Origin of the sequence: Roseiarcus fermentans, assembly GCF_003315135.1 — a bacterium.
Classification (GTDB): domain Bacteria; phylum Pseudomonadota; class Alphaproteobacteria; order Rhizobiales; family Beijerinckiaceae; genus Roseiarcus; species Roseiarcus fermentans.
This window is the reverse complement of record NZ_QNRK01000036.1, coordinates 1-55,769: the sequence shown is the minus strand read 5'-3', so window position 1 is coordinate 55,769 and position 55,769 is coordinate 1. Positions and strand designations below refer to the sequence as shown.

Annotated in this window: 51 protein-coding genes, 1 tRNA gene, 2 pseudogenes and 1 riboswitch (1 of these 55 running past the window's edge); of the genes and pseudogenes, 24 read left to right on the top strand and 30 right to left on the bottom strand. The window is 68.4% G+C overall.

What is annotated here, in order from left to right; translation table 11 throughout:
- From DFR50_RS24905 to DFR50_RS24875, 7 genes are all read right to left on the bottom strand, one after another.
- A protein-coding gene (locus tag DFR50_RS24905) for a Crp/Fnr family transcriptional regulator (RefSeq protein ID WP_113891976.1) crosses the window boundary here: on the bottom strand, positions 1-653 show its 5' portion. It extends 43 nt beyond the left edge of the window; the window shows 653 of its 696 coding nt (coding positions 1-653); the start codon lies at positions 651-653; its stop codon lies beyond the left edge, outside the window.
- Positions 654-849: 196 nt separating this feature from the next.
- Positions 850-1,758 (bottom strand): dioxygenase family protein, encoded by a 909-nt coding sequence (locus DFR50_RS24900; protein WP_113891975.1) that lies wholly within the window; start codon positions 1,756-1,758, stop codon positions 850-852.
- A gap of 34 nt (positions 1,759-1,792) precedes the next feature.
- The gene (gene pobA, locus DFR50_RS24895) at positions 1,793-2,965 is read right to left on the bottom strand and encodes a 4-hydroxybenzoate 3-monooxygenase (RefSeq protein ID WP_113891974.1); all 1,173 of its coding nucleotides are present in this window, start codon (positions 2,963-2,965) and stop codon (positions 1,793-1,795) included.
- Between the two features lie 351 nt (positions 2,966-3,316).
- Positions 3,317-4,231, bottom strand: coding sequence for a GTPase Era (gene era, locus DFR50_RS24890; RefSeq protein ID WP_113891973.1), 915 nt, complete (start codon positions 4,229-4,231; stop codon positions 3,317-3,319).
- On the bottom strand, positions 4,228-4,917 hold the full coding sequence (gene rnc / locus DFR50_RS24885) for a ribonuclease III (protein ID WP_113891972.1): 690 nt from the start codon (positions 4,915-4,917) through the stop codon (positions 4,228-4,230). Before rnc ends, era begins: the two co-directional genes overlap by 4 nt.
- Before the next feature lie 46 nt (positions 4,918-4,963).
- Entirely contained in the window at positions 4,964-5,758 is a 795-nt protein-coding gene (gene lepB / locus DFR50_RS24880) for a signal peptidase I (protein WP_113891971.1), read from the bottom strand.
- Positions 5,759-5,942: 184 nt separating this feature from the next.
- Entirely contained in the window at positions 5,943-6,911 is a 969-nt protein-coding gene (locus DFR50_RS24875) for a quinone oxidoreductase family protein (protein ID WP_113891970.1), read from the bottom strand.
- A 188-nt stretch (positions 6,912-7,099) separates the two neighbouring features.
- Between DFR50_RS24875 and DFR50_RS24870 the strand changes: the two genes are divergently transcribed.
- Positions 7,100-7,175 (top strand) — tRNA-Glu (locus DFR50_RS24870).
- A 92-nt stretch (positions 7,176-7,267) separates the two neighbouring features.
- Here the strand turns inward: DFR50_RS24870 and DFR50_RS24865 are convergent.
- From DFR50_RS24865 to DFR50_RS24835, 7 genes are all read right to left on the bottom strand, one after another.
- A complete protein-coding gene (locus DFR50_RS24865; protein ID WP_113891969.1) occupies positions 7,268-8,023 on the bottom strand; it encodes an Imm52 family immunity protein in 756 nt (251 codons plus the stop codon).
- A complete protein-coding gene (locus DFR50_RS24860) occupies positions 8,023-9,402 on the bottom strand; it encodes a Tox-REase-5 domain-containing protein (RefSeq protein ID WP_147262909.1) in 1,380 nt (459 codons plus the stop codon). Before DFR50_RS24860 ends, DFR50_RS24865 begins: the two co-directional genes overlap by 1 nt.
- A 389-nt stretch (positions 9,403-9,791) precedes the next feature.
- Positions 9,792-10,562: a siderophore-interacting protein gene (locus DFR50_RS24855; protein WP_113891967.1), complete on the bottom strand. Its 771-nt coding sequence runs from the start codon at positions 10,560-10,562 to the stop codon at positions 9,792-9,794.
- Positions 10,563-10,570: 8 nt separating this feature from the next.
- Complete coding sequence (locus DFR50_RS24850; RefSeq protein WP_245428120.1) at positions 10,571-11,215, bottom strand: PadR family transcriptional regulator; 645 nt, start codon at positions 11,213-11,215, stop codon at positions 10,571-10,573.
- A 289-nt stretch (positions 11,216-11,504) separates the two neighbouring features.
- Positions 11,505-11,990 (bottom strand): hypothetical protein, encoded by a 486-nt coding sequence (locus DFR50_RS24845; RefSeq protein ID WP_113891965.1) that lies wholly within the window; start codon positions 11,988-11,990, stop codon positions 11,505-11,507.
- Positions 11,991-12,170: 180 nt separating this feature from the next.
- Entirely contained in the window at positions 12,171-12,509 is a 339-nt protein-coding gene (locus DFR50_RS24840) for a co-chaperone GroES (RefSeq protein ID WP_113891964.1), read from the bottom strand.
- 177 nt (positions 12,510-12,686) lie between these two features.
- Positions 12,687-13,508, bottom strand: a complete 822-nt coding sequence (locus DFR50_RS24835) for a transglutaminase-like domain-containing protein (protein ID WP_113891963.1) — start codon at positions 13,506-13,508, stop codon at positions 12,687-12,689.
- 250 nt (positions 13,509-13,758) lie between these two features.
- Between DFR50_RS24835 and DFR50_RS31660 the strand changes: the two genes are divergently transcribed.
- From DFR50_RS31660 to DFR50_RS24820, 4 genes are all read left to right on the top strand, one after another.
- Entirely contained in the window at positions 13,759-13,938 is a 180-nt protein-coding gene (locus DFR50_RS31660; RefSeq protein ID WP_147262907.1) for a hypothetical protein, read from the top strand.
- 63 nt (positions 13,939-14,001) lie between these two features.
- A complete protein-coding gene (locus DFR50_RS24830; RefSeq protein ID WP_113891962.1) occupies positions 14,002-15,426 on the top strand; it encodes an FAD-binding oxidoreductase in 1,425 nt (474 codons plus the stop codon).
- A 99-nt stretch (positions 15,427-15,525) separates the two neighbouring features.
- Entirely contained in the window at positions 15,526-16,113 is a 588-nt protein-coding gene (locus DFR50_RS24825) for a hypothetical protein (protein ID WP_113891961.1), read from the top strand.
- A 102-nt stretch (positions 16,114-16,215) separates the two neighbouring features.
- Entirely contained in the window at positions 16,216-16,977 is a 762-nt protein-coding gene (locus DFR50_RS24820; RefSeq protein ID WP_113891960.1) for an SDR family NAD(P)-dependent oxidoreductase, read from the top strand.
- A 1,832-nt stretch (positions 16,978-18,809) separates the two neighbouring features.
- Here the strand turns inward: DFR50_RS24820 and DFR50_RS31655 are convergent.
- Positions 18,810-20,801, bottom strand: coding sequence for a HEAT repeat domain-containing protein (locus tag DFR50_RS31655; RefSeq protein ID WP_147262906.1), 1,992 nt, complete (start codon positions 20,799-20,801; stop codon positions 18,810-18,812).
- Positions 20,802-21,227: 426 nt separating this feature from the next.
- On the opposite strand from DFR50_RS31655, the gene DFR50_RS24815 reads away from it, so the two are divergent.
- Both DFR50_RS24815 and DFR50_RS24810 read left to right on the top strand, forming a co-directional pair.
- A complete protein-coding gene (locus DFR50_RS24815; protein WP_113891959.1) occupies positions 21,228-21,986 on the top strand; it encodes a glucose 1-dehydrogenase in 759 nt (252 codons plus the stop codon).
- 83 nt (positions 21,987-22,069) lie between these two features.
- Positions 22,070-23,233, top strand: a complete 1,164-nt coding sequence (locus tag DFR50_RS24810) for an anhydro-N-acetylmuramic acid kinase (protein ID WP_113891958.1) — start codon at positions 22,070-22,072, stop codon at positions 23,231-23,233.
- A 97-nt stretch (positions 23,234-23,330) separates the two neighbouring features.
- On the opposite strand, the gene DFR50_RS32290 is transcribed toward DFR50_RS24810, so the two are convergent.
- The 5 genes from DFR50_RS32290 to DFR50_RS24785 form a co-directional block, all read right to left on the bottom strand.
- Positions 23,331-23,747 (bottom strand): hypothetical protein, encoded by a 417-nt coding sequence (locus tag DFR50_RS32290; RefSeq protein ID WP_170153378.1) that lies wholly within the window; start codon positions 23,745-23,747, stop codon positions 23,331-23,333.
- A gap of 324 nt (positions 23,748-24,071) precedes the next feature.
- The gene (locus DFR50_RS32645; RefSeq protein ID WP_210209035.1) at positions 24,072-24,500 is read right to left on the bottom strand and encodes a hypothetical protein; all 429 of its coding nucleotides are present in this window, start codon (positions 24,498-24,500) and stop codon (positions 24,072-24,074) included.
- A 97-nt stretch (positions 24,501-24,597) separates the two neighbouring features.
- On the bottom strand, positions 24,598-25,488 hold the full coding sequence (gene mmsB, locus DFR50_RS24795) for a 3-hydroxyisobutyrate dehydrogenase (RefSeq protein ID WP_113891957.1): 891 nt from the start codon (positions 25,486-25,488) through the stop codon (positions 24,598-24,600).
- Positions 25,489-25,527: 39 nt separating this feature from the next.
- Positions 25,528-25,956, bottom strand: coding sequence for a type II toxin-antitoxin system VapC family toxin (locus DFR50_RS24790; RefSeq protein WP_113891956.1), 429 nt, complete (start codon positions 25,954-25,956; stop codon positions 25,528-25,530).
- Positions 25,953-26,183: a FitA-like ribbon-helix-helix domain-containing protein gene (locus tag DFR50_RS24785; protein WP_113891955.1), complete on the bottom strand. Its 231-nt coding sequence runs from the start codon at positions 26,181-26,183 to the stop codon at positions 25,953-25,955. The genes DFR50_RS24790 and DFR50_RS24785 overlap by 4 nt, the downstream gene beginning before the upstream one ends.
- A gap of 267 nt (positions 26,184-26,450) precedes the next feature.
- Between DFR50_RS24785 and DFR50_RS24780 the strand changes: the two genes are divergently transcribed.
- The 9 genes from DFR50_RS24780 (at position 26,451) to DFR50_RS24740 (ending at position 38,636) form a co-directional block, all read left to right on the top strand.
- Positions 26,451-27,527: an HlyD family secretion protein gene (locus DFR50_RS24780; RefSeq protein WP_113891954.1), complete on the top strand. Its 1,077-nt coding sequence runs from the start codon at positions 26,451-26,453 to the stop codon at positions 27,525-27,527.
- Complete coding sequence (locus DFR50_RS24775; protein WP_113891953.1) at positions 27,524-28,465, top strand: ABC transporter ATP-binding protein; 942 nt, start codon at positions 27,524-27,526, stop codon at positions 28,463-28,465. Before DFR50_RS24780 ends, DFR50_RS24775 begins: the two co-directional genes overlap by 4 nt.
- A 136-nt stretch (positions 28,466-28,601) precedes the next feature.
- Positions 28,602-29,546: an ABC transporter ATP-binding protein gene (locus DFR50_RS24770; RefSeq protein ID WP_113891952.1), complete on the top strand. Its 945-nt coding sequence runs from the start codon at positions 28,602-28,604 to the stop codon at positions 29,544-29,546.
- Positions 29,543-30,676 (top strand): ABC transporter permease, encoded by a 1,134-nt coding sequence (locus tag DFR50_RS24765; protein WP_113891951.1) that lies wholly within the window; start codon positions 29,543-29,545, stop codon positions 30,674-30,676. Before DFR50_RS24770 ends, DFR50_RS24765 begins: the two co-directional genes overlap by 4 nt.
- 135 nt (positions 30,677-30,811) lie before the next feature.
- On the top strand, positions 30,812-31,942 hold the full coding sequence (locus DFR50_RS24760) for an ABC transporter permease (protein ID WP_113891950.1): 1,131 nt from the start codon (positions 30,812-30,814) through the stop codon (positions 31,940-31,942).
- 92 nt (positions 31,943-32,034) lie between these two features.
- Positions 32,035-32,406, top strand: a complete 372-nt coding sequence (locus DFR50_RS24755) for a hypothetical protein (protein ID WP_113891949.1) — start codon at positions 32,035-32,037, stop codon at positions 32,404-32,406.
- Positions 32,407-32,802: 396 nt separating this feature from the next.
- Complete coding sequence (locus DFR50_RS32640; RefSeq protein WP_210209034.1) at positions 32,803-33,585, top strand: PEP-CTERM sorting domain-containing protein; 783 nt, start codon at positions 32,803-32,805, stop codon at positions 33,583-33,585.
- 152 nt (positions 33,586-33,737) lie between these two features.
- Entirely contained in the window at positions 33,738-34,388 is a 651-nt protein-coding gene (locus DFR50_RS24745; RefSeq protein WP_245428118.1) for a DsbA family protein, read from the top strand.
- A gap of 789 nt (positions 34,389-35,177) precedes the next feature.
- Positions 35,178-38,636: a chromosome segregation SMC family protein gene (locus tag DFR50_RS24740; RefSeq protein WP_113891947.1), complete on the top strand. Its 3,459-nt coding sequence runs from the start codon at positions 35,178-35,180 to the stop codon at positions 38,634-38,636.
- Positions 38,637-38,921: 285 nt separating this feature from the next.
- On the opposite strand, the gene DFR50_RS24735 is transcribed toward DFR50_RS24740, so the two are convergent.
- The 5 genes and pseudogenes from DFR50_RS24735 to DFR50_RS33395 all read right to left on the bottom strand — a co-directional run.
- Positions 38,922-39,104, bottom strand: a complete 183-nt coding sequence (locus tag DFR50_RS24735; protein WP_113891946.1) for a type II toxin-antitoxin system HicA family toxin — start codon at positions 39,102-39,104, stop codon at positions 38,922-38,924.
- Positions 39,101-39,439 carry a hypothetical protein gene (locus DFR50_RS31650; protein WP_147262904.1) on the bottom strand — a complete coding sequence of 113 codons (339 nt, stop codon included), beginning with the start codon at positions 39,437-39,439 and terminating at the stop codon, positions 39,101-39,103. Before DFR50_RS31650 ends, DFR50_RS24735 begins: the two co-directional genes overlap by 4 nt.
- A gap of 282 nt (positions 39,440-39,721) precedes the next feature.
- A complete protein-coding gene (locus DFR50_RS24730) occupies positions 39,722-40,066 on the bottom strand; it encodes an endonuclease domain-containing protein (protein ID WP_245428116.1) in 345 nt (114 codons plus the stop codon).
- Positions 40,067-40,205: 139 nt separating this feature from the next.
- Positions 40,206-40,427 carry a type II toxin-antitoxin system BrnA family antitoxin gene (gene brnA, locus DFR50_RS33170; protein WP_245428114.1) on the bottom strand — a complete coding sequence of 74 codons (222 nt, stop codon included), beginning with the start codon at positions 40,425-40,427 and terminating at the stop codon, positions 40,206-40,208.
- Between the two features lie 22 nt (positions 40,428-40,449).
- Positions 40,450-40,686, bottom strand: a pseudogene (locus DFR50_RS33395) (BrnT family toxin); the annotation flags it as partial.
- 664 nt (positions 40,687-41,350) lie between these two features.
- Between DFR50_RS33395 and DFR50_RS24720 the strand changes: the two are divergent.
- The gene (locus DFR50_RS24720; RefSeq protein ID WP_113891943.1) at positions 41,351-41,866 is read left to right on the top strand and encodes a GNAT family N-acetyltransferase; all 516 of its coding nucleotides are present in this window, start codon (positions 41,351-41,353) and stop codon (positions 41,864-41,866) included.
- A 137-nt stretch (positions 41,867-42,003) separates the two neighbouring features.
- Entirely contained in the window at positions 42,004-42,264 is a 261-nt protein-coding gene (locus tag DFR50_RS24715; RefSeq protein ID WP_113891942.1) for a hypothetical protein, read from the top strand.
- A gap of 34 nt (positions 42,265-42,298) precedes the next feature.
- Here DFR50_RS24715 and DFR50_RS24710 read toward each other — a convergent pair whose 3' ends face one another.
- On the bottom strand, positions 42,299-43,507 hold the full coding sequence (locus DFR50_RS24710) for an O-succinylhomoserine sulfhydrylase (protein ID WP_113891941.1): 1,209 nt from the start codon (positions 43,505-43,507) through the stop codon (positions 42,299-42,301).
- Positions 43,508-43,560: 53 nt separating this feature from the next.
- Positions 43,561-43,639: riboswitch (SAM riboswitch) on the bottom strand.
- 168 nt (positions 43,640-43,807) lie between these two features.
- Between DFR50_RS24710 and DFR50_RS24705 the strand changes: the two genes are divergently transcribed.
- Complete coding sequence (locus DFR50_RS24705) at positions 43,808-44,458, top strand: response regulator transcription factor (RefSeq protein ID WP_245428112.1); 651 nt, start codon at positions 43,808-43,810, stop codon at positions 44,456-44,458.
- A gap of 51 nt (positions 44,459-44,509) precedes the next feature.
- On the opposite strand, the gene DFR50_RS24700 is transcribed toward DFR50_RS24705, so the two are convergent.
- Positions 44,510-48,271 carry a PAS domain S-box protein gene (locus tag DFR50_RS24700; protein ID WP_113891940.1) on the bottom strand — a complete coding sequence of 1,254 codons (3,762 nt, stop codon included), beginning with the start codon at positions 48,269-48,271 and terminating at the stop codon, positions 44,510-44,512.
- 195 nt (positions 48,272-48,466) lie between these two features.
- Here DFR50_RS24700 and DFR50_RS24695 point away from each other — a divergent pair, with 195 nt between their 5' ends.
- Entirely contained in the window at positions 48,467-48,754 is a 288-nt protein-coding gene (locus tag DFR50_RS24695) for a hypothetical protein (protein WP_113891939.1), read from the top strand.
- 174 nt (positions 48,755-48,928) lie between these two features.
- Here the strand turns inward: DFR50_RS24695 and DFR50_RS32285 are convergent, their stop codons facing one another.
- Positions 48,929-51,760, bottom strand: a complete 2,832-nt coding sequence (locus tag DFR50_RS32285) for a S10 family serine carboxypeptidase-like protein (protein ID WP_113891938.1) — start codon at positions 51,758-51,760, stop codon at positions 48,929-48,931.
- A 252-nt stretch (positions 51,761-52,012) separates the two neighbouring features.
- Here DFR50_RS32285 and DFR50_RS24685 point away from each other — a divergent pair, with 252 nt between their 5' ends.
- On the top strand, positions 52,013-52,846 hold the full coding sequence (locus DFR50_RS24685) for an alpha/beta fold hydrolase (RefSeq protein WP_113891937.1): 834 nt from the start codon (positions 52,013-52,015) through the stop codon (positions 52,844-52,846).
- Positions 52,847-52,865: 19 nt separating this feature from the next.
- On the opposite strand, the gene DFR50_RS24680 is transcribed toward DFR50_RS24685, so the two are convergent.
- A complete protein-coding gene (locus DFR50_RS24680) occupies positions 52,866-53,261 on the bottom strand; it encodes a VOC family protein (RefSeq protein ID WP_113891936.1) in 396 nt (131 codons plus the stop codon).
- A gap of 89 nt (positions 53,262-53,350) precedes the next feature.
- Between DFR50_RS24680 and DFR50_RS24675 the strand changes: the two genes are divergently transcribed.
- Entirely contained in the window at positions 53,351-54,052 is a 702-nt protein-coding gene (locus DFR50_RS24675; protein ID WP_113891935.1) for a helix-turn-helix transcriptional regulator, read from the top strand.
- Between the two features lie 15 nt (positions 54,053-54,067).
- Here the strand turns inward: DFR50_RS24675 and DFR50_RS24670 are convergent, their stop codons facing one another.
- Positions 54,068-54,787, bottom strand: coding sequence for a GntR family transcriptional regulator (locus tag DFR50_RS24670; RefSeq protein ID WP_113891934.1), 720 nt, complete (start codon positions 54,785-54,787; stop codon positions 54,068-54,070).
- A gap of 436 nt (positions 54,788-55,223) precedes the next feature.
- Here DFR50_RS24670 and DFR50_RS24665 point away from each other — a divergent pair, with 436 nt between their 5' ends.
- On the top strand, positions 55,224-55,517 hold the full coding sequence (locus tag DFR50_RS24665) for a phenol hydroxylase subunit (protein WP_113891933.1): 294 nt from the start codon (positions 55,224-55,226) through the stop codon (positions 55,515-55,517).
- Positions 55,518-55,545: 28 nt separating this feature from the next.
- A pseudogene (locus DFR50_RS24660) lies at positions 55,546-55,769 on the top strand (phenol hydroxylase); the annotation flags it as partial.

Below are 55,769 nucleotides of genomic sequence, written 5' to 3'. Positions count from 1 at the left end.
CGAAGCCGACGGTAGGACACGTCGATATGTCCGTCGGCTTCGAACCGTCTGAGCACGGTCCCGGCGGTGGTTCGCGCGAGGTTGCACATCGCCGCGTAATCTTCCTGGCTGAGGTCGATCACAACCGGGACCGCTCCGACGGGCGTATGGTAGCGGCACCCGCCGAGCCGCAGCAGCACCGCCGCGCTGCGCTTGACGTGGTCGCGGATCAGGAGGTCGTCGGCGGCGCCGATCGCAACGTCGTAATGGGCGATCGCGGCGAGCCCGAAGAACCGCCAGGCGCCCGGGTCCACCGCGACGATTTCGCGGATGGCGGGCAAGGGCAGATGCAGCGCCTCCGACTTGCGCGTCACCGCGAGGCCGATTCGGCGCGGCTGCTCGGTGAAGGCCGCCGCTTCGCCGAACCACGTGCCCGGTCTCGCAAAATGCGCGACATAGGGGCCGCGCTCGCCGGGCGCGATCGACAGCGCCAGATCGCCATCGACGAGCCCGTACATTCCCCCGGGCGGATCGCCGACGGAATAGATCGTCGCCGCGGCCTTGAATTCCAGCAGATTGCAGCGGGCGAGCACCGTCTGGCGGAACGACGACGGCACGAAGCTGAGCCAGCCCTGCCGCGAAACGACGTCGTGCGCCTGCGCGAGATCGAGCATGGTCGTTCCAGAGGATCGCCCGCGAAACCGGCGGCGGCGTGGGCGAGCCGCGGGCCGGCAATTTCGCCTCGCTTTAGCGAAGGCGCGCGGGCGGTCAATAGCCGGCCGGGAATCGGGCGCCGCGTTCCGGCGCCCATCGCTCGCCCGGCGCCCCGCGCCCCTGCCGGCGCAGAAGTCTCCCGCAGAACCGTCGGCGTCACGCGTCCGCTTTCGGCGCCATGACGAAATCCCAGCTCACCGACCAGAACGGCGCCGTGAACCCGAGCCTTTCCGCCTCGACGGGGTCGTCGACCTGCTCGAAGTCGGCAATCAGCGTTTCCTTAACGCCGAACACCGGGTCTTTCGTCAGATAGGGGCAGTCCGGCGTGAAGATGTGGGTGATCACGGTGTCGAAACCCGGCGCCGACACCATGAAATGGAGATGAGCCGGGCGGTGGATCGAACGGCCGAGCGCCGCCAGCATCTCGCCGACCGGGCCGTCGCCGGGAATGGGATAGTAGAGCGGCTTGGCCGACCGGAACCAGAACGCGCCGTTCGCGTCCGAGGTGAAGGCGGCGCGCAGGTTGTTGTCCGGCTGCACGCCCTTCTGCTGCACGTCGTAGAAGCCGTCGGCGTTGGCCTGCCAGACTTCGAGCAGCGCGCCCGCGATCGGCTCGCCGTCCTGATCCAGCACCCGCCCGCGCACGACCACCGGCTCGCCCTTGCCGTCGAGGTTGATATTCGCCCCGTTCTCGTAGCGTGGCGAGTTGGGGACGTAAAAGGGCCCGAGCACGGTGTTCTCGGTCGAACCTTCTGGCCGGTCGTGGTGGATGGCGTCGACCAGCATCGAAACGCCGAGCGTGTCCGAGAGAAGGATGTATTCCTGCCGCCAAGCGTTGCACATCTGGCCGGTGCGGGTGAGGAAGTCGATCGCCTTGAACCACTCCTCCGGGGTCAGGCGCAATTCCTTCACCGCTTCGTGCAGATGCTTGACCACGACGGCGACGATCTCGCGCACGCGCGGGTCCGCGTCCGAAGCCGTGCGCGCATCGACCACGGCCACCGAATCGGCCTCGGTGAAGAAGGCGAGCTTGCGGCCGTGTTGGCCGTCTCCATGTTCGTTCATTGTTTTCCTCCCGCAAAGTCCGGTGACGCCGCTCTCAGAACGGCAGGCCGACGTAATTCTCCGCCAGAGACGCCAGCGCCTTGTCCGACGAGAACAGATACTGGAGCTCCGTGTCCTGCAGCTTGTTCTCGTAGGACGAGTTCTGCGGGAACCTGTGCAACAGCGTGGTCATCCACCAGGAGAACCGCTGCGCCTTCCAGACCCGCGCCAGCGCCTTGCCCGAATAGGCGTCGAGCCCCGCGTCGTCGCCCTTCTCGTAATGCGCCATCAACGCGTGATAGAGGTAGTGGATGTCGGAGGCCGCGCTGTTGAGCCCGCGGGCGCCCGTCGGCGGAACGATGTGCGCGGCGTCGCCGGCGAGAAACAGGCGCCCCCAGCGCATCGGCTCGGCGACGAAGCTGCGCAGCGGCGCGATGCTCTTCTCGATCGAGGGTCCCGTGATCAGTCGGCCTGCGACGTCATCGGGCAAGCGGCGGCGCAACTCGTCCCAGAACGCCTCGTCGGGCCAATCTTCGACGCTGTCCTCGAGCGGGACCTGGATGTAGTAGCGGCTCAGGACCTGGGAGCGCAGGGAGCACAGCGCGAAGCCGCGCTCGTGCCGGGAGTAGATCAGTTCCGGCGACACCGGCTTCGTCCGCGACAGGACGCCCAGCCATCCGAACGGATAGACCCGCTCGTATTCGCGCAGCACGTCTTTCGGAATGGATTTTCGGCTGACGCCGTGAAAGCCGTCTGCGCCGATCACATATTGGCAGTCGACCCTGACGATCTCGTCGCCGTCGCGATAGGTGACGTAAGGCGTCTGCGACGTGAGGTCATGAAGGGCGACGTCCTCGACGTTGTGGAGGACCTTTCCCTTCATTCGGTCGCGGGCTTCGTAAAGATCGCGCGTCAGTTCCGTCTGCCCGTAGACCACGACGGAATTGCCGCCGGAATGCTTGTGCAGATCGACCCGATCCATCACGCCGTCGTGGGCGATGAAGAAGCCGTGGTGAATCTCGCCTTCGCGGTCCATGCGCTCGCCGCATTGGGCTTCCCGCATCAGGTCGGCGAAGCCGTGTTCGAGCACGCCGGCGCGAATGCGGCTGAGGACGTAGGTCCGGCTGTGCCGCTCGAGCACCACGGTGTCGACGCCCTTGAGATGCAGCAATTGAGACAGCAGCAGGCCCGACGGGCCGCCGCCGATGATGCAAACCTGAACCTTCATCGAACTCCTCCGTGCCGTTCCGTCGTGAAACGCACCGTATCATTGCCGAAAGACCTCCAGGGCGCCGTCGTCGGCGACGGCAATGACGCGGTCCTCTTCGATGACCCGGGATCGGCGTCGGGATCGCGCCCTTGGCGGGCCCGTCGACGCAATGTCCGCCGCGCCGGCGAAACTGGGCCGAGTGGAATCCGCGCCAGATGTGGCCGGCAGAGACGGTCAAGTCCCGACCGGCCATGGCGAGCGGAGTTTGGCGCGGCTGCGGATATCGAGTCTCTTGCGACAAGACCGGCGAGGCGTCGAGGGGACAGGCGCGGGTCAACTCGTGCGCGCCGTGTCGGGGCTCGGAGGTGGCTATCCCTTCGGGAAGTCGAGCCCCATCGCCCGGTAGCGCTCAGGGTCGTCCTGCCAGTGCTCGCGCACCTTGACGTGCAGGAACAGGTGCACCGTCGCCCCGTGGGCCTCGGAAATGTCCTTGCGCGCCGCCGTGCCGATCGCCTTGATCGTCCGGCCGCCCTCGCCGATGACGATCTTGCGGTGACCCTCGCGGGTCACGAACACGGTCTGTTCGACCCGCGCCGAGCCGTCGGGCTGGTCCTTCCACGAGTCGGTCTCGACGGTCGCCTGGTAGGGCAGTTCGTCGTGCAGCCGCTCGAACAGCTTTTCCCGGGTGATTTCGGCGGCGAGCGAGCGGATCGGCGCCTCGGCGATCTGGTCCTCCGGGTAGAGCCACGGACCTTCCGGCAGCATGAGGGCGAGATGGTCGGCGAGGCGGTCGAGCCCGTCGCCGGTCGCGGCTGCGATCATGAAGGTCTCGAGGAAGGGCAGGGCCGCGTTCAGCCGCGCGGAGAGTTCGAGCAGCCTCGCCCGCTCCATCAGGTCGATCTTGTTGAGGACCAGCACTTTCGGCGTGCGGCTGTCCTTCAGCGTCGCCAGGATCGCCTCCGTCTCCTCGGTGAGCGTCTGCGAGGCCGCCTCCTTCCGGGCGTCGATGAGGAGGGCGAGCGCGTCGGCGTCGGCCGCCGCGCCCCAGGCGGAGGCGACCATCGCCCGGTCGAGCCTGCGCTTGGGCGCGAACAATCCCGGGGTGTCGACGAACACGATCTGCGCCTCGCCCCGAATCGCGACGCCGCGCACGGTCGAGCGGGTGGTCTGCGCCTTGCGGGTGACGATCGACACCTTTTCGCCGACGAGGGCGTTGATCAGCGTCGACTTGCCGGCGTTGGGGGCGCCGATCAGGGCGACGAAGCCGCAGCGTGTCTGGCTCATGGGGTGCTCCAGCGGTCGAGGAAGGCCTGCGCCGCAGCCTGTTCGGCGGCGCGCTTCGAACTGGCTTCGCCCGTCTCCGGCTCGTAGCCCGACACCGCCACCCGCATCACGAACAACGGCGCGTGCGCGGGGCCGCTGCGCGCCGCCTCCTCGTAGCGCGGGGCCGCGAGCGCCCGGCCTTGCGCCCATTCCTGCAGCGCGGTCTTGGCGTCGCGCGCGGGTTCGGCGTCGGCGGTGAGCCGTTCGCCCCACGCCCGCTCGATCAGGTCGCGCGCCGCCTCGAAGCCGCCGTCGACGAACACGGCGCCGATCAGCGATTCGCACAGGTCGGACAGGATCGCCGCCTTCTTGCGCCCGCCGCCGCGCGCTTCGCCCACGCCCAGCAGCGCATGCGGGCCGACGTCCCACTCGGCCGCGATCGCGGCGCAGGTTTCGCGCCGCACGAGCTTGGCCAGCCGCATCGACAATTCGCCCTCGCTCGCCGACGGAAACGACCGGTAGAGCCGGTCGGCGACGACGACGCCGAGCACCCGGTCGCCGAGGAATTCCAGCCGCTGGTACGAGCGGCCGCCGGCCGCCTGGGCGGAGAGATGGGTCAGCGCGAGCGTCGCCAGATCCGGGTCGAGGAAGCGGTAGCCGAGGCGCGCTTCGAGGTCGGCGCGTTCAACCTTGGCGCGCTTGGTCATGCGACGAACCGGCCGGGGGGCAGGGCCCCGGGCGGCGCCGGCGCCGTCAATGCACCCGCTGGAAAATGCGGTCCCAACGTACGGTCCACGGCCACTTCCACACTTGCCATGCCGGCGTGTCGTCGCCGATCGAGAAGAAGATGAGCTCGCCGCGGCCGATCAGGTTCTCGAACGGCACGTAGCCGACGCCGCCCTGATCACCGGCGAGCCGGGAATCGCTCGAGTTGTCGCGGTTGTCGCCCATCATGAAATAGTGGCCGGGGGGCACCTCGTAGACGCGGGTGTTGTCGAACGTGCCCTCGTCGCCGTCGATCTGGATGATCTCATGCTTGACCCCGTTCGGCAGGGTCTCGAGGTAGCGCGGCGCCTCCTCGGGCCTGCCGAAGTGGTTGACCGTCGCATAGGGCGCGATCGGCTCGCGCGGGACCATCTCGCCGTTGATGATCAGCCGCCCGTGCTGCACCTGGATCTTGTCGCCCGGCAGGCCGATCAGCCGCTTGATGTAGTCGGTCTGGCCGTCGCTCGGCAGCTTGAAAACGATGATGTCGCCGCGCTTGGGCTGCGAGGCGAAGACGCGTCCCGGGATCGCCTGGGGGAAGAGGTCGAGGAAGCCAGGCAGCGAGAAATGCGAGTAGCCGTAGGCGTATTTCGACACAAACAGGTAGTCGCCGACCAGAAGGGTCGGCACGAGCGAGCCGGACGGAATGTTGAACGGCTGAAACAGCAGGGTGCGGACGACCAGCGCGATCAGCAGGGCCTCGACGATGACCTTGACGGTCTCCCACCAGCCCTCTTCCTTCTTGACCGCGGTCGCGCCGGCCTTCACGCTCTTGTCGCTCATCTGGGTCACTGATGCCCTTCCTCTCGACCGCCGGCGGCCGAACGTCTTCCTATATAGGCGTGGCCATCCCGCGCCAAGTCGCGCATTGCGCCATGAGCGGGGAAGGCGGCGCAATCATGACCGAGCCCGCCGACGCGAAGGCGCGCGCGGCGTCGTCGGCGTTCGAGGGGCGCGTCGCCGCGCGTCAGGGCTCGAGCACGATCGACCCCGTGGTCTCGCGCGCCTCCAGCGCCCGATGCGCCTCGGCGGCTTGCGCGAGCGGCAGCTTGCGGCCGATCCCGATCGTCACGTCGCCGGCGGAGACGGCGCGAAACAGGTCGCGCGCCATCTTCTCGAGGCGCGTCCGGTCGGCCATGAAGGTGAACAGGGTCGGGCGGGTGGCGAACAGCGAGCCCTTGCGCCCGAGCAGGCCGAGGTCGAAGGCCTCGATCCCGCCCGAGGCCGACCCGAAGCTCGCGAACACGCCGAACGGCCTGAGGCAGTCGAGCGACGCCGGGAAGGTCGCCCGGCCGACGCCGTCGTAGACGACCGCGCATTTCTGCCCCTTGGTGATCTCGCCGACCCGGGCGGCGAAGTCCTCCTCGCGGTAGAGAATCGTGTGGTGCGCGCCGGCCTTCCTGGCGATCTGGGCCTTGTCCGCCGAGCCGACCGTGCCGATCACCTGCGCGCCGAGGGCGCGGCCCCACTGACACAGGATCTGGCCGACGCCGCCGGCGGCGGCGTGGACGAGAATGACGTCGCCGTCCCTGACCTTGTAGGTCTGGCGCAGCAGGTACTGCGCGGTGAGGCCCTTGAGCATCATCGCGGCGCCGGTGTCGTAGTCGATTTCGCGCGGCAGCTTGAGCAGGAAGCTCGCGGGAATGTTGCGCTCCTCGGCGTAGCCGCCGGGCGGCCCGGCGTAGACGACGCGGTCGCCGGGCTTGAAGCCCTCGACGCCCGCCCCGACCTCGACCACCTCGCCCGCGCCTTCCGCGCCCGGCGTCAGGGGAAGGGGCATCGGGTAGAAGCCGGTGCGATGGTAGGTGTCGAGAAAATTGACCCCGATCGCGTGGTGGCGGATCCGGACCTCGCCCTTGCCCGGCGGGGGAAGCTCGACCTCCTCCAGCACGAGAACCTCGGGCCCGCCCGTCTGGTGGATACGAATCGCGCGCATGCGTCTCCCCGCTGTCTGGCAAAGCCGCACAATGACCTTCGAGCCGCCCGCCGCGCAAGACTTGTCCGGGAGGAACCGGAAAAGCTCCGCGCGCTCTTCGCCGCCCTCTTGCGCCCATCCGCCTCCGCCCCTATAGCAACGCGACGCTCCGAACGCCGCACGGAGCGACGGCTTTTTCGCGAGCCCAAGCGCCCATCGTCTAGCGGTCCAGGACGTCGCCCTTTCACGGCGAAAACACGGGTTCGAGTCCCGTTGGGCGCGCCATATCTGTTCACCGGATCTGAACCGCTGCCTCCGGAGCGCCGCCTCCGAGGAAGCCGTTTTGGGAATTCGAACGGCTCTCTCGTCGTCGATTTTCAGCTCTGGATCGGTCGCAGCGCCGCTTCGAGCGCATGCAGGCGCGCCATGCCTTCCGCGTCGGTCTTGTCGAATGGCTCCTCGCACAGCGTGACCAAGGCCGCGCCGTCGTCGAGGGTCTCGACGTCCACGTCCCCCGGATGATTGGCGCGGGCGGCGAGGTGAGGCGGCAGATAGGTAATCCAGCCGATCCAGGGTTTGAGCGTCCGCTTCCCAGCGGCCCAACTCGGGTCTGGGATCTCGGGGAGGAAGCGGGAGCTGAACGAGAAAAGTGCGCACATCTCACCGGGTCTCCAGATCTCGCGGGCGAATTTCATCAGCGGCCTCAGTTCGGAGGCTCGCCACGGCCGCCCTGTCGGCGAACGCAAAGCCGCGAGGCGCATGAAGAGGAAATTCGGAAGGACGGCCCCGGACCTAGCAGAGTTGCCGATGCCGCATCGCGTACCGGCGATATGCGATTCCCGGAAGTCGTAGGGTGGAGATCCGGCGTGGCCTGCTGCGACGTGGCTGCCGAGCCTCGGCATAAGGCGGCCGAGGTCGTCCCGTGTCCTCGAGTCGGTCAGGATCTGCGTCGCCGCGGCTTCGCTCAGCGGCACAGGCAGCACGTCGTTTTGGGTCTCCGGCGATTCGAGCCAGCTCTCGTAGACTGGATCGAAAGCCGGCAGTCCGTTGACGAACTGCGACAAGCCGCGGGCGTTGTCAACTTCAGAGCGGTCATCCGGCTCCCACCACAGACTTAGGTGCGGACTTCCCATCAAGGTCCTCCGTTGGGATCGTAAACGACGAACACCTTTCCGCGCTCGAGGCGCCTTGCGCTCACGCTCAGGCCTTGGAAGCCCTTTGGCGTTTGCGCGTGCCAGACCACTCGTCGGGGCGGAATTGTCGCAAACGCCACGTCGATCTGGCTTTGCATTTGAATGATAGGGTCCTTTTTCGAGTTAACGAACACTTTCAACTCGCCATCGTCATCGAACAGGTGATCGATATCCGCCTTGGCCTCCAGCAAGTCTCCGGTCGTCGGGTCGCAGCCGTCGAACCTGACGCCTCCAACGTCAATCGCCAATCCGTAGGGCAGCCCGCTGACGTATTCCTGATAGCGGATCGAGTTCTCCGATTTGGTCGTTTTCGGCTCGGGCGTCGGATCGGGGCAGAGCCTCGGCTCGTGATTCTCCCGCGACTGCGCCGCGTCCGGACTGCCCGCTCCCGACTTCAGCTCCGCGACGGCGCGGTCGAGAACCTCGACCGAGGTCACCAGCGTCTGGCGGCCGTCCGGTCCGGGCGCGGAGACGGCGACGGCCTTGCCTTTCTCGTCGAGAAAGGCGTTGCCGTGCAGCGTCCCGCTGGTCAGGGGACGCCATTCGCCGTCGACGAGGGCGCTGAACGTTACCGAGTCCACGTCGTGATCCCAGCGATAGGAGATGTCGGAGCGACCGGGGACCGATCCTGTTTCGAGAAGCCGGTTCGCGCTCGGCACGAAGATCGCGCCGAACGCCGCGAACGCCGCCAACGCCGACCCCGCCATGGCGGCGCCCAGCGTTCCGAGCGCTTCCAGAACCGCCGGCGCGATGTCGGGCGCGATCAGCGCGGTCGCTTCCGCCGCCGCCGTCAAGGGTCGCAGAACGACCGCGGCGCCTGCGGCCGCCGATGGCGAGACCGGCTTCACGTCGGCCTTCGGAGGGTCGACCGCACCCGGCTTGGTTGCGAACCAACCGGGGTTCGGCGGGGTTCCCGTTCGCGGATGCTCTGCGTCCCAGTCGTCGTCCGTCTTCAGCAGCCCAGAGGCGGTGAGCTCGTGCGCGAGCCGCCGCTTCTGCAGTGCGTCAGGGACCGCGCCGTCCGTCGCCGGCGGATCGGGCAGCTTCAAGAGCAGGGTCGCGACCTGAGCTCGGGCGAGGTCGCCGCTATTGAGCGCCCGCGCGATCACGGCGAGGCCACCACGCTTGCAGCCGACGTCGAGAGGGAATCCGTAGAGTTTTTGCAGTTCTCGGCCGACGTCGCCTTCCTCGCGCACCGCCCAGGTTCCGTGCGCGCCGCGCTTGAGCAGCGGTGTCCCCGCCACCCGCAGTCCGTTGTCGTCGCACTCGACCCGTCTGGGCGCGAGGCGGAACATCGGGATGGACCAGACAGGGTTCATGAGACCGCCGGAAGCAAATGCGCCAACAGTCTGTATAAGAACATATCATGAACATTGTCGTCAAGCTCTTGTCGCCTGGAGATCGTCGCGTTGGCCGGACCGGTCGCCCTCTGCAGCGGACGACAAAGTCCGCGTCCGGCTGCGCGATCGTGGTTCATGGCGTGATTTCAATAAACGTATGAGTTCGCACTCTTGTCCTGAATGGCGCGCCAACACTGTTTACCGGATCTGAACGCCGCGGAGAGGTTGACCGCAACAGAGGGAACGAGCGCTTCGACGAGCGTCCCCCTTTTTTCGACGTCAGCGCTGGATGGGACGCAGGGCGGCTTCCAGGGCGTGCAGGCGAGCGTACGAGGGCCGCCGCTTCGCCCCGCGCGGGTGGGCGAGGCTCAGGAGTCGAGCTTCTCGCTCTCGCCCGCCTTGCCGCGGACCCAGTAGCCGGCGGCCTTGAGCCAGGCTTTGGGATGGCCGCGGTCCTCGAGCATGGCCGTTTTCAGCGCGCGGGCGGCGCGCGCCTCGGCGGCGATCCACACGTAGCCGTCGCCGGGCGGCGTCGGCCATCGGGCCAGGGCTTCGCTCAGGAGCGCGGCGTCGTCGCGATCGGACCCTGAGCGAAAGAGCCAGACCGGCCGCCAGTCGGCGCGGGTTTCGAAGGTCTGGATCTCCTCGGGGCCGTCGACCAGCACGATCGTCGTCACCGGAACCCCCGCGCGCAGGCCCTCGACCCGTCTGCCGATCGCCGGCAGCGCCGTCTCGTCGCCGACCAGTAGGTAGGCGTCGAAGTCGTCCGCGACCACCATCGAGCCGCGCGGACCGCCGATCTCCAGCGAATCGCCGGGCATGGCGCCGCGCGCCCAGTCCGACGCCGGGCCGGCCTCGTGCAGCGCGAAGTCGATCGTCAGCGCGCAGCGCACGGGGTCGAAGGCGCGCGGGGTGTAGTCGCGCATCGCGGCCCCCTGCGGCGCCGACGGGTCGGGCGCGAACACCTTGATGTGGTCGTCCGCGCCGAGGCTGGCGAAATCGGCGAGCTCGGGCGCGGTGAAGACGATGCGGCGCATCTTCGGCGTCAGCGCCGCGACGCTCTCGACCGTCAGGCGCCGTCGCCTGGGCTCCCGACGCAGGCGTTCGATCGCGTGGCGAGCAGTTGCGAGGTCGGTCATCCTTCGCCTCACAGCCGTTCGATCTTGCGCGCCGCCTCGTCGATCTCGTCGGCGACGGCGAACAGGAGCGTCTTGTCGGGCGCGCCGTCGAGGCGCATCCGCAAGGCCGCCTTGAGATTGGCCATGGCGCGGAAGACTGGCCCCGTGTCGATCGCCTCGTCCTTACGGGCGAGCGCGTCGAGCCGCGCCAGCGCGGCCTCGGCCTCGGCGCGATTCTCATCGAGATGCGCGACGCCGGCCGGGGTGATGGCGAAGAGCTTCTTCGCCCCCTCGGAGGCGCGCGCCTCGGCCTGGCCGACGTCTTCCAGCAGCGCCAGCGTCGGATAGACCACGCCCGGGCTCGGCGCATAGGCCCCGCCGGTGCGGGTCTCGATCTCGCGGATGATGTCGTAGCCGTGGCGCGGTTCGGCCTCGATCAGGAGCAGGATGACGAGGCGCAGTTCGCCGCCCTCGAACATCCGGCGTCGTCCCCGACCCTCGCCCCGACCCTCCCCCGGACCGCCCTCGCCGCGCCCGCCGAAGCCGGGACGGCCGAAGCCGCGCCCGCCGCGGCCGTGCAGGCTGTGCTCGGGGTGAGCGGTCTCATGGCGGCGCGCGCCGCCCCAGTCCTTGCGGGACAGAATTGCCGATAGCATTTCGTTATAATGTTTCACGCATTTCACTTTCGCTTGTCGTCCTCTGATTGAAGACATAACAAAGATATATCTTAGAATGTCTTTGTCAAGCCCGTTCGTGCGATCTGCGCAAAACACGGCTCCGTCTGAGGGCGAGGCCGTGCAGGCGCGGCGACGCGATGCGCCGACGGGGACCGCAATGCTTGCGATGAAGAGGGTGCGACCGCCGTCCGCGTGGAGGTCCGGGCGGAACGGCCGGGTCGCAGCGTGCGCGAGCCGGCGTCAGCGCGGAAGCGCCGGCGCTTCGACGCGCGTCCTGCGACGCGGCTTAACGCCGCGGGGCGGGCTCGCTCGTCGCCCCGGGCGCGTCGGGGCGGCCGCCGGGCGCATTCGAGCCGCGCGCGAAGACGAAATAGCCGACCAGAATCAAGGCCAGAACGCCGAGCCCGACGAAGATCAGCAACTGGGAACGAGGGGCGACGGGACGCAACGTCGCAGCCGTGGCCGTATTGACGCTTCCCGCCCGCGGCAGCAGCGCGATCAGACGAGCGGCGACGATCTCGGGGGAGAACCCCGTCACTGAGCCGTTCGGCAGCGACCCGATGAGCGTGCCGAGGCGCCGCTTCGCCTGGTCGGCGGGCATGCGCGCGAGACTCGCCGCTTCTTTCCAGGGGTCGAGGTCGAGCCGCGCGAACGCGGACACGACGCTCACCAGCGGCCCGTCCCGCTCGTCGCCGATCGTGGCGAACAAGAAGGGGTCGAACTCACGGCCGAGCAGGGGGGTCAACGCAGCGTGGGTCATGTCATCCGCCATGTGTCTGTCGGCGCAACCGCCGGTTTCTCAGTCCTGTCGCCGCATCGGATCGAAAGTCGCGCGCCGCCTTCCCCGTGTGTCAGAAAAGGCGGAGGCTCTGGACCCTCGGATCGGTGTCGGCTGGTCGGCGCCGGTCTGAGGCCCTTCGCCGTGACCGCGCTGGCGAGGACGTCGGCCCGGCTATGCGAGTCGGGCGCGTGGCCAGACCGCCTGTGTTTTCGTGGCGGCCGCGCTGTCGAACACGCCCATCACCTCGGACTGTTTCATGATCACGATGTCCTGACCGTCGATCTTCCCACTGGCCCCCGACCGCCCGCTGAACACGATCCTGTCCCCCGCCTTCAACTCGGGCGGCTGAACCCGCCCGCTTTCACTTCGTGCTCCCGGTCCGACGGCGACGACCTCTCCCTCCTGGAGCGCCTCCACGTCGCTGCCGGGAACGACGACGGCGCCGTTCGAACGATCCGCGGCCCCCACGCGGCGAACCACGACATGGTCGAACAACGGGCGGAATGTCATGGGATCGCTCTCCGTCGACCAGCCGAGCCGGCTCGCGGGCCAGGCTCTCGGAGGCGATCGCGTTCCAGATGCAAGTGGCGATCGTAGGCGCCCGTTACAAGGGAGCGCCGGCAAATCTCTCTTGCGTGCGCCTCGTAAAGGCCAAGCAGCGCCCGCCGGCCCCGGACCCGTCGCCGATCAGGCGAGCGCCGCGGCGCCGGTCTCGTTGGTCCAGACGCGGAACGTCTTGAGAGCGTGGGGCCCGAACGAGTTGACGAGCGGAATATCGGCCGCGTCGCGCCCGCGCGCGATCAGGACGCGGCCGATGCGCGGCGTGTTGTGGCGCGCATCGAAGGTCAGCCACCGGCCGCCGAGAAAGACGTCGAACCAGGCGCTGAAGTCCATCGGCGCCGGGTCCGGCGGCACGCCGATGTCGCCGAGATAGCCGTTGCAATAACGGGCGGGAATGTTCATGCACCGGCAGAACGCGACCGCCAGATGGGCGAAATCGCGGCACACCCCGACCCGTTCCTCGTAGGCCTCGTAGGCGGTGCGCGTGGCGCGCGCCTTCTGGTAGTCGAAGTCGATGTGACCGTTGACGAAATCGCAGATCGCCTGGACTCTCGCCCAGCCGGACGGCGTCGAACCGAACCGGTTCCATGCGATCTGGCTGAGCTTGTCGGTTTCGACATAGCGGCTGCCGACGAGGTAGAGAAGCGTGTCGTCGGGCAACTCCGCCACCGGGATTTCGCCCGCGCCCGCGACGACGGGATCGGGCAGGCCGCTCACCTCGATCACGCCATCGGTCGAAATCGTCAGGTCGCCGGCCGGCGCGTTGAACCGCCGGCAGCGATTGCCGAACACGTCGGCATAGAGCCAGGATTCGACGTGCGGCGTCGCGGCGAATTGCGCTTCCGCCCGCACCGCGGGAACGCAGGAGGGGTGGACGTCGAGCTGACAGATCATCGGCGTCGGAGCGGCGCAGGTGAACGTCATCTCGTAACCGTAGCGGATCAGCATGGGGGCCTCGGTGTCTGTTCCCGGCGCTGACGGCGCGCATCGCCCGAGGCTATTCGAAACCGGACCGGCGCGACAGCCTGTTCTTGTGAGCGTCGTCGTCCCTGCGAGAGCAATCACAGGGTCCCGGCCGCCGGGCTCGCCCCACGACATTGCGGGAGGCCGTCGGCGCTGGAGAACAATGGGCTGGTGAAGAAAAGGAGGCCGCCTTTCGGCGGCCTTCAAGTCTAGGGAGGAAACGCCCAAGGAGGGCATGTGCGGGGCAACCGCCGCCGCACCAGAAGACAATAATGCTGCGCTGCAGCAAATGCAAGAACTTTTGTTTCAAAAAATGAGCAAAAAGTTTGCACCCGATCGGCGGAGCCGGGACGCCTGCCCACCCGGTGAACAGCGCGCCTTCGGCGGTGGGAAACGCGCCGATGCGGACGGCTAGCCAGCGCCGCCGCGCGCGCCTAATCTTCGTCCTCGCCAACGACGAAACTCCGAAGGACCCCCTGTGGCCTCATCCCCGCTCACCGTCCGCAAGCGCGAGGGCCGCCTCGCGCCGGAAACCGTCGCCGCCCTCAACGCCGATCTCTCGGCGCGGTTCGGCAACCGCTTTTCCGCTTCGGACGCCATCCGCCGCCAGCACGCCCACACCCTGACCTGGCTCGAGAACCAGCCGCCCGACGCGGTCGTGTTCGCCGAGACGCGCGAGGACGTCGTCGACCTCGTCGCCATCTGCGCCAGGCGCGACGCGCCGATCGTCCCGTTCGGCATCGGGTCTTCGCTCGAGGGTCACGTCAACGCGCCGCACGGCGGCGTGTCGCTCGACCTGTCGCGGATGAACGCGATTCTCGCCGTCAACGCCCAGGACCTCGATTGCGTGATCGAGCCCGGCGTCACCCGCACCCGGCTCAACGCCTATCTCCACGATTCCGGGCTTTTCTTCCCGATCGACCCGGGCGCCGACGCTTCGCTCGGCGGCATGGCCTCGACCCGCGCCTCCGGCACCAACGCGGTGCGCTACGGCACGATGAAGGACCTCGTGCTGTCGCTCGGCGTCGTCACGGCCGACGGAACCTTCGTGCGCACCGGCACCCGGGCGCGCAAATCCTCGGCCGGCTACGACCTCACCCACCTGTTCGTCGGCGCCGAGGGCACGCTCGGAATCATCGTCGAGATCGCCCTCAAGCTCGCCGGGCTGCCCGAGGCGGTGTCGGCGGCGACCTGCTCCTTCCCCGACGTGCGCTCGGCCTGCAACGCCACCATCGAGACGATCCAGACCGGCCTGCCGATCGCCCGCATCGAGCTGCTCGACACCCTGTCGGTGCGCGCCTTCAACGCTTACTCCCGCCTGAGCCTGCCCGAGGCGCCGATGCTGCTGGTCGAGTTCCACGGCACGGAGGCGAGCGTCGCCGAGCAGGCGGCGCGGTTCGGCGCGATCGTCGCCGAAAACGGCGGCGGCAATTTCATCTGGGCGACGAAGCCGGAAGAGCGGACGAAACTGTGGAAGGCGCGCCACGACGGCTTCTACGCGCAAATGGCGCTCAGGCCGGGCGCGCGGCCGTTCGCCACCGACACCTGCGTGCCGATCTCGCGCCTCGCCGACTGCGTCGAGGAGACGTTGGAAGACATCGCCAGGAGCGGCCTCCTCGCGCCGATCGTCGGCCACGTCGGCGACGGCAATTTCCACGTGAGCCCGCTCGTCGACATGGCCGACGCCAAGGAGATCGAGGCGGCGGAAGCGTTCGCCTCCCGCCTCGCCCACCGCGCCATCGCCATGGGCGGCACCTGCACCGGCGAGCACGGCGTCGGACAGAAGAAGATCGCCTACATGGAGGACGAGCACGGGGCGGGGGCGCTGGACCTCATGCGCCGGGTGAAAGCCGCCTTCGACCCGCGGAACCTGTTCAACCCGGGGAAGATTTTTACGGTGTAGGGCGATCGTCGTCGCGACGCGCGAAGCGGCCCGGCGATCCGGAGCGGCTGGGCGATCGTCCCCCGGATTATTTGTCGAGACATCGAGGAGGCTCAGCCCGTGAAAGTCGCCGTCATCGCCTGGGGTTCGCTGATATGGGAGCCGGACGCCCTCAAGGTCGCCGACGCATTCACGGCGCAAGGGCCGCTGCTGCCGATTGAATTCTGCCGGGTGTCGACGGCGGGGGTCCGCAAGGACATCCTCACCCTGGTGATCGACCCGGACGACGGAACCTTGTGCAAGACCTACGCCGCCCCGAGCGCCTTCGTCTCCCTCGAGGAGGCGATCGACAACCTGCGCGACCGGGAGGGGACGCCGGCGAGAACCATCGGCTTCGTCGACCTCGCCTCCGGCAAACGGGGGGAGGCTGCGGTCGAGAGCCATCCCGAGGCGATCGAGACGATCGCCGCCTGGGCCGAGGCGAGCGGCTACGACGCCGCGATCTGGACGGCGCTGGCGAGCAACTTCGACGACCGCGTCGGCGAGCCGTTCTCGATCACCGCCGCGATCGCCTATCTGGAAAAGCTCGAACGGCAGGACGCCGAGACCTTCGCCGCCGCCCTCGCCTACATCCGCAACGCGCCGCCGGAAGTCGACACCGCCGTGCGCGGCGAAGTGGCCCGGCGCTGGGGGGCGGCGCCGGCCTGACCGGCAAAGGCCCGCGCTTCGAGAGGCGCCCCTCTGGCGGGACGGGCCGCGCGTTGCTAAGGCGTCGGGGGAAAACGCGAGTAGGAAACGGAGGAGGGCGCAATGAAGATTTCCGGAGCGGCGGCGATTGTGACCGGCGGCGGATCGGGGCTGGGGCGGGCGACGGCCGAGGCTTTGGCCGAAAGGGGCGCGCGCGTCGCGGTCGCCGACCTCAACCAGGCTGCGGCCGAGGCGGTGGCGAAGGCGATCGGCGGCGTCGCGGTCGCCTGCGACGTCGGCGGCGAAGCCTCGGCCGCGGAGGCGTTCGCCAAAGCCGAGGCCGCGCACGGGCCCGCGCGCATCCTCGTCAACTGCGCCGGCGTCGGCAGCCCGGTGCGCATCGTCGGCAAGGACGGCGCCCCGACGCCGCTCGGCGACTTCGAGAAGGTGATCCGGGTCAACCTGATCGGCACCTTCAACATGATCCGCCTTGCCGCCGCCGGCATGGCGACGCTCGAGCCGATCGAGGGCGAGCGCGGCGTGATCGTCTCGACCGCCTCGGTCGCGGCCTTCGAGGGCCAGGTCGGCCAGTCGGCCTATTCCGCCTCGAAGGGCGGCGTCGCCGCGATGACCCTGCCGATCGCGCGCGAACTCGCCCGCAACGCCATCCGGGTGAACACGATCGCGCCGGGCATCTTCATGACGCCGATGCTCGCGGGCTTGCGCGAGGATTTCCAGGCCTCGCTCGGCGCCTCGGTGCCGTTCCCCTCCCGGCTCGGCGCGCCATCCGAATACGCCGCGCTGGCCGTGCACATCGTCGAGAACGGCTACATCAACGGCGAGACGATCCGCATCGACGGGGCGCTGCGCATGGCGCCGCGGTGAACTCGGGCGAGGCGGCGTAGCCGCTCGGGACGTCGGCCCCGCATCCGGGCCGGTTTCGAGCCTTTCCAAGGGTTTGCGCCGGAATTTCCGGGCGACTGCAACTCTCGGGGTGGGTGTTCGCGTGGCGCCTCCAAGGGCGCGCCCCCGGGAGGGGCGGCGTCCCGCCGCCCAGGCGCCGGGACGGCGCCTCCCCGTCGAGCGCCGCGCCCGCCGCTCTTTACGCCGGTTACGCCGGCTTGGCAGTCGCTGGCCTTCTCGTCGCCGGCCCGTCGGCTTGTCCGGCTGGCGGCGGCCAGCCTGCAAGTCTGGCAGGCGACGCATCCTTTCAGCGACTTGGGCGCCGAAACCTGTCACTCTTGTAACTCCCAAGCCGGTGGCCAACAGCGCCGTCATCGCGAGCGAAACGAAGCGATCCAGGGCCGCTGGGCCGCTGTCGCGCCCTCTGGTCGTCCCGCCGCCCTTCCTTGCGAGCAATTTCTTCCGCAGGAGGCAAACAGCGGCATGGGTTGCTTCGTCGCTTTGCTCCTCGCAATGACGGGGTTGGGAGATACGTCACTCTGTAACTCCCAAGCCGGTGGCCAACAGCGCCGTCATCGCGAGCGAAGCGAAGCGATCCAGGGCCGCTGGGCCGCTGTCGCGCCCTCTGGTCGTCCCGCCGCCCTTCCTTGCGAGCAATTTCTTCCGCAGGAGGCAAGCGGCGGCATGGGTTGCTTCGTCGCTTTGCTCCTCGCAATGACGGGGTTGGGAGTTACAAGAGTGACGTAACTCCCAACCCCGTCATTGCGAGGAGCAACCCCCGGCTCGAAGAGCCCGGGGGGACGAAGCAATCCACGACGCTGTTTGCGTGCATTTTGCAAGGATTGCTCCGTCTTCTGCTCGCAACGAAGCCCGAAGGACGGCCTGGCGGTCCACGAGCTGCGACAGTAGCCCAGCGGCCCCTGGATCGCCGCGCTTCGCTCGCGATGACGGCGTTCTTCGGCGTCCACCTTGGGCGTTACGTCACTCTGTAACGCCCGAGATGGGTGCGCGCGAGGAACCGGACGGGGCGGCGTCCCGCCGCCCGGGCGCCCGAGACGCGCACCCTCCCGTTGAGCGGCGCGACCGCTCTCGCGGCCGGCTGGGGTGAACGACCGGCCGCGCAACCTCCATCGGTTTTCGCGTGGCCCTCGCGCGTCTCGGCCCGGCGCGCCCGGATCGCCCGGGCGATGTCCCGCCGCACCACGGCGACGCTCACCTTGCGCGCCGCCGCGATCTCCTGATGGGAAAAACCGTCGGCGAGCCAGCCGAAGCTGGCGTCCCGCAGCGCCGCCGCGGACTTGCGCCGGGCGCGGCGGCGCGCGCAGGCCGCCTCCAGGGCGCGATCGGTCGGCGGCGCGGCCGCGGTTGGATCGGGGGGCGGGACGGAGCGGCCGTGCTCCGCTCGTCGAAGGGGTCGCCGATCGGCGGGACGGGCGGGCTCGGGGTCGGCGTTCGGTCAAGGAGCGCTCCCCTGATGAAGAATTCTGCTCAACGGAATGATGGTACGCGAAAACATGCTTTGCCGGAAGGAATTGTTTCGCAAGTTTGCGGGCGGTCCGTCGCCGTCGGGGACGCCCGATTCGCGCACAGAGCGGGAATTCGGCGACGGCTTGGCCTACGGGCAATATCCGGCTCCTTGCTGCCCTTCCCCATCCGCTTCGGTACGGGGAGAGAGCGCCAATTGCGGCCGCTATTGGCACAGCGGCCTCACATCCGGCCTTCACGACGTTCTTCGAACATGAACTTCGAATCCTTGGGCTGTCCACAATAATCTCACCTGAACGATTCCGTCGACATAATCACAATTGCCATTTTCACGGATGATTTGGCCGCCGCCAACGATTCAGGACCGTCTCAGCGCGATCACGAACCACAGCATTTGGGTGCTCAAGCGCTTCAGTTAATGGGGCTATGGCAGCAGACCCAAGCCTACGTAAAGCATCTTGCACGCCATCTATGGCGTCCGGCGACTCATCAATTAAGCCTTCTACGATCCGAGAAATTACATCACGAGACAGCGGTACTATTCGACTTAGCGCCCGAAAAGCGTTCCTCCGTGTATAAGGATCTAAGTTCTTGGTCGCCCGCGAGAGAGGCTCAATTGCATTCGGCGGAACGTTACCAATCAACCACAACGATCTTGCCGCCGTTTGCACAACAGCATCATCACTCAGGGCTCTTATCAGCGCGGGAACCGCTCCTTCTGCCAAGTGTCCAAATGTCTCGCCAAGTAAAAACATTAAAAAACTACGTATTTCGATGTCTTCAATATCAAGATATCTTATAAGAACTGGAATTGCATCTACACATTCCATAGATAACTTAAATAAGGCATACAAAGCCACATTTGGAACTTCTCGCCTATCAGGCTTAAATTCAGATGCGGCATCTATGACCGCTTCGATTCCCTTTTCGGTACCAATCTTTGCCAAACACTCAGCAGCGTTGGAATAAAATCTGTTGTCTGGCGATTTGTCTTGCAAATATCTAGCAACAATTGGTACGGAATTCGCCGCAGAAGGTCCAATATAGCCAAGAAATTCAAATGAACTGCGGACTACATTAATATATTGATAGCTTATATTTGACGTATCTTGGTCGATTATTTTCGTCAAGAGAGGAACAATGCTGTCCACTCTAGGTTCAATGATATTTTGTGCTTCTATTAATTCAAGTGCTTCCGATCTGGAGAGCATACGCCAACCGCACAATATAAATTCATCGGTAGCATCCAAACGCTCGCAGATCCGACGGGCTTCTAACGTCAGACAGTGCCTCGCTTCTTCAGCTTTAGCGGCAAGTTCTTTAAGCATTGCGAGTGCGTGGGATATGTCATCAGATTCGGAGGATGCTAATTCAGAAATGAGGCGATCAATGCGGTCGCGCTGTGGCGAAAGCGAGAGGCTCAGAAGCGCTATTTGTTCTCTGTGCCGGCGCGCGCTACCTTCCTCCGCCTCGCGCTGTCCTGCTGAGAGAGATTCCAGTTTTGCGGTATCGCTTCTCTGCTGACGGCGAATTATGTCAGTGGTCACGTGGATGTCATCTAACTGGCCGCGGGCTCCGAGCAAATTCGCGGCCGCTTCGCCGATGCGATCGAGCTTGGTATCCATCACGCCGAGCTTCGCGATCATCTCCACAAGCATTCTACGCGCGGCGGCGAGGCGCGGGGTGACGAAGGCGATCTCGGCGCGCGGATTCACCTTCAGCGCCTCTCGCATGAACGCCTGAAAGACGAGCGGCCAACCGGGCTCGTCGTCGGAGCCCCGGAAGAACGGCTCAAAATCCGGCGGCGGCTCACCGGCGCCTTTGACCAGTTTGTCGCCTTTGACCAGTTTGTCCCACACCCGGCGGCGCGCGGCGTCGACGGCTTCGCGAACGACTTCCCCCCGGCTCTCGGGCAGGATCGTGTCCAGCGCCCCTTCGAGTTCCGCAACGAGCGCGTCGTCCTCGATCGTCTTGAGGGTAGCGCAATAGCCAAGCTGCTCCTCGACACATTTCGTCGCCTTGGCGATGAAAGGAGGCGGCGCGGCGGACCGGGTGTCGAAATTCTCCCCCTCCCAGCGGCGGCGATATTGCGTCACCATGAACAAGGTTGCCGTCAACTCGCTAAGCCGGATCATCTGCTCGAAGTCATGGTTCGGCGGAATGGCTTTTCCGCCCGCCGCCCACCGCGCTTGGACGATGTCGAGCGCCTCTTTGCCCGCAGGGCCGAGTAACAGGGACGCAGCCCTGGCAAGCGGCTCCCCTCCGGATTCGGGCGCGCCGACCGATCCAAGAAGTACCCCTACGATGGACGACCCCAGCATTTTCCTCACCCCCAGGAGATTGCGATCGCGAGCTGGAGAATGGCGTTATGGATCGGTCGTTGCAAGCGCGAGATACGGACGCCCTTCCTGCCTCTGTTCGCAAAAGTCGACGACCGCCTGCCCTCCCACTTGCGACATCGCGGTGGCGATCTGCACTTCCGCTCTACGTCGAACCCGGGCGTTCGATTGCTCGAATTGAAACAGCACTCCGGTTGGTTACCGCGGGCACGGTTCGGGGCTGAACGCCAGAAGCGCCCGCGTTCCGCCGTTTCCCTGCCGCCGCTCGCCTCCCATTTGCGAAGACCTCTGGAATCGCTGAAAAGGGCGCCGACAGAAGGCGGCGCCGACGGCTTTCCTCCCCGGCTGGAAAGAGCGAGGATGCCGCCGCATGAGCGCCGGCATTCGAGGCGTGAGGAGGAACCACAGATGGACGGCAGACCGGGGCGGCTCGCGGGCAAGGTCGCGCTCATCACGGGCGCTGCGTCCGGCATCGGCCGGGCGACCGCGTTGCTGTTTCACGCCGAGGGCGCGCAAGTCGCGGCGACCGACCGCAACGAGGCGGGGCTCGCGGAACTGGAGGGCGTCGCCGACCTGCGTCTCGCCCAGGACGTCACCGACGAAGCGCGCTGGCGCGAAGTGGTCGACCAGGTGGTCGCGGCCTTCGGCAAGCTCGACATTCTGGTCAACAGCGCCGGCATCGCGCTCAAGGGCAACATCGAGACCGCGACCCTCGACGAGTTTCGACGCACCGAGGCGGTCAACGTCGAAGGCACCTTTTTGGGTTGCCGCGAGGCGATCCGGGTCATGAAGGGGCGTGGCGGCGGGTCGATCGTCAATCTGTCGTCGGTGGCCGGAATCATCGGCGACGCGCAGTCGGCCGCCTATTGCGCCAGCAAGGGCGCGGTGCGCCTGCTGACCAAGTCGGCGGCGCTGCATTGCGCCGGCTACGCCATCCGCCTGAATTCCGTTCATCCCTCGTTCGCCGACACGCCGATGGTGCAGGAGCTGATCGCGAGTTCGAAGAACCCGGAGCGCGTCCGCGAGGGCCTGTCGAAGGCCGCGCCGCTCGGCCGGATGGGCCGGCCGGAAGAGGTCGCCAACGCCATCCTCTATCTCGCCAGCGACGAGTCCTCGTTCACCACGGGGATCGAACTGATGGTCGACGGCGGCTTGACCGCGCAATAACCGCGTAGGACGCGCGCCATGAGCCGACATTCCTTCACCCGACGGCCTTCGCCCGCCGCGCGGCGCCGGCCGGCGAGGGCGGCATGACCGGCCCGGGGCTCACGCGCGCGATCGGCGTGATCAGCGGCACGTCGATGGACGGCATCGACGTGGCGCTGATCGCCAGCGACGGGGAAGCGCAAGTCGAGACCGGCCCGGCCGCCACCTTTCCCTATCCGCCGGACGTGGCGGCGCGCCTGCGCGCCGTCGTCGCCGACGCCAGCGAAGCGGAACGGCCGCAGGCCGCGCTCGAACGCGCCGTGACCGACGCCCATGTCGCCGCGGTCGACGCCTTTTTCGCGCGCTTCGCCATCGCCCGCGACAGCGTCGCGCTGGTCGGGTTGCACGGGCAGACCATTCTGCATCGACCCGGGCGCGTCGGATGGGAGGGGCGGCGTCCCGCCGCCCCGGGTGCGCGGGACGCGCACCCTCCCAAAGCGGGCCTGACCCGGCAGCTTTGCGACGGCGCGCGCGCCGCGGGCGCGCTCGGTATCGACGTCGTCTGCGACTTCCGCTCGGCCGACGTCGCCGCCGCCGGCGAGGGCGCGCCGTTGGCGCCAGTCTATCACGCGGCGATGGCGGCGGGGCGCGAACGCCCGCTGATGATCCTGAACTGGGGCGGCGTCGGCAACGTCACCTGGCTCGGGCGAGCGGGCGAAATCGTCGCCTTCGACACCGGCCCGGCCAACGCGCTGATCGACGATATCCTGCTCTCCCGCCGCGGCGTCGCCTTCGACGCCGGCGGGGCGCTGGCGGCGAGCGGGCGCGCCGACGCCGCGATCCTGGCGGCGCTGATGCGCGATCGCTATTTCGACCGGCCGCCGCCGAAATCGCTCGACCGCAACCATTTCGCCGCCGCCGCGGCGGCGGTGGAGGCGTTGGGCGACGCGGACGCCGCCGCCACCCTCGCCGCCTTCACCGTCGAAGCGACCGTCGCCGCGCTGGCGCGGGTTCCCGAGGCGCCGAAGCGCTGGCTGGTCGGGGGAGGGGGGCGGCTGAACGCCTTCCTCATGAGCCGTCTCGCCGACCGGCTCGGCGTCCCGGTCGAGCCGGTCGAGGCGATCGGCTTCGACGGCGACGCGATCGAGGCGCAATGTTTCGCCTATCTCGCCCTGCGCGCCCGGCGCGGCCTGCCGCTGTCGTTCCCGACCACGACCGGCGTTCCGGCGCCGACGACCGGCGGCGTCTTCTGGCCCGCGCCTCGGTAGCCGTGGTCGCTGACCGCGGCGCGCAATCGGTCGCGGCCGCAATCGTACAGGGCCCCGCGTCGCGCGAGGCCCTTCTGTCGATCCCGGCTGCGCCCGCCTACTGGCAGACGTTGACCGGGCCGTTGCCGATCCAGGCGCCGTTCGGCGCATAGAGCGGACGGACCTGCACGCACGGGTCGGCGTATCCGTAGGGCGGCGCAGTGGCCGCCCCGAGCGCGATCGCGCCCGCGGCGAGGGCGCCCACCGCGACCGCGGGGCCCCACCCGCCGCCATACCAGACGCCGCCGTTCCAGTAGCCCGGGCGCCAGACCCGGCCGCCGCGCCATCCCGGGCCGTAGCCGCCATGCCAGCCGCCGCCGCCATGCCAGCCGCCGCCCCAACCGCCGCCGCCATGCCAGCCGCCGCCGCGCCATGGGCCGTCGGCCATCGCAGGGCCGGCGGTGGCGAGCGCCGCCGCGCCGATCGCGAGCGCCGCCGCGCCGGCGACGATCGCCTTCGAAACCGTGTTTCGCATTCCATCCTCCACTCGCCGGCCCGAGGGCGGCCCTTGAACCCGGGCGTCTCCGGCGCTCACGCCGGGCGACGCTTCGACAGGCATGATGGCCCGCAATTCGGAAACGATTATGATTGAAACAAGGCATGTCGGCGGCGATGTCAGAAATCGAAGACAACGACAAAGATAAAACCGCCCGTCGATGAATAACCGTTCAGGTCCCAGAGATGAATGAACGTTAAGGTTTCTTTACCGACACGCCGATTGCGCCGACGCGAAGCTGCCGGCGCCAGCCTCGATCCGCCGGTCCGGCGTCTTCGAGCCGACGCCGGACCCCCATGCGGTCTACTGGCAGATGTTCACCAGATGCCGGCCGAGATAGCGGCCGCGGCCGCCGGGCTGCGACCAGATCCTGCGATAGACCCAGCAGCCGTCCCCGGGCTCGGCGTAATAGGCGCCGCCCGCGACGACCACCGGCGCGCCCCAGCCCCACCACGGATAGCCCCAGCCGCCGCCCCAGCCCCAGCCCGGATAGCCGCCGCCCCAATAGCCGCCGCGCCAGCCGCCGTTCCAGTAGCCGCCGTGCCAGCCGCCGCCCCAGCCGCCGCCGTGCCAGCCGCCGCCCCAGCCGCCGCCATGCCAGCCGCCGCCTCCGCCGTGCCAGCCGCCGCCGCCGTGGAAATACTGGGCCTCGGCCGGGGCGGTCGCGACCGCCGTGGCCAAGCCGATGCCGACGAGCGCCGAAAGGGCCGTTTTCGCCAGACCATTGCGCATCGAAACCTCCATCCGAAGCGGCCCTCGGAGTCGCCCGCCCGACCCGGCCGCGGCGTCGGGCCTTTTCGAGAACAGCTATGCACAATCAACGGCAATGCTAGGCCGGGGGTTGCGCGCCGCGCAAAAAGTTGATCACGCCGGAGAAATCGTCGCCGCCGTGGCCGCCGGACACGAACAGGGCGTAGAGTTGGGCGGCTTGGGCGCCGAGCGGGATGGCGACGCCGGCGCTGGCCGCCGCTTCCTGGGCGAGTTTCAGGTCCTTCAGCATCAGGCTGGCGGCGAACCCGGGCTTCCAGTCGCGATTGGCGGGCGAGGTCGGGACCGGGCCCGGCACCGGGCAATAGCTGGTCAGCGACCACGACTGGCCCGACGAGGTCGAGGCGACGTCGAACAGCGCCTGAGCCGACAGCCCGAGCTTCTCCGCGAGCGCGAACCCCTCGCAGGTGGCGATCATGGTCGCGCCGAGAATCATGTTGTTGCAGATTTTCGCCGCTTGGCCGGCGCCGGCGCCGCCGCAATGGACGATGCGCTTGCCCATCGCCTCCAGCGCCGGCTTCGCCCGGGCGAAGGCGTCCGCCGAGCCGCCGCACATGAAGGTGAGCGTCCCCGCCGTCGCGCCGCCGACCCCGCCCGAGACCGGCGCGTCGAGGGTCAGCATGCCGGCCGCCTGGCCCGCCTCGTGCGCCCGCTTCGAACTGTCGACGTCGATGGTCGAACTGTCGACGATCAGCGCGCCCTTCTTCGCCGCCGGCAGAAAGTCGTCCCAAGCGGCGAGCACGTGCCGGCCCGCCGGCAGCATGGTGACGACGATGTCGGCCCCCGAGACCGCCTCCCGCGCGCTGCCCATGACCGAGACGCCGGTCTCCGCCGCCGCCCGCTTCTGGCTCTCGACCAGGTCGTAGCCGGCGACCCAGTGTCCCGCCTTGACCAGATTGGCGGCCATCGGCCCGCCCATGTTGCCGAGCCCCAGAAATGCGATGTTGGCCATTTTTCCCTCCGATTTCTCGTGGTTCCGTCCTTCGCGCGATCAGTGTCCCTTCCAGTCATCGAGGAGGACGGTGTCGCTTGCGTATCGCGTTCCGGCGAGACGCGCCGTCAAGACTCGATCGAGCGTGACGAACGGCGCCCCGCGGCGCCGGGCGAGCGCGAGATAGACGCAGTCATAGACGGGGTGTCCGAGTTCCTGCGCGAGCGCGAGGGCGGGCGGAATCAAGTCCGGAAGTTCGACAATCAGCGGGACAAACCGTCGGATCTCTCGCAGTCCCGCCTCGGCGAGGTCCGCCCGGATCTCGCCGCGACGCGTCTTCTTCCAAAGGGTGTTGGCGAGTTCGGCCAGCATCAGCGATGGCGCGACGAGGTTGGCCGTCGCGGCGATCAGGCCGTTCGCCTTCTCAGTTGCGGCTTCGCGTACGAACCAGCAGGTTGCGACGCTGGCGTCGACGACGAGTTCGCTCACCGGTCCCGGTCTTCCCTGACGAGCGCCGCGGGATCGGTGCGGGGGCCCGGCGGCGTCTGGCTCTGAAAGCGCAAGGCCACCGCCAGACGTTCCTCGGGCGTATAGGGGGCCGCCCGTTCGATGACCTCGCGAAGTTCCTGCTCGAGCGAGCGCCCGCGCGTCCTGGCGCGGTCGCGATGCGCCTCGATGATGTCGTCGGGGACATTTCGGATGAGGACCTGCGCCATGCGCTGCAAGCTCCTGGCCGGAAGGCTGATTGATATCAGGATTGATAGCACGCTGCGCTGCACGGCGCAATGTCGGTGGAGGCTCGGATTGAAGGATTGGGATTGGGAGGAGAGGGGCCTCCGCCGAATGGCGGAAGGGGCGTTCCTCGCTCGTGCCTGATCGACTGCGAAAGGCGGCGCCGGTCGTGACCGGCAATCCGGACGTCCTTCTCGGCCATTGAGCGCGACGCTTCGCCGCGTCACGGTCGCCCCTTGCGAAGCCTATCTATGGCGGGGCAAGAAGGCCGGGGTCTGAAGGACATGCGGCGTTTTCTGATCGGCGTGGTTGCGCTGGCGGCTTTGGTCGGCGCGGTCGCCTACATGGCTCGCGACCGGCTCGTTCCCTGGATCGAGGGCGGCGGCGGGGTCGCCGGGCTCCGCTTCGACTCGCTCGTTCCGTGGCTCGGCGGCAAGGGGAACGCAGACGTCATCGTCGTCTCCGGCAACATCGAGGCGCACGAGAGCGTTCTGAGCTTCAAGGGCGTGCAGTCGCGCATCGTCGAGCTGCCGTTCGACGAGGGGCAGACGGTCAAGGCCGGGACGGTGATCGCGCGGGTCGACGATTCCGACACCAGGCAGCAGGTCGCGATCCTGGAGGCGTCGGTCAACGAGCGGATGCGTCAGCTCGACGTCGCCCAGCAGAACGTCGCCGCGGCGCGGCGCACCATCGTCAGCGACCAGGCTGAAGTGTCGCTCCGCCAGCTCCAGTACGACCGCGCCCAGACGCTGATGGCGAAAGGCTCCGGCACCACCGACGCGCGCGACGTCGCCGAGACGGGGCTGGTTCAGTCGCGCGCGGCCCTCGACCGCGACAACGCGCTCGAGGCGGTGTCCGAGCGCAACGTCGAGGCGAGCCTCGCCGCCATCGAGACCGCGAAGGCGAATCTCGAGCTGGCGAAGATCACGCTCGGCTACACGACGCTGGTCGCGCCGTTCGACGGCGTCATCCTCACCCGGCAGGCCGAACTCGGCGAGGTCGTGTCCCCCGGCGCCGCGATCGTCACCCTCGCCGACATCGACCACGTCTGGCTGCGCGCCTACATCAACGAGACCGACATCGGCAAGGTGCGGCTCGGACAGGCCGCCAGCGTCGTCACCGACTCGTTTCCCGGCAAGACCTACACGGGGCGGATTTCGTCCATCGCCGAGCAGGCCGAGTTCACGCCGAAAAGCGTCGAGACCCATGCCGAGCGGGTGACGCTGGTCTACCGCATCCGCATCGACGTCGACAATCCGACGCACGAGCTCGTCCCCGGCCTGCCGGCCGACGCGACCATCGCGGTGAAGGCGCCCGGTCAGTCATGACCGACGCGCCGTCGCGACCCGCCGTCGAGGTCCGCGGGCTGACGAAACGGTTCGGCGCCAGAACCGCGGTCGATTCGCTCGGCTTCGCCTGCGCGGCCGGCGAAGTGTTCGGCTTCGTCGGCCCCGACGGCGCCGGCAAGACCACGATCATGCGCCTCCTCGCCGCGGTCATGCCGCCCGACGCCGGCTCGATCGTCATCGAGGGCGTCGATGCGGTTCGCGAGCCTGAGCGGGTCCGGTCCCACGTCAGCTACATGCCGCAGCGGTTCGGCCTGTACGAGGACCTGACGGTCGACGAGAACATCGCGTTCTTCGCCGAGCTGTTCGGAATCCGCCGGAACGACCGCGACGCGCGCGCCGCGCGCCTTCTCGCCGCCTCGGGCATGACGCCGTTCCGCAAGCGGCGCGCCGGCCAGCTCTCCGGCGGCATGAAGCAGAAGCTCGGCCTGACCTGCTCGCTCATCCACACCCCGAAAGTGCTGCTGCTCGACGAGCCGACCGCCGGCGTCGATCCCGTCTCGCGGCGCGACTTCTGGCGCATCCTCTACGGGCTGCGCGGCGAGGGCGTCGCGATCGTGGTGGCGACCTCCTATCTCGACGAGGCCGAGCGCTGCGGCCGCCTCGGCCTCATGCGCGAGGGGCGGATGCTCTATTGCGACACGCCGAGCGCCTTGAAGGCGCTGATGCCGGGCGAGATCCTGGCGATCGCCGCGCCCGCGCCGCGCGCCGCGCGCGACGTCGTGGCCTCGCTCGAGGGCGTCGGGGGGGCGATCCTGATGGGCGACAGCGTCCACGTCGTGGTCGACGGGGCGGCGCGTCGCCTGGGCGCGATCGAGGCCGCGCTCGCGGCGGCGAACGTGCCCTTCGACGAGATCGAGCGGATCGCGCCGTCGATCGAGGACCTGTTCGTCTCGCTGCTGACGGAGAAAGCGGAATGACGACCGCCAAACCCGTCATTGCGAGGCGCGAAGCGACGAAGCGATCCATGCCGCGCCTGCGTCCTGCGGCATGGATTGCTTCGTCTTCGGCTCGCAAAGACGGCGCTCCGCGAGCCGGCGTCGGGAGCGGCGCAGAATGACCGGCGACATCCGCATCCGCGCCGACAAACTCACCAAGCGATTCGGCGATTTCGTCGCCGTCAACGCGGTCAGCTTCGAGGCCGGGCGGGGCGAGATCATGGGCTTCCTCGGGCCGAACGGGGCGGGGAAGTCGACCACGATCCGGATTCTGTGCGGCCTCTTGCGCCCCAGCAGCGGACGGGCGGAAGTCGCCGGGCTCGACGTCGCGCGCGAACCGGAGAAGGTGCGCGCAAACATCGGCTACATGTCGCAAAAATTCTCCCTCTACGACGACCTGTCGGTGATGGAGAATCTGAGCTTCTTCGGCGGCGTCTACGGGGTGAAGGGCGCGCGGCTGAAGCGCCGAATCGCCTTCGCGGTCGAGATGGCGGGCCTGGCCGGCCGCGAGGACGCGGTGGTCAGCGACCTCTCGGGCGGCTGGAAGCAGCGCCTGGCGCTCGGCTGCGCCGTGCTGCACGAGCCCAAGATCCTGTTCCTCGACGAGCCGACCTCCGGCGTCGATCCGGCCTCGCGCCGCCGGTTCTGGGACTTGATCTACGCGCTCGCCGGCGACGGCGTCACGGTCGTCATCACCACCCACTACATGGACGAAGCCGAGTACTGCAACCGCATCGCGCTGATCAACGGCGGCAGGCTCGTCGCCCTCGGCAGCCCCTCGGAACTCAAGCGCAGCGCCATTCGCGGCGAAATCCTGCTGGTCGAGGGCGACGATCCGGGCGCGATGCTGGAGGCGCTCGAAGGCGCTCCGGGCGTGCGCGACGTCGCGCCGTTCGGTTCGTCGCTGCACATCGTCGTCGACGACGCGGCGCGCGACCGGGCGGCGATCGAGGCGCGCCTCGCCGAGCGGTCCCTGAGCTGGTCGCGGATCGAGCCGATCAAGGCGACGCTCGAGGACGTGTTCGTGCAACTCGTGGGCGAAGGCGGGAAGGCCGCGCCATGATGCTCCGCCGCGTCCGCGCCGTCGCGCAGAAGGAGATCATCCAGATCCTGCGCGACCCGCGCAGCCTGATGGTCGTCCTCTTGATGCCGCTCATGCAGATGGCGCTGCTCGGCTACGGGGTGAACCTCGACATCAAGCACGTGCCTGCCTGCGTGTTCGACCGCGAGGGCAGCCAGCAGAGCCAGTCGCTGCTGAAAGCGTTCCAGGCGTCGCAATATTTCTCCGTCGTCGAGTCCGAGCGGACTTACGCCGACGTCACGCGTGCGATCGACGCCGGGCGCTGCAAGATCGCCATCGTCGTGCCGCACGACTTTTCCGAGACGCTCGCGAACGCGAACGCCGCCTCGGTGCAGGCGATCCTCGACGCGACCGACGACAACACCGCCAACATCGCGCTCGGCTACGCTCAGGCCGTGATCGGCGCCGCGTCCGGCAATATCCAGCTCGAGCGGGCCCAGGCGATGGGCCAGCCGCCGCCGGTCGTTCCCGCGGTCGCCGAGTATCGCGTCTGGTACAACGAGGACCTGGTCAGCCGGAACTACATCATGCCCGGCGTGGTCGCGCTGGTGATGGCGCTGGTCGGCGCGCAACTGACCTCGCTCACCATCTCGCGCGAATGGGAGCGCGGCACGATGGAGGTGCTGGTCTCGACGCCCGTCACCAGCCTGGAGCTGATGGCGGGCAAGATCCTGCCCTATTTCGTCATCGGCCTGATCGACGCGGCGTTCTGCCTGATGATCGCGGTGTTCTGGTTCCAGGCGCCGTTCCGCGGCTCGATCTCGACGCTGTTCTTCACCACCTCGCTGTTTCTCGTCGTCGTGCTCGGCCTCGGCTATTTCATTTCCGCCAGCATCAAGAGCCAGGTCGGGGCGAGCCAGATCGCGCTGGTGGCGACGCTGCTGCCGACGACGCTGCTCTCTGGCTTCGCCTTCCCGATCGAGCAGATGCCGGCGCCGATCCAATGGCTCACCTACCTCGTTCCGGCGCGCTATTACTTCTCCATCCTGAAATCCATCTTCCTCAAGGGCAGCGGGATCGCCGATCTCGCGGCCCCGATCGCGGCTCTGGCGCTCTACGCCGCGGTGGTTGGACTGCTCGCGGCGCGCGCCTTCAAGAAGACGCTGGGGTAGGGCCATGACGTCATTCACCACTGCCGTCATTGCGAGGCGCGAAGCGACGAAGCAATCCAGCCGCCGGGCCCCGCGGCATGGATTGCTTCGCTGCGCTCGCAATGACGGCCTTCAGGCCTGGGCGGGATAGACGCCATGTGGGGCCGCATCCTCAACCTGGTGGTGAAGGAGCTTCAGCAGCTTCGCCGCGATCGCGCGGCAAAATTCCGCCTCCTGATTCCGACGCTGGTTCAGCTGTTCATCTTCGGCTACGCGGCGACCTTCGAGGTCTACAACGTCGCCACCATCGTGCTCGACCAGGACCACAGCCAGGAAAGCCGGGAGCTGGTCGCCCGCTTCGCCGGCAGCGGACGGTTCCAGATCGTCGAGACGGCGAACAGCGCCGCCGACGTCCGCCGCGCGATCGACCACGCCGACGCGGTGGTGGCGATCGTGATCCAGGCGGGGTTCGCCGATGACGTGCGCAAGGGCGTGTCGGCGCCGGCGCAAGTGATCGTCGACGGCACGAATTCGAACACCGCCCTGATCGCGCTGAGCTACGTCAGCCGGATCGTCGCCGACTACGCGCAGGAGATGGAGCAGGACCTGTCGCGACGCACTCGGGCGGGCGCGCGTCCGCCCCCGACCGTGACGCTCGAGTCGCGGCCCTGGTACAATGTCGACTTCAACAGCCGCTGGTTCTTCGTCCCCGGCGTCATCGCCACCCTGACGCTGATCATGATCGTCAACCTCACCTCGTTCGCCGTGGTGCGCGAGCGCGAGGTCGGCACGCTCGAACAGATCATGGTGACGCCGATCCGGCCGCTCGAATTCATCCTGGGCAAGACCATTCCCTATTTTCTCGTCGGGCTGGCCCTGGTCGTGGTGATCGCGGGCGTCGGCACGCTCTGGTTCCAGATTCCGTTTCGCGGCAATCCGCTCGTCCTGCTGCTCGGAACCGCGCTCTATCTTCTGTGCGTGCTCGGGATCGGCCTCCTGATCTCGACCGTCTGCAAGACGCAGCAGCAGGCCTTCGCGACCAACTTCTTCGTCATCAATCCGGCCTTCATCCTGTCCGGCTTCAGCTTCCCGATCGCCAGCATGCCGGATTTCATGCAGTGGATTTCCACCATCAACCCGATGACCTACTACCTCGTGGTGATCAGGGGCACGTTCCTGAAGGGCGTCGGCCTCGAGGTGCTGTGGCCCCAGATGTTGGCGCTGGCGGGGCTCGGAATCGTCCTCTTGGCCTCCAGCGTTCTGAGATTCCGGAAGTCGCTCGACTGACCAGGCTTGATTTCGCGCCGAAGCCGGAGCAATGCGGGGCGCCGGGCGTCGACTGGGGCGCGCGGGTCGCGCGCCGTCCCGTCGAGAGGACAATGGATATGACTGGTTCGGTTCGATGGTTTTCCGCCGCGCTGATCGCCGGCGCGCTCGCTTCCGCGGCCGAGGCTGAGACCGCGCCCGCGTCCGCCACTCCGACGATCCACGCCCGCGCTCGCCATCACCACAAGGCTCAGGTCGCGCAGCAGCCCGAAGGCCGCCAGATCACTGTCCACAAGAGCGCGCAGAAGCCGACGCCGTCGTGGCTGACGCTCGGAACCGACGCCCCGGTCGGGACCGGCAACAATTACGTCACCAGCACGTTCGACCAGCCGACCCCGATTCAGGGGACCTTCTCCGGCTGGCGCGGGCAGGAGCGCATCATCCCGCAATACGGCGTTCCGGGCGCGACGCTGTTCAATTTCTGACGGCGGGACGATGATCCGCGGCGTCCCGGCGACATTCGCCGGGACGCATCGCCGAGGGATCGGGCGAGGCGAAGCGGCCCGGGCGGGAGCGAACGCGTAACCTTCCTCGCGGCGCCGATCGCCGACGCCGCAGTCTTCCGCGACGCGCGTCCGGCGCGTTTCCGCCGAGCCTGGGGCGCGCCAGCCCGGACGCGCCGGCGGGTCAACCACCCGAACGACGACCCGCTCCTGCGCCCGCCGGGAAACCCGTCCCGGTTGCGTCTCGCCGGCATCCGCGCCTCGCTTCCGCGGGTCCGCCGGCGCGTCGGATTCGCGCGCCCGCCATGCGGCCAGGCTCGCTGGCGATCGGCGCCTGCGAGGCGCCGCTGCGGCAGGTCAGTCCCGCGAAAGTCGAACATGGCAATTGAGGAACGCTCGGAGTTTTCACTATTCGAGCGCGTTCATGAAAGCCTGGAGCACGCCATGTTCAACAGGGGGGTGTTGGAGGCGACGGCGCTGGCCCTTGTGCTGTCGATCACCGGGATGACCGGCGCTCGGGCCGGATCCGTGATCTATCAGGCGCTCGATGCGACGGGTAGCCTGTACGACAACAACCAGATCGGCTTTTCCGGCGACGGCGCCGTCAACGCAGGGGGCGCGTTCGGGGTCGGAAACTCGATCACGTTCGCGGGTTCGTACCCAGGCTATGTCGTCAGCACGGTCGATCTTTTCGGTTACGCCGGCGGCGGATCGAAGCCGATCGAGGTCGACATCTATTCCGGCTCGGACCCGAACAGCGGGACGTTGCTCGGGTCGCAACAGGTCACGCCGACCGGCAACGGCTGGACGACCGAAGAGCTCGATTTCCACAATCTCGTGGTTCCGCAGACCGTGACGTACATCGTCGGCATTGTCGGCAACAGCGGCTCCTATGACGACAGCTTCGTGAACTGGCAGCAGTTCACCGGCGCCGGCGGCGCGCCGACGGTCGGAACGCGTGGCGACATGTGGTACGGTTCGGCCGGCGCGTTCGCCGTCGACAACACGTTCGCCGTGGCCTCCGGCGCCGTGACGAACACCCTGGCCGTGCAGGTCAACGCGCCGGAGCCGGCGACCTGGGCGATGATGGGCCTCGGCTTCGCCGCGCTCGCCGTGGCGACTGCCCGCCGGGCGCGCGCGCCGCGCCCGGTCGCGGCCTGAAGGCGGAATGCAGCAAGACTGGCGGGCCGCCTTGCGGCGTCCCGCCGCCGTCGCGCCCGCGTGGCGCCTCGGGGATGCGGCGACCACCGGACGCTTGACCCGGGGAGGCGCTCGCCGCAATGACGGCGTCGGATGAATCCGGAGCCGCAGCCATGCCCGAAGCCCTTCGCGCCCTCCGTGTCGCGGTCCTCAGCGCCGGCGCCCTCGGGCTGCTGCCGCTGTCCGGCGCCGCGCTCGCCGCGACCGACGCCCTGACGCCGGCCGAGACCGCCGCGCTCGCCGCCCCGCAGGCGTTGCCCGACATCGTCGAGGGCAAGGCGGACGCGCCCGCGACCATCATCGAATACGCCTCGATGACCTGCAGCCATTGCGCAGCCTTCCACAAGGAGGTCTGGCCGGCGCTGAAGGCGAAATACCTCGACACCGGAAAGGCGAAGTTCGTGCTGCGCGAATATCCGCTCGACCGGCTGGCGCTCGCGGCCTTCATGCTCGCCCGCTGCTCGGGACCGGAGAAGCGCGACGCCGTGGTTGACCGCCTGTTCGACCACCAGGCGGAATGGGCCGTCGACAATCCGCTGCCCAAACTCCGCGAGCAACTCGCGGCCGTCGGCATGACGGGCGCCGACTTCGACGCGTGCCTGAAGAATCAGACCCTGTTCGAGGCGGTGAAGGCCGAGCGCGAGACCGCCTCGAGCAAGCTCGGCGTCGATTCGACGCCGACCTTTTTCCTCGCCGGCAAGCGCCTCGCGGGCGAGCATTCGCTTGACAAGTTTGATGAAATCCTTTCGCCCGCGGCGAAATGACGCCGTTGCGCACAAGAATCTGAGCCTGCGGGGTTGATTGCGGCGGCCCGATATGGCCGCTAGTCCCATCCTGTCCCGTTTCGGGACGCAGGGGCTCCTGAATTTGACGATCGTCGGCCCTCCGGCCGGAAGCACGATGGACGAAGGTCACGCCGGCTCACCCTCACCCGGCGGCCGTCGGCCGTCCCCCTCGCCCCGAGGTCTACGGCTTTCGCACGTCCCCCGGGCCGCGGGCGGCCGCCTCGAGCTTTCCCCAGCTTTGCTCTACGGCATGCGCACATCGCGGCCCGGCATGAACAAAGGTCGGCGCCGGGCGCCTCCTCCCCCCTTGTGGGGGAGGAACGAGGAGGGGGGTCGGGCCATGCCTATCCGTTTGGCGGGGCGCGGAGATTCCCAATGTCGGCGTGACCCCCCACCCTGTCCCGCCCCCACAAGAGCCTGCGCCCGGGCGCGCGCAAGCGCGACCCGGGTGGGGGCGGGGACGCTGCTCGCCGCTCGGAGTTCCACCAGCAAAGAGCCGGCGAAGACATGTGTGCATCCCGTAGCCGCTCTGCTGGGGAAGGTGGCCCGAAGGGCCGGATGGGGTGTCAGATCTCTTCCTCTGCAGGTCGGCGGTGGCGGTCATGCAATCCGACTTCCGCCGGTCGCCAACTCGCATCGAAGCAGCGGGCCACACCCCATCCGGCGCTACGCGCCGCCTTCCCCGGCAAAGCCGGGGAACGGGTCCGCGTGCCGAGCGGACGGGGACAGCCGGGCGGGCGAAGGCCCGCCGCCGGGCGAGGCGCCGCGATGAAATTCGAGCGCCTGCGCGTCACCGGTTTCAAGAGCTTCTGCGACACGCAGGAGTTCAAGATCGAGCCCGGCCTCACCGGCGTCGTCGGGCCGAACGGCTGCGGCAAGTCGAATCTGGTCGAGTCGCTGCGCTGGGTGATGGGCGAAAGCTCGTTCAAGGCCATGCGCGCCTCGGGCATGGACGACGTGATCTTCTCCGGCTCCGGCAAGCGGCCGTCGCGCAACAACGCCGAGGTCGGCATTCTGCTCGACAATTCCGACCGCCGCGCGCCGGCCGTGTTCAACGATCACGAGACGATCGAGGTGACCCGGCGCATCGAGCGCGAGTCGGGCTCGACCTACCGGGTCAACGGCCGCGAGGTGCGCGCCCGCGACGTGCAGCTCCTGTTCGCCGACGCCTCGACCGGCGCGCGCTCGCCAGCCCTCGTGCGCCAGGGCCAGATCGGCGAGATCATCGCCGCAAAACCCCAGGCGCGCCGGCTGATCCTCGAGGAGGCCGCCGGCATCTCCGGCCTCCATTCCCGCCGCCACGAGGCGGAGCTGCGCCTGAAGGGGGCGGAGGACAATCTGCTGCGCGTCGAGGACGTGCTGAAGCAGATCGAGGTCCAGGTCGAGAGCCTGCGGCGGCAGGCGCGCCAGTCGGCCCGCTACCGCCATCTCGCCGCCGAGATCCGCAGGAACGAGGCGCTCGCCCATCTGATCGCCTGGCGCGAGGCCGAGACCGCCTTCGCCGACGCCGCGAAAAAGCTCGACTCGGACCTCGTCGACGTCGCCGAGCGCACCCGCGCGCAAGGGGAGGCCGCGCGCCGGCAGGCGCTCGCCGCCGCCGAGCTGCCGGGCCTGCGCGAGGAAGAGGCGCGTCGCGCCGCGGCCCTGCAGCGCATCGCGATCGCGCGCGAAACGCTGGACGCCGAGGAGAAGCGGGCCGCGACGCGGGGCGCGGAGCTGGAAAGGCGCCTCGCCGAACTCGCGCGCGACCTGGCGCGCGAGCAGGCGTTGATCGCCGACGCCGTCTCGGTGCTGGCGCGCCTCGACGAGGAGGACGCGACCCTCGCCGCGGCGCTCGACGGCGCCGGCGACGTCTCGACGCAAGCGCGCGAGCGCGAGGAGGCCGCGGGCCGGGCGCTCGCCGTCGCCGAAGCCGACCTGAACGAGGCGCAGGCCGCCTCGTCCGATCTCAACGCCCGCCGCCATGCGCTGGCCGCCGCCGCCGCGGAGGAGGGCCGCCGCCTCGCCCGGCTCGAGGCGGACCACGCGAAGATTTCCGCCGACCTCGCGGCGCTGCGCGACGGCGCGTTCGAGGACGAGGAGCACGAGCGCCGCGCCGAGGCCGCGGCCGAACTCGCCGAGGCGCTGGAGACGGCGGAGCAGGCGACCCTGTTCGCCGAGGAGAAGCACGCGGAGGCGCGCGAGGCCGAGGCCGCGACCCGGGGGCCGCTCTCCGACGCCGAGCGCAAGGCGCAGGCGCTCGAGACCGAGGCGCGCACGCTGGCGAAGCTGCTCGGCGCCCGGACCGACGCCCGCTTCGCCCCGGTGGTCGACGCGATCAGCGTGGCGCGCGGCTTCGAGGCGGCGCTGGGGGCCGCGCTCGGCGACGACCTCGACGCCCCGACCGACGAGGCCGCCCCGGCGCACTGGTCGCTGCTCCCCGGCTTCGGCGGCGATCCGAAGCTGCCCGACGGGGTCGAGCCGCTCGCCGCCCAGGTCGCGGCGCCGCCGGCGCTGGCGCGCCGCCTAACCCAAGTGGGCCTTTGCGCCCGCGCCGACGGCGACCGGCTGTCGACCTTTCTCGAGGTCGGCCAGCGCCTCGTCTCGCGCGAGGGCGACCTGTGGCGCTGGGACGGCTTCGTCGCCGCCGCCGAGGCCCCGACCCCCGCCGCCCGGCGCCTCGTGGAAAAGAACCGCCTCGGCGACCTCGAACGCGAGGCCGAGGCGGCGCGCCAGGCCGCCGAAGTGGTTCGCGGCGCGGCTGAGCGGGCGCAGGAGGCGCTGCGCCGGGCGGCGGCCTCCGAGACCGAATGGCGCGCCCGCGCCCGCGCCGCCCGCGCGGCGAGCGACGCCGCCCGCTCAGCGCTGGGCGAGTTCGAGCGCAGGCGCGCCGAAACGCTGACCAGGCTTCGCGCGATGGAGGAGGCGGCGGCGCGGGCCAAGGCGGCCTGCGACGAATCGGCCGAGCGCAAGGCCGAGGCCGAGGCGGCGCTGGCCGACCTCGTCCCCTCCGACGAACTGACGCTGAGGCTGGAACGGGCGCGGGCCGCCGCGGGCGAAGCGCGCGCCGCCCATGCCGATGCGCGCGCTTCCGCGCAGAATCTTTCCCGCGAGGCCGAGGCGCGGCGGGCGCGCCGCCAGGCGATCGAGGCCGAGCGCCGGTCGTGGGCGACCCGGCGCGAGACGGCCGAGGTCCAGATCGAGGGCGTCGCCGAGCGGCGCGCGGCGGCGGAGGAGGAGCGCGAAGACCTCGCCGGCGCGCCGTTCGAATTCGCCCGGCGGCGACGGCTGCTCGCCGACGAGGTCGCCGCCGCCGAGGCCGCGCGCAAGGAGGCGGCCGACGCGCTGAGCCTCGGCGAGACGGCGCTCGCCGCCGCCGACCGCGCCGCGCGCGAGGCGCTGGAGCTGATGGGCCGCGCGCGCGAATCGCGCGCCGCCGCGGAAGCGCGGGTCGAGGCGACGCGCGCCCGGCGCGCCGACCTGCTCGCGACCATCCAGTCCGATCTCGACATCGAGCCCGAGGGCCTGGCCGCGCTCGCCGGCGCGACGCCGGGGGCGCCCTTGCCGGCGCTCGCCGACGTTCAGAAGAAGCTCGACAGCTTTCGCCAGGACCGCGAGCGGCTGGGGGCGGTGAACCTGCGCGCCGAGGAGGAACTGGCCGAGGTCGAGGGCGCGCGCGACAAGCTGATCGCCGAGCGCGACGACCTGACGGAAGCGATCCGCAAGCTGCGCGGCGCGATCGGGTCGTTGAACCAGGAGGGCCGCGCCCGCCTGCTCGCCGCCTTCGACGTCGTCAACGGCCATTTCAAGAGCCTGTTTTCCACGCTGTTCGAGGGGGGAGAGGCCGAGCTGCTGCTGGTCGAGAGCGACGACCCGCTGCACGCCGGGCTGGAAATTCTCGCCAAGCCCCCGGGCAAGAAGCCGCAGACGCTGACCCTGCTCTCGGGCGGCGAGCAGGCGCTGACCGCGATGTCGCTGATCTTCGCGGTGTTCCTGACCAACCCGTCGCCGATCTGCGTGCTCGACGAGGTCGACGCGCCGCTCGACGACTACAACGTCGAGCGCTTCTGCGACCTCCTGGAAGAGATGCGCAAGCGCGCCGACACCAAATTCGTCACCATCACCCACAACCCGATCACCATGGCCCGGATGGACCGGCTGTTTGGAGTCACGATGGCGGAAAGGGGGGTGAGCCAGATCGTGTCGGTGGAGCTGGCGGAGGCGGAGAAGCTGATGGAGGCGGGGTGATAATGAGACGGCCGTCCGGCATAGTCGCTTTGCGCTGCCCGCTTGCCTGCGCGACTGGCCGGACGCGCAGGCTTGCGAGCCGTCGTCGCGAGGAGCGAAGCGACGTGGCGATCCAGGGGGCACACGCGAACCTTCGTCGTGTCGGCGTCCGGCGCGCTTTCGACGTCGGCGCAGGCGGCTCTGGATCGCCACGTCGCCCTTCGGGCTCCTCGCGAGGACGGAGGCCGGTCGCGGGGTTACGGCGACAGTTTACTCAACCCCCAAGCGACGGTTGCGCGGGCAAAATCAAAAGACTTTGGGCAGGCCCGCATCCTTGAGAATGCCGTTCGCGGTATGACGCGACTTGATCTGAACCGGAACGACCAGCCGCTTGCCGTCGCGGGTCGTAATGTCGTTGTCGGCCTTGCCGTGGCGGAGGAATTCGCAGCCGGCCCGCTTGCCGCGCACGGGCCTGCCGAAGTCCTTCATGCGACAGCGCGGGCGGGCGCCGACGCGTGTGCGACGATCTCGACGTGCATGTCTCGGGTCCCGTCGTCATCGCTGGACATGAGGTCGGCCGTCGCGGCCGCGATGGTCTGCCGGAAAGCCTCGAACGTCATGCCTTCCCCGTGCAGTCCGACGATGTCGGAAAGCTCGACCACCAGACGCCGGCGGCGTCGTCGAAGGCGGCTTTCACGATCGCGATGCGCATCGGCGGCTCCTTCCGGGGTTGTCGCACGATACCACAGCGGCGCGCCCGCCCGCGTTTCTCCGTTCTCCTCCCCGGGTCGAGCCCGGCCCAGGTGCCGCAAGCGGTTGGGCATGGCCCGACCCCCCATCCTGTCCTTCCCCCACAAGGGGGGAAGGGACGCACACTCCCCGCCGTATCGGTCCTCGCCCGCGAGCCTCGCCGTCTCGTGGCGATCCGGCAGGCGCCCACCCGGCGCCGGACGGCTTGGGCAGGAAAGGGGCAAGCGGGAACGTTGCGACATTCACGGGCTTGCGCGTTTTCGTCCCTTCCCCCACCCGGGTCGCGCTTGCGCGCGCCCGGGCGCAGGCTCTTGTGGGGGAAGGACAGGATGGGGGGTCTCACCGTCATTCGACGGTTAGCCGTCGATCCGCGGACGCAACTCGGCGAGCTTCAGGCGAATGGTTTCCAGAACGCCGTCGAGGTTGCGAAAGACCTCGTCGTTGGTGAAGCGGAGAACGGAGAAGCCTTGGGCTTCGATCGCGGCGGAACGCGCGGCGTCGCGCGCCCGTTCGTCGTCGGTCGAATGCGTCGCGCCGTCCACTTCGATGACCAGCCGGGCCTCGAGGCAGGCGAAGTCGGCGATGAAGCCGGCGAGAATGACCTGCCGGCGGAAGCGGAAGCCGCCGATCTGTTCGCGGCGCAGTCCGCTCCAGAGGCGCCGCTCGGCGGAGGTCGCGTCGCGACGCAGTGCGCGGGCCACCGGCGACAAACGTTAGGCATGGCGCGACCCCCCATCCTGTCCTTCCCCCACAAGAGCCTGCGCCCGGGCGCGCGCAAGCGCGACCCGGGTGGGGGAAGGGACGCTCAACGCGCGAGCTGGTGGATGTCGCAACGTCCCCTCACGCCCGGTCGAGCCGTTCGGCGATCCAGAGCTTCACCAGCGCCTGCCGCGTCACGCCGAGGCGGCGGGCCTCGCGGTCGAGCGCCTCGACCACCCAGGCGGGAAAGTCGACGTTGACGCGCCGGACAGCGAGATTGGGTCGCTGCGCCTTCTCCCAGTCGACGTCGCCCGCCACGTCCTCGCCGGCGTCGAACCGGCGCTCGAACCCACTCGCCTTCATAGGCTTCGATCTCCTTCTTGCCGGCGCGCCTGACCGAGATGAGCCGCGTTCGCCCGCCCCGCCGGACGAAGACCGCCGCCCAGCAGCGGCCGGCGATGCGTCGGACGGCGAGGAAACGCGGCTCGTCCTCGGTCCTCGCCGGAGCCTCGATCAGGGCCTCGTCGAGCCAGAGCGCCTGCGCCTCGACAAAATCCATGCCGTGCTTGACCGTGTCGGCGGCGCTCTGCTCGGGATCGAATTCGAACTCCGCAGCGGCGATTTGGTATAGAAATTATACCTTTTCGGAACTCCCAAGCGGCCGTCATCGCGAGGAGCGAAGCGACGTGGCGATCAAGGGGGGCGGGCCGAGGTCTGCCGTCTGCCGGGCGGCGCCGCGCTGCAACGTCGGCGCGGGCGGCCCCTGGATCGCCGCGTCGCCCTTCGGGCTCCTCGCGATGACGGCGGGAAGCGTCATCGCCCCCACCTCGGCGTTGACAACCGCCCGTCATTCCCGAGGCGCGCCATGGCTTGGGAGGTGCATCTTTTCAACCAGAAGCGGCGGCTGATGGAGGCGTCCTTGTGCGCCAGTTTGAAGCGAACCGTCTCCATCTCCGAGAGGTCGTATTGCGTGAGGTCCGCGCCCGCAGCCTGGCGTCGGCCTCGTCATCGCTCTTGAAGTCTGGAATCTTCCAGGAAATGGCGCTACCGACCCTCGTCATGCCAGCAACTGTCGCTTCAAGAGGCGGCGGACGCCAAATGTCTCGCCGTCGTCGCGAGGAGCGAAGCGACGTGGCGATCCAGGGGGCACACGCGAACCTTCGCCGCGTCGGCGCGACTCGCATCGCCGTCGGCGCAGGCGGCCCTGGATCGCCACGTCGCCCTTCGGGCTCCTCGCGATGACGGAGGCAAGGTCGAGGCGTCGACAGCAAACCAAGCGAGGCCCCATGTACGTCCCCATAACCGATGACGACGTCCCCGCGGTCGCGGCGCTGATGAACCGCGCCTACCGCGGCGCGGGCCGCGCGCGCAGTTGGGCCGTGGAGACCGACTACATTGGGGGCGATCGCACGACCGTCGAGGCTTTCCGCGCCGATCTCGCCGGAAGGCCCGCGGCGACGGCGCTGAAGTGGGTGGAGGGGCCGTCGTTCATCGGCTGCGTCTGGCTCGAACCGCTCGGCGCGGGCGTCTGGTATCTCGGATCGTTCGCGATCGAGCCCGAGCGGCAGAACGGCGGCCTCGGCCGCGTCCTGCTCGCCGCCGCCGAGGACTGGGTTCGCGAGCGTGGGGGCGGGCGCGTCCGCATGACCGTGATCAACCTGCGCCAAACCCTGATCGCGTGGTACGTCCGGCGCGGCTATCGCACGACCGGCGAGACGGAGCCGTTTCCCTACGGCGACGACCGCTTCGGCGCGCCGCTGCGCGACGACCTCGGCTTCGTCGTGCTGGAGAAGGATCTGTAGCCGGGGCGGACGTCGGGACGTCGTTGGTGATCGTCGTGCGTCCGCTTTCGTTCGTTGACAGCGCTGGTCGGGAGATGGTTCCCTGAAAGCCGGACCTTTCCAGCAGGGGGGCCGCCGACGGGCGGCAGGGCATCGGGATGAAGACTGCGCTCCTGTCGGCGGCGACGCTCCTCGCAATCGCGCAACCCGCCTTCGCCGATCCCGTGGCCCTGAACGGCAAGGCGGCCGACGCGTTCATCGCTACGTCGTTCCCGAACGCCGATATCCCCGGCCCGGTCGATGGCAAGTTCACCTACGCGCGGGACGGCCAGCAGCACGTCGGCCACGCGAAGTGCTTCGTGCCGGCGATGGGCGCGCGGTCCGAGGGCGCGGTCTCGACCTGCAAGGTCTGGTATTGAGCGTCGCCGCCCCGGCGCGCGCCGCTCCGCTCCGCTAGCCCGCGGCCTTGTCGAGCGCCTGACAAAGGTCGTCGATCAGGTCTTCCGTGTCCTCGAGCCCGACCGAGAGGCGCAACAGGCCCGGGCCGATGCCGAGCGCCGCGCGCTGCTCGGGCTTGAGGCGCTGGTGGGTGGTGGTCTCGGGGTGGGTGATCAGGCTCTTGGCGTCGCCGAGGTTGTTGGAGATGCCGACGATAGTCAGCGCATTGGCCATGCGGAACGCCGCGTCCTTGCCGCCCGCGACCTCGAACGCCAGCATGGTGCCGCCGCTCGACATCTGCGCCTTCGCCAGCGCCGCCTGCGGGTGGTCGTCGCGGCCGGGATAGAGGACGCGGCTCACCGCAGGGTGGGCGGCGAGGGCGTCGGCGACCCGCGCCGCCGAGCGCGCCTGCGCCGCGACCCGCAGCGGCAGCGTCTCGAGCGACTTGAGCAAGGTCCAGGCGTTGAACGGCGACAGGCTCGGCCCGGTCTGGCGCAGGAAATTGTGGATGTTGTCGGCGATGAACGGCTCGCTCGCGAGGATCACGCCGCCGAGCACCCGGCCCTGCCCGTCGATGTGCTTGGTCGCGGAATAGACGACGCAGTCGGCGCCGAGCGCGAGCGGATGCTGGTGGAGGGGCGTCGCGAATACGTTGTCGACCACCAGCGTCGCGCCGGCCGCGTGCAGGATGTCGGCGACGGCGGCGATGTCGATGATCTCGAGCGTCGGATTGGTCGGCGATTCGAGGAAAGCGGTCTTCGTGTTCGGCCGCACCGCCGCCCGCCACTGGTCGAGGTCGGTCCCCTCGACCAGCGTCGTTTCGACGCCGAAGCGCGGCAGCAGGTCTTCGACGACGTAGAGACAGGAGCCGAACAGGGCGCGCGCCGCGACCACGTGGTCGCCCGCCTTGACCTGGCCCATCAGCGCCGCGGTCACCGCCGCCATGCCGCTCGCGGTCGCGCGCGCCGCCTCCGCGCCTTCGATCAGCGCCATCCGCTTCTCGAACATCGCCACCGTCGGGTTGGAGAAGCGCGAATAGATGAAGCCCGGCTCATCGCCCTTGAAGCGCTTTTCCGCCGTTTCCATCGTCTCGTAGAGGTAGCCCTGGGTGAGGAACAGGGCTTCCGAGGTTTCCCCGAAGCTCGACCGCAGGCTGCCGCCGTGCACGAGCCGGGTCGCTGGGCGCAGGGTTTTCGGATCTCGGGATTCGCGCGGGCTCGTCATATCCATCCTCTCCGGGCGCGTGTTCGCCCGCGGGGCCGGTAAGACGAGGCGACTGGTGAGGAGCCCCGATCTTTTAGCCCCTTGTTTAACGTGGCGGCAAGCCGACCGGCTCAAATGACCACGGATGAGACCACGTCTTAGCGCGAGGCGGAGGCGGGGTCAACGACGGGGTCTTCGGCAGTCTTCGGCAGTGGCGTGAGCGGGCGGAGCTGGCGCCGGGGCAGGCCGGCGACCGGCGGACCACGGCGCCCCGATTTGCCCGCGAGCGCGAAGCCGTGACAAACTGGCGCGCAGATTCGGATGTTTCAGTTGATTTGGATGGACACCCCTCTTCCCGACGGCAAAGACCACTCGCTCGTTCACGTCGTCGACGACGACAACGGAATCCGCGCCGCCTTGCGCCTCGCGCTGACGATCGCCGGCCATGCGGTTCGCGTCTATGACTCGGCGCCGGCGTTCCTGAGCGCGGTCGAGCCGCACGAGGGCGGATGCGTGATTACCGACATGCGCATGCCGGAGATGAGCGGGCTCGATCTGCTGGAGGCGATGAACGCGCAGGCCATCCGCCTGCCGACGATCGTCATCACGGCCTACGGCGAGATTCCCCTCGCCGTCGAGGCGATGAAGCTCGGAGCGGTCGACTTTCTCGAAAAGCCCTTCGACAACGCCGTCCTGATCGAGGCGGTCAGCCAGGCCCTGCGTCGCGAGCGCGACGGGGTGCGCGAAGAGGAAACGCGACGGAGCCAGGCTCTCCTGGCGACCTTGACCGCAAGGGAGCGCGACGTCCTGGCCGGGCTGCTGAAGGGACATCAAAACAAGGTGATCGCCCACGCCCTCGGCGTCAGCACGCGAACCGTCGAATCGCATCGCGCGCATATCATGGACAAGATGAATGCGGGAAACCTTCGCGAACTGATGCGGATGTTTCTCTTCGTCCCGATCGACCCATGACGCCGGGCGCGAGCCGCGCGGGCTCGATCGCCGGAGGCGCGCTCTCGATCTTCAAACCGAGTCGTCGCTCCGGCCTCTCGAGTCGGGTTCGGTCGCCAGCGGCAGCGAAAAGCTGAAGGTCGCGCCGCCGTGCTCATTGGAGCGGGCGCGCAATTGCCCGTTGTGGGCTTCGATGATGGCGCGCGAAATCACCAGACCGACGCCCATGCCTTTCGCCTTGGAGGTCACGAACGGCTCGAACAGATGACCCTTCACGGCGTCGGACAGGCCTTGACCGGTATCGGCGACATCGACGCGGATCTGCGTCTCCGTCGAGGCCGTCGAGACGACGATTGTCGCCCGCCCCTTTCCAACCGCCGCCTGGATCGGTTCGTGAATGGCTTCCTGCGCATTCTCGAGCAAATTGACGAGAACCTGGCCGATCTGGACAGGATCGGCGACCGTCCGGTCGTCCGCTGCGCCCGGTTGGAGCGTGATTTCGATTCCCCGCCGCCCGGCCGTTTGAGCCACCAGATCGACCGACTCTCGAATCAGATCGTGCAGCCTCACGAAGCTCTTGTCGGGTTCTCCATGCGCGATGAATTCCCGCAGACGCGAGAGAATCTCGCCGGCGCGGGTCAGGTTGTCGGCCGCTTCGTCGAGCGCGGTTTCGATGGGAACCGGGCGGCGTTCCGGCGGCAAGGCGAGCAACTGTCGCGCCGATCCCAGAAAGGAACGCGTTGCGGTCAACGGCTGATTGATTTCGTGGGCCAGACCCGCCGCCATGCTGCGCATGATTCCGATACGTTCGGCAAAAATGATCTGCGAATGTCTTTCCGCCAACTTCCGTTCTGTCAAGTCCAGAATGAAAGAGACGCCGTTGAACCCATCCAGAAGGACAATATTCATGAGAATAGGAATTCTTGAGCCATTCTTTCGAATATATTCATTCTCGTAGGGCAGACGATTGCTGCCGAAGTCCTTCAGCTCCGCGAGACTTCGGGCGTTTATCTCGGCGAATTCCGGCGGCGTCATCGCTTTCCAGTTCAGCAGTCCCGCCTCCAGGTCATCCCTGCTGTAGCCGACCATCTGAAGAAACCGGTCGTTCGCGTCGGTCACCTGCCCGTCCATGGTGGACATCATGACCCCGACAGGGCCGGATCGGTAGAGAGCGTCGAACCGCTGCTGGCTTTGCCGCAACTTGATTTCGAGGGCCTTGCTCTCGGTGATGTCGAGAAGACTGATTCGCAGCAGGCGGGCGTCCGACCGAAGCCGGACGAGGGTGGTGCGGCACAGTCGCTCCTCGCCGGAAAGCCGGCGAATGCGCCGCTCGAAAGTGATCTCCTCGCCGGCGAGCGCGCGTCGGCCGTGCTCGGCGAGGGTTTCCGCCGCCGGCCGCCCGTCCGGTTGCTCCCGCGCGAGCAAGTCTCGCAATTCGCGTCCGAGGATTTCGTCGCGCGAAGCGCTCAGCAGTCGCTCCGCGGCCCGGTTCGTGGCGACGACCTGGCCGCGGTCGAAATTGTAGAGCAGGATCGCGTCGGGCGCCTCCTCGACCAGCAGGCGGAAGCGCTCCTTGCTGGCGTGCAGCGCCTCCTGAGCCTTCTTCTGGGCCGTGAGATCGAGCACGAAGCCGACGGCGTTGACGGCGTCGAGCATGACCGAAGCCATGAGGATCGGCACCCGGCTGCCGTCCTTTCGGATATATACTTTTTCATAAGGCTTTGAATTGACGCCAGTAGTCGTGAGTTCTTTCATGCTTTCCTGTGTAATAGCGCGAAAGGCTGGTGGAGTTATATTGAATAAATTTATCAAGCCTGCCTTCATATCGTCCCGGCTGTAGCCGATCATCTGGAGGTACCGGTCATTTGCGTCCAGTAATTTGCCGTCCATGTTCCAGGAGGTGATCCCAAGCAGCCCCGAATGATAGAGTGCTTCGAACCGTTGTTGACTCTGGCGCAACTCGAGTTCGAGTTGCTTGCTTTCCGTCACGTCCTGGTGAGCGACCACGACCCCGTCGCCGGGCGCCCGCACGGGGTAGACGCGCATCTGAAACCAGCGCCGCTCGGTTGCGGAATGGCGAGGATAGTCGAGGGAAAAAAAGGCTCTGTCGCCCCTCGACACGGCGTCGACGCCCGCCCTCGCCGTCTCCGCCCGTTCGCGTTCGAGGTCGTCCTCGTCGACGTCGAGGAGGTTCGAACGGCCCAGGCCGAAGCGGCGCGCCGCGGATTCCGGGCCGCCGCCGGCGCCGGCAAACTCGTTCCACGCCGCATTGGAGTGGACGATCCGGCCTCGTCCGTCGAGAATGGCCGTGCTGTCCGGGCTCGAGTTCAGGACCGCCTCGAAGAACGCCTGCTCCTTGCGCAGACACTCGATCTCGATCAGCGAACCGAGTTCCCTCGCCGAGGCTTGCTCCGCCGGCGTCCAGTCGAGCGACGTCCCGGCAATCTCCTGCAGAAAGGGATCGAACGAGGCGGGGGGCCCCAGGCGCCCGTCCGCGCCGGCCGGATGCGGGCGATCCGGATCGCCCGCCCATCGGATGGTCTGGCGGCGTTCGCGGCGAAACCAGACCATCGCGACCTCGGGAAAGCGCGGATCCGAGACGAACAGCGCGCCGGCGAGTCCGTCGTCGCCGTCGCCGTCGCCGAGATCGCGAGCCAAAGCGCTGGAGGCGAAAACCATCGGGTCCGACGCGCGCGCCTCGCGAAGCCGTAGCAGACGCCTGAGCCGTTCGATCGACGGCGTGACGCCGCGGACGTCGACGCGATCTCCGACCAGGAGGGCGAACCCGTCCGCCCCGACCGCGCCGAGCAGCGCCGTCGGATCGCCGTCGCGAACCTGAGACCGAAGATCGCTCGAGCGAACGCCTGCCAGGAGATGCCGACGAAGGGCGGCCAACTCGCGCTCGCGCTCGCGAAGTCTGCGCGTCTCGGTCGCGTCCAGCAGGGCTGCGAGATCCTGACACGCCCAAGCCAGCGCGTCCCGGGCGCCCGGTCCGAGATATTTCGGCCCGCTCTGGTGCTGGCAGGACACCAATCCCCAGAGCTTGTCGCCGCAAACCAGGGCGCCGACCAAGGTCGCGCCGACTCCCATGGCCTTCAGGCGCCGGATCTGGACCGGGGACGCGCTGCGCAGGCTCGACACCCCCAGGTCGATGGAGCGGGGCTCCCCCGATCCGAGCAGCGGCGACGGGGCGCCTTGGACATCCACGATCATCCGGACGCCCATGGTCCGGATCGCATCGCGCGCCGGCTTCGGGATGTCGCTGGCCGGGCAGTTGAGGCCGAGATACGCTTTCAGTCCCGGCGCATGGGCTTCCGCGACGACTTCGCCGGTCCACGCCGCGTCGAAGCGGCACACCATGACCCGGTCGTAGCCGGTGACCTCGCGAACCAGTTCCGCTGCGGATTGGCAGATCGCGTTCAGGTCGCTCAGGCGCCTCGACGCGTCGATGCCGCGCCGCAGCGCGTAGAGCATGTCCGAGCCTACCGCCGGCGGGCCGTCCGCGGGCTCGAGGTCGACCAGCAATCGGCCGGACGCGTTCCCATGGACGCGGGCTGCGAGCGCGCGGCCATTCAGCGACAGCGCCGCGGGCGAGCGCAGGCCCGGGGAAGGACTTCTCAGGAGATCGCCGACGGCGGAGGCGTCGAAAACGTCGCGGACAGCGGCGCCGATCAGGCGATCGGGTCGCAACCCGAGAATGTCGGCGCACGACCCGCTGACCGCCTCGATGGCGCTCGCGTCGGCGCTCAGGACGAGCAACGCCCCGTGCGGCATGACCGATCCGGGGTACCGGATCGGTTCGTTCTCGCAGTCCGTCGTGTCGATCCACGCCATTGCGTCAGCTTCCGAATACGCCTTCAGCCGAGCGCCCTGGCGTGTGGGGTCCGATGGGGTCGGCGCTTGGCGAAGCCGACGGCTGGTTCGATTTCAAACCACGGCGGCGGCTCTGGCAAGCGGCCGGGGTCAATATATCATATTGGCAGTGTACGTATTCTTGGAGGCTCTTTCCCACCGGACACAGGCCATACAATGGAGCAGAAACTGGCAGCACAAAGAGGCTTGGACATGCCAATAGAATCTTTCGTCAAGGGCGTCTCGGCTGCGGTAGAGCGCGAAGAAATCGACGTCAATCCCTACTGTCGGCTGAGCGAGGACTATATTTCCTGGCTCGAGGGGTACTGCGTCGGGATCAGCGCCGAGATGAGGCGCCAGGAGATGCTTTTCGAAGAGGAGCTGAAGCGCGGCCGGACTTCGACGGGCCGGGTTGCACACCTTCTTTCAAGGACGCTCCAACCGATCAGAATTTTTCTCCATTAGCACAATTGAAGCCCGATAGGTCGGGGTCGAAGACCTCGTTTCACCGCGCGCGAACGCCCGCTCCGCGGCCGCAGCGCCTGCGCCGGCTTTCCGGGGGTCTCCGACCGTGGCGATCGGGAGCGCGCGCCCACGGCGTCTTGCCGAAACCCGGACCCGTCGCCCCGAGGCTTCGGGCTATCGTGGGGCGGCGCGATGCGGACCGCGCGCGCGGCCCGGGCGCGGGCGCGTCGTCTCCACGACGGAAGCCTCGCCCTCCGTCACGGACGCGGGCGCGGGCGCCGCCCCGAACAGCGCCGCGAGCTTTTCCCCGATCGGCGAGCCGAGCCCGGTGCACGGGTCGGGGCCGATCCGGGCGCGGAAATAGCCGTTGTCGCCGCTGACGATGTCGGTGAAGCAGATCGGGTTCAGATAGAGCTGCGGCGTGAGCAGCCTCTCCGGCGTCGCGAGGGCGAGCTTGCGGCCGAAGGCGGCGAACAGGCCCGCGTAGAGGGGCGCGACCGCGCTCGTGCCGCCGAAAGCCAGCGTCCGGCCGTGCACGACGATGGCGTAGCCGAGATTCGGGTCGGCGTTGGCGGCGACGTCGGGGACCATCCGCCCGGGCCCGTGCGGCGCGCCCGCCTGCCACTGCGGCATCGGCTTGAACAGAGTCGAGTAACCGCCGCCGGTCCCGTCGCCGTTCGGGTTGCCGGGATCGTTGTTCCAGACGGTTTCCTCGCCGCCGCCGCGCGGCTTCGACGTGCCGCCGCAGCCGACCACGAACGGCGACGAGGCGGGCAGGTCGACGTTGGCCGGCGTCGGGCCGCCGTCGCTCGAATTGTTGTCGCCGGAGGCCGCGAACACCGTCATGCCCGAGGCGGCGGCGGCCCTTGCGGCCGCGTTCAGGCGTTCGGCGAGATCGAGGCCCGCGGCCTCGCCGGCGGCCTTCCAGTTGGCCTCGTCGGTTCCCCATGACAGCGAGCAGACGTCGCAGCCGTCGGCCGCCGCCGCCGAGATCGCCGTCGCCATGGAACTCCAGTCGCGCGCGTCCGCCCAGTAGACGCGGATCGTGGCGGCGCGTCCGGTCGCCACGCTGTAGGCGGCCGCGGCGACCTGGATGTCGAGGGCGACTTCGCCGTCCGGGTTCGAGGACGGATCGCCGCTCGGGTTCGGCGTGTTGGCGCCGCCGATCGAAACGTCGGCGATCGCCGGCCTCGGCAGGCCGCGCTTGCCGAAATATTCGTCGATGTCCGACGGAACCCAGCCGCCGCCGAGTTCGACGATGGCGATCACGCCGTCGCCGGCGAGGGTCCTGGGCCAGAAATAAGCGGCGCAGAGGTCGGCGACCTCCCAGGGCTCGGCGCCGGCGGCGGCCGGGCGGATCGTCGCGCCCGGTCTGCGCAACTGGAAGTAGGGGTGAATCGGGCGCCAGATCGTGCGTGCGGCGAGCGCCATCCGGGCGAGCCGCGCGACGACCGTGCGGGTCGCGTGGTCGTAGAGCGTCGCCAGGTCGCTCTTGAGCGCGGTGCGCGAATCGCCGTCGAGATAGATCATGTGTCCCGACGGATAGTTGCGGATCGAGAGGTTCGCCCGCGCGGCGGCGTTGGCGAGCGGCATCGCCTCCAGCGTCAGTCGCGTCTGGTGGAAAGGCGTCACGGAATCGAAAAAACCGTTCGCCGACAGGACGAGCAGGTCGGGGTTGGCGGCCATCGCCGCTGCGAGGTCGCCGGCCGTGTAGAGGGTCGGATTGCCCTGGGAATCGGGCTTCTGCACCGCCCCGGTCGGGTCGGTGTGAGAAAAATCCCAGAACTGGAACGCCTGGTCGTTGAGATCGACGAAGTTCGAGGTCGAGGTGAACAGCAGCTCGCCATTGAGGTAGGCGTTCCACATCGCGGTGTAGACGCCGCCGACCGCCGCCATCGTCGGGTCGTTCATACCGCCGTCGGGCGACACGATCGCCGCGATTCCGGTGTCGACGCCCGTGACCCGGCCGTCGTAGGCGCCGAGCGCCAGCCCCTTGTCCTGCAGGAGCGTGACGAGAAACAGGGAATGGCCGAGCCGGTCCGCAGCCTCGACGTTGAGCTGCCAGGCGATCAGTACGTTCGCCGGAATCCCGAGATACTGCGACAGTGTCTGGACAGTCGCAGAATCCTGGTTCGGGTAGGCGGCGAGCGCCTTCGCGTAGCCGTCCGAGGCGAACGCGGTCACCGTGTCCATGAACGCCGGCAGGTCCGGCGGCGGCGGGACGACGGCGGTCCGGCCATGATACCAGGCGTCGGCCGCGAAGGTCGGCATGAGGCCGACGGCGTTGGAGAAATTCGCCGGATAGTCGAGGACGCTCGACTGCAGCGTCAGGCCGTTGAGGTCGATCCCGTCCTCATGCAGCATCCAGGCCAGCACGCAGGTGCGCGCGGTGCCGTAGGATTCCCCGTACAGGAATTTGGGCGAGTTCCAGCGAGCGTTGGCGGTCAGATAGCGCTTGATGAACTGCTTGATCGAGCGCGCGTCCTGATCGACGCCCCAGAAGTCCCGGTTCTTGAACGGCGCGACCGCCGCGGAATAGCCGGTCCCGACCGGGTTGATGTAGACGAGGTCGCTGCGGTCGATCAGGCTGTCGGGATTGTCCTCCATCGTGTAGGGCGGCGGCGGGGTGAAGCCCGGCAGGCTGGTCTTGATGCGGCGCGGGGCGAACGAGCCGAGCAGCAGGAACACCGAGGAGGAGCCGGGGCCGCCGTTGTAGAAGAAGGTCACGGGGCGGGCCTCGGCCGCGGCGCCGTCCCGGGTGAAGGCGACGTAGAAAATCTTCGCCGACGGCTGCGAACTGACGGGATCGACCGCGACGAGATGGCCCGCGGTCGCCGTGTAGGGGATCGCGACGCCGCCGACGGTCGCGACGTGATGGGTGATTGCGGCGGCCTCGGTCACCTCGGTGACCGAATCGTCCGGCCCCATGCCGTAGGCGGTCGTATCCAGATATGGCTGGCCGGCGGGCTCGGCGCCCAGCGGAGCAAGACCGGCGCGATCGGTCATGGGCTTCCTCCTGATCGGGGTTCCCGCCCCGCCGGCCCGCTCTGCTGACGAAAAAATCGAAAGCGGAAGCAACGTGTCATTCCAGCACAAAAAAACAGATCGTGCTAGTTGATAGTGTCAACGAGACCCGACCGACGCCAGCGCAAGCAGTATCGACATTATGAAACAATACCGTTATTATTGACGCGCACGCTCCTGCAACCGTCGGGGGATGCGCGCGCTTCGGCGCCGAGGAAACAGGGACTTTTCGCCATGACCGTAGCCGACCCCGAGATCGCCAACCGCCTTGTCGCGGGCGGGATAAACACCAATGTCCACGATCAGGGGCAGGGCCCCGCTGTCTTGTTCATCCATGGTTCGGGGCCGGGGGTGAGCGCCTGGGCGAACTGGCGACTGACCATCCCGGCGCTGTCGGGGTCATATCGGGTGATCGCGCCCGATATGGTCGGGTTCGGGTTCTCGGATCGGCCGGAGGGCGTGGCTTACCGCAAGGAGACCTGGGTCGCGCAGGCGGTCGGGGTCCTCGACGCGCTCGGGATCGACAAGGCGCACGTCGTCGGCAACTCGTTCGGCGGCGCGATCGCGCTCGCCCTCGCTGTCCGTCATCCCGAGCGGGTGAACCGGCTCGTCATGATGGGCTCGGCCGGCGTGCCGTTCCCGATCACGCCGGGCCTCGACGCGGTCTGGGGATACCAGCCGTCGTTCGAGGCGATGCGAAAACTGCTCGACATTTTCGCTTACGACCGGACGCTGGTGAACGACGAACTGGCGGAACTCCGCTACCGCGCCAGCATCCGCCCAGGCTTCCAGGAGTCGTTTTCCGCCATGTTCCCGGCGCCGCGCCAGCGCTGGGTCGACGCGCTCGCCAGTTCCGAAGCCGAGATCCGCGCCGTCCGGCACGAGACGCTGATCGTCCACGGCCGCGACGACGAGGTGATTCCGCTCGCGAATTCGCTGACCCTGCTCGACTGGATCGAGCGTTCGCAGCTGCACGTCTTCGGCCGCTGCGGCCACTGGGTGCAGATCGAGCACGCGGCGCGGTTCGCGCGGCTGCTGGACGGGTTCTTCAGCGAGGCGGCCGGATAGGCGCGCCGCGACAGCGCCGTCACCGATCGAACTTTCGAATCGCCTCGGCGGTGACGGGGGTGAAGACGTTGACGAGATTGCCGTCCGGATCGCGCAACAGCAGCGAGCGGTTGCCCCACGGCATGGTCGTGGGCGCCTGCACGACCTCGATGACGTCGGCGAGCGCCCGGAATTGCGCGTCCACGTCGCCGACGCGGAATTCGACGATCACGCTGTGATTGTCGGCCGGCCGGGCCGCCCCGGCCTTGAACAGCGCCATCGTGCGCGTGCTGGCGATCGCCAGCGTGCCGGCGGGCGTGGCGATTTCGGCGAAGTCGTCGCTGTACCAGGTCGCCGCAAGTCCGGTGATCGTTTCGTAGAAGCCGGCGAGGCGCTTGACGTCGTCGGTGATGATGCGGATCGAGATGAAATTCATGAGATTGTCCTCGGCGGCGAGCGGCGGGTCCGTCGCTCGCCGGCTTGTAGGCGGAGGCTGCTGACACCATTCTGTCAGCAGGAGAGGTCATGCGCCGCGCCGACCGATTGTTTCAGATCATCCAAATTCTTCGCCGGTCGACCCGCCCGGTCACCGCCAGCGCCATGGCCGCGGAGCTCGAAGTGTCGCAGCGGTCCGTCTATCGCGACATCGCCGATCTGATCGGACAACGGACCCCGATCCGGGGCGAAGCCGGAATCGGCTATGTCCTCGACCGCGATTTCGACATGCCGCCTCTGATGTTGACGCCGGACGAACTGGAAGCCGCGGCGCTCGGCGCCCAATGGGTGGCCGGCAAGGGCGACGCCGCGCTTGCCGCCGCGGCGCGCGACCTGATCGCCAAGATCGCCGCGGTCGTGCCGGATCGGCTGCTTCCGTTCCTGGAGGAGCCGAGCGTCGGCGCGCCGCCGCCGCTGGCGACAGCCGCCGACGGGCTGGACATCGCCCGCACGCGGGCCTGGATCCGAAGCGGAAAGAAGATCCGCATCCGCTATTGCGACGACGCGGCGCGCGCGAGTGAACGGACGATCTGGCCCGCGATCATCGGCTACGCCGAGACGGTGCGGCTGGTCGGCGCATGGTGCGAGTTGCGGCAGGCGTTCCGGCACTTCCGCACCGATCGCGTCGTCGCGGCGGAGTTTCTCGACGAGCGGCACGGAGCCCCGCCCGCGGCGCTGCGCGCGCGCTGGCGGCGCGCCTTCGAGGCGGCGCGCGGCGATCGGTCGCGGTGAGGCCGAATCCGCCGGCTACCCGGCGGCGGCTTCTCGATCCCGCGCCGCAAGCAGCGTCGCGAGCGCGAGGACCGAGCGCTCGATGTGCTCGCCGGCGAGCCTGACCGCGAGGTCGGAGTCGCGGGCGAGGGTGGCGTCGAAGATGCCCTGGTGTTCGGCGTGAACGTCGCGCGGGATGGCGCGCTTCGACGCCACGAGGCGACGATAGCGCTCCGACTGCTGATAGAGCAGGGCGTGCAGCCGGTGCAGCCAGGGCGAAGGGCAGGCGGCGATCAGCGCGCGATGGAAATCGCGATTGCGCTGCTCGAATTCCGCCGACGCGCCGGCCGGATCCTCGCGCAGCCGCTCCTCGGTCTTCGACAGCCGGTAGAAGGCCGCGACGATCTCCGATTCCCACGGTTCGCCGCCGACCGCGATCGCCTGCCTCAGCGCCTCGGTCTCGATCAGCTTGCGCACCTCGGTCAGATCGCGAAAATCGTCGAGCGAAGCCGGCGCCACGCGGAAGCCGCGCTGGCCCTCGCTCGTCACCAGCGCTTCGCCCAGGAGCCGGGTCAGGGCCTCGCGGATCGTCGAGCCGCTGACGTCGTAGCGGGCGCGCAATTCCTCGGTGCGGAGTTTCGCGCCCGGCTCCAGCGTGCCGTCGATGATCTCGTTGCGCAGGGTGGCGTAGGCCGCCTCGATCAGCGTGCGGCCCTTGGTGTCGCCGGAACGGTCGACGACGGCGATGTCGGTCATCGGTTCGGGCCTCCCTGAGCGCAAGCGGCAAACCATGCGCCTGCCGCCGATTCGCGCCGTCCTTTGCCGCCGAGCCTGTCGCAAACCGAATCGCCGCGCAATGGAAATATCGTCATTCTCATTAACTCACGATAATACCGCCGAGCGCCGCACGGGGGCGCGGTTTGCACGGCAACCGCCATCATGCGCGCGATTTGCGAAATGTCGATGGCGCCGATAGGCGGCGAAGGGAATTTCTTCGCGAGAATCAGAAATTAATCGTCAAATCGGTTTAATATCGATATTTTTGTTGACTGACGATATCGGTCGCGATAGCCATTCCAACGTCGAAAGCGCGACGGCCTGCGGAAACGAGGGCCCGGCCCGGCAGCCTCCAGAGGCGGCCGGCGTCGAAAAAACAGCGCGACGATCCGTATCGCCGGTTCGGGGAGGAACCATGGGACAGAGCCAGACGCCGCTGAAAAAATTCGTGCGCGTCACCGGAGTGCGCTCCGGCCGCTACGTCGAATTCGAGTTCTCCGTCAACGACGCGGACCTGACCGTCGAGCTGATCCTGCCTTTCTCCGCTTTCGAGGAATTCTGCACGTTGCAGGAGGCGACGCGGCTGCCGCCGGCGGCCGAAGTCGCGACCGAGTTCGACAGGCTCACGTGGCGGGCCCGTCAGCCCGGGCTGCTGCGTCGTGTCCAGGCGACCTCGGACGAAGACTTGCCGCGCGCCGCGCGCGAGTGAGCCAGACAAGAATCACGGGAGGGACATCGTGACCGTTCAAATCAAGACCATTGATCTCGAGCCGAAGCGGCAGACCTTCGGCCACGTCGCGCGCCGGCTCGGCGCCGACAAGCCGGCGTCGCGCTACCAGGAGGCGACGCTCGACGTCCAGGCGACGGCGAACTTCCATTACAAGCCGCTGTGGGAAGCGGAATTCTGGCATTTCGACCAGGCCAAGACCGCGGTCGTGATGGCGGACTGGTACAAGCCGCT

What these genes read in the sequence shown, in the direction of transcription:
- DFR50_RS24760 (WP_113891950.1), top strand. Translation starts at nt 30,812, where the DNA reads ATGTGGGGCCGCATCCTCAACCTGGTGGTGAAGGAGCTTCAGCAGCTT.
- DFR50_RS24875 (WP_113891970.1), bottom strand. Translation starts at nt 6,911, where the DNA reads ATGCGCGCGATTCGTATCCACCAGACGGGCGGGCCCGAGGTTCTCGTG.
- lepB (WP_113891971.1), bottom strand. Translation starts at nt 5,758, where the DNA reads ATGAGCGACAAGAGCGTGAAGGCCGGCGCGACCGCGGTCAAGAAGGAA.
- DFR50_RS24665 (WP_113891933.1), top strand. Translation starts at nt 55,224, where the DNA reads ATGGGACAGAGCCAGACGCCGCTGAAAAAATTCGTGCGCGTCACCGGA.
- DFR50_RS24860 (WP_147262909.1), bottom strand. Translation starts at nt 9,402, where the DNA reads ATGAACCCTGTCTGGTCCATCCCGATGTTCCGCCTCGCGCCCAGACGG.
- DFR50_RS24695 (WP_113891939.1), top strand. Translation starts at nt 48,467, where the DNA reads ATGGAGCAGAAACTGGCAGCACAAAGAGGCTTGGACATGCCAATAGAA.
- DFR50_RS24770 (WP_113891952.1), top strand. Translation starts at nt 28,602, where the DNA reads ATGACCGGCGACATCCGCATCCGCGCCGACAAACTCACCAAGCGATTC.
- DFR50_RS24780 (WP_113891954.1), top strand. Translation starts at nt 26,451, where the DNA reads ATGGCGGGGCAAGAAGGCCGGGGTCTGAAGGACATGCGGCGTTTTCTG.
- DFR50_RS31655 (WP_147262906.1), bottom strand. Translation starts at nt 20,801, where the DNA reads ATGCTGGGGTCGTCCATCGTAGGGGTACTTCTTGGATCGGTCGGCGCG.
- DFR50_RS24720 (WP_113891943.1), top strand. Translation starts at nt 41,351, where the DNA reads ATGTACGTCCCCATAACCGATGACGACGTCCCCGCGGTCGCGGCGCTG.
- DFR50_RS32645 (WP_210209035.1), bottom strand. Translation starts at nt 24,500, where the DNA reads ATGCGCAATGGTCTGGCGAAAACGGCCCTTTCGGCGCTCGTCGGCATC.
- DFR50_RS24675 (WP_113891935.1), top strand. Translation starts at nt 53,351, where the DNA reads ATGCGCCGCGCCGACCGATTGTTTCAGATCATCCAAATTCTTCGCCGG.
- DFR50_RS32640 (WP_210209034.1), top strand. Translation starts at nt 32,803, where the DNA reads ATGGCAATTGAGGAACGCTCGGAGTTTTCACTATTCGAGCGCGTTCAT.
- DFR50_RS32285 (WP_113891938.1), bottom strand. Translation starts at nt 51,760, where the DNA reads ATGACCGATCGCGCCGGTCTTGCTCCGCTGGGCGCCGAGCCCGCCGGC.
- DFR50_RS24820 (WP_113891960.1), top strand. Translation starts at nt 16,216, where the DNA reads ATGAAGATTTCCGGAGCGGCGGCGATTGTGACCGGCGGCGGATCGGGG.
- DFR50_RS24855 (WP_113891967.1), bottom strand. Translation starts at nt 10,562, where the DNA reads ATGACCGACCTCGCAACTGCTCGCCACGCGATCGAACGCCTGCGTCGG.
- pobA (WP_113891974.1), bottom strand. Translation starts at nt 2,965, where the DNA reads ATGAAGGTTCAGGTTTGCATCATCGGCGGCGGCCCGTCGGGCCTGCTG.
- DFR50_RS24670 (WP_113891934.1), bottom strand. Translation starts at nt 54,787, where the DNA reads ATGACCGACATCGCCGTCGTCGACCGTTCCGGCGACACCAAGGGCCGC.
- DFR50_RS24810 (WP_113891958.1), top strand. Translation starts at nt 22,070, where the DNA reads ATGACCGGCCCGGGGCTCACGCGCGCGATCGGCGTGATCAGCGGCACG.
- DFR50_RS24900 (WP_113891975.1), bottom strand. Translation starts at nt 1,758, where the DNA reads ATGAACGAACATGGAGACGGCCAACACGGCCGCAAGCTCGCCTTCTTC.
- DFR50_RS24765 (WP_113891951.1), top strand. Translation starts at nt 29,543, where the DNA reads ATGATGCTCCGCCGCGTCCGCGCCGTCGCGCAGAAGGAGATCATCCAG.
- DFR50_RS24775 (WP_113891953.1), top strand. Translation starts at nt 27,524, where the DNA reads ATGACCGACGCGCCGTCGCGACCCGCCGTCGAGGTCCGCGGGCTGACG.
- DFR50_RS24740 (WP_113891947.1), top strand. Translation starts at nt 35,178, where the DNA reads ATGAAATTCGAGCGCCTGCGCGTCACCGGTTTCAAGAGCTTCTGCGAC.
- DFR50_RS32290 (WP_170153378.1), bottom strand. Translation starts at nt 23,747, where the DNA reads ATGCGAAACACGGTTTCGAAGGCGATCGTCGCCGGCGCGGCGGCGCTC.
- DFR50_RS24785 (WP_113891955.1), bottom strand. Translation starts at nt 26,183, where the DNA reads ATGGCGCAGGTCCTCATCCGAAATGTCCCCGACGACATCATCGAGGCG.
- DFR50_RS24715 (WP_113891942.1), top strand. Translation starts at nt 42,004, where the DNA reads ATGAAGACTGCGCTCCTGTCGGCGGCGACGCTCCTCGCAATCGCGCAA.
- DFR50_RS24865 (WP_113891969.1), bottom strand. Translation starts at nt 8,023, where the DNA reads ATGGGAAGTCCGCACCTAAGTCTGTGGTGGGAGCCGGATGACCGCTCT.
- DFR50_RS24835 (WP_113891963.1), bottom strand. Translation starts at nt 13,508, where the DNA reads ATGCTGATCCGCTACGGTTACGAGATGACGTTCACCTGCGCCGCTCCG.
- rnc (WP_113891972.1), bottom strand. Translation starts at nt 4,917, where the DNA reads ATGACCAAGCGCGCCAAGGTTGAACGCGCCGACCTCGAAGCGCGCCTC.
- DFR50_RS24685 (WP_113891937.1), top strand. Translation starts at nt 52,013, where the DNA reads ATGACCGTAGCCGACCCCGAGATCGCCAACCGCCTTGTCGCGGGCGGG.
- DFR50_RS24745 (WP_245428118.1), top strand. Translation starts at nt 33,738, where the DNA reads ATGCCCGAAGCCCTTCGCGCCCTCCGTGTCGCGGTCCTCAGCGCCGGC.
- DFR50_RS24845 (WP_113891965.1), bottom strand. Translation starts at nt 11,990, where the DNA reads ATGGCGGATGACATGACCCACGCTGCGTTGACCCCCCTGCTCGGCCGT.
- era (WP_113891973.1), bottom strand. Translation starts at nt 4,231, where the DNA reads ATGAGCCAGACACGCTGCGGCTTCGTCGCCCTGATCGGCGCCCCCAAC.
- DFR50_RS24680 (WP_113891936.1), bottom strand. Translation starts at nt 53,261, where the DNA reads ATGAATTTCATCTCGATCCGCATCATCACCGACGACGTCAAGCGCCTC.
- DFR50_RS24735 (WP_113891946.1), bottom strand. Translation starts at nt 39,104, where the DNA reads ATGAAGGACTTCGGCAGGCCCGTGCGCGGCAAGCGGGCCGGCTGCGAA.
- DFR50_RS24840 (WP_113891964.1), bottom strand. Translation starts at nt 12,509, where the DNA reads ATGACATTCCGCCCGTTGTTCGACCATGTCGTGGTTCGCCGCGTGGGG.
- DFR50_RS24755 (WP_113891949.1), top strand. Translation starts at nt 32,035, where the DNA reads ATGGATATGACTGGTTCGGTTCGATGGTTTTCCGCCGCGCTGATCGCC.
- DFR50_RS24700 (WP_113891940.1), bottom strand. Translation starts at nt 48,271, where the DNA reads ATGGCGTGGATCGACACGACGGACTGCGAGAACGAACCGATCCGGTAC.
- DFR50_RS24710 (WP_113891941.1), bottom strand. Translation starts at nt 43,507, where the DNA reads ATGACGAGCCCGCGCGAATCCCGAGATCCGAAAACCCTGCGCCCAGCG.
- brnA (WP_245428114.1), bottom strand. Translation starts at nt 40,427, where the DNA reads ATGAAGGCGAGTGGGTTCGAGCGCCGGTTCGACGCCGGCGAGGACGTG.
- DFR50_RS24705 (WP_245428112.1), top strand. Translation starts at nt 43,808, where the DNA reads ATGTTTCAGTTGATTTGGATGGACACCCCTCTTCCCGACGGCAAAGAC.
- DFR50_RS24815 (WP_113891959.1), top strand. Translation starts at nt 21,228, where the DNA reads ATGGACGGCAGACCGGGGCGGCTCGCGGGCAAGGTCGCGCTCATCACG.
- DFR50_RS31650 (WP_147262904.1), bottom strand. Translation starts at nt 39,439, where the DNA reads ATGCCCAACCGCTTGCGGCACCTGGGCCGGGCTCGACCCGGGGAGGAG.
- mmsB (WP_113891957.1), bottom strand. Translation starts at nt 25,488, where the DNA reads ATGGCCAACATCGCATTTCTGGGGCTCGGCAACATGGGCGGGCCGATG.
- DFR50_RS31660 (WP_147262907.1), top strand. Translation starts at nt 13,759, where the DNA reads ATGTGCGGGGCAACCGCCGCCGCACCAGAAGACAATAATGCTGCGCTG.